The sequence below is a fragment of the Isoptericola luteus genome, from assembly GCF_020297055.1.
In the GTDB taxonomy this organism is placed as follows: Bacteria; Actinomycetota; Actinomycetes; order Actinomycetales; family Cellulomonadaceae; genus Isoptericola; species Isoptericola luteus.
On sequence record NZ_JAIXCQ010000003.1, the window covers coordinates 370,327 to 426,821 of the forward strand.

Consider the following 56,495-nt stretch of genomic DNA (forward strand, 5'->3'; position numbering starts at 1 on the left):
CCCCCTGGTCTTGAGCCCCCCCGGCCGCCCCGCCGGGGGGGGCGCCCCCCCTCTTCTCTATCTCAGCGAGGGGCCTCTATCTCGGCGAACCGATCAGAAGTCCATGCCGCCCATGCCGCCGTCGCCACCCGGGGCGGCCGAGGCCGGCTCCGGCTTGTCGGCCACGACGGCCTCGGTGGTGAGGAACAGCGCGGCGATCGACGCGGCGTTCTGCAGCGCGGAGCGCGTGACCTTGACCGGGTCGTTGACGCCCGCGGCCAGCAGGTCCTCGTACACGCCGGTCGCGGCGTTGAGGCCGTGACCCGGGGTGAGGTTGCGGACCTTCTCCGCCACGACGCCACCCTCGAGGCCGGCGTTGATGGCGATCTGCTTCAGCGGCGCGTCGATGGCGGCACGCACGATCTGCGCACCGATCGCCTCGTCGCCCTCGAGCTCCAGCTTCGGGAACGCAGCGGCGCCGGCCTGGATGAGGGCCACGCCACCACCGGCGACGATGCCCTCCTCGACGGCGGCCTTGGCGTTGCGCACCGCGTCCTCGATGCGGTGCTTGCGCTCCTTGAGCTCCACCTCGGTGGCCGCGCCGGCCTTGATGACGGCGACGCCACCGGCGAGCTTGGCGAGGCGCTCCTGCAGCTTCTCGCGGTCGTAGTCCGAGTCCGAGGCCTCGATCTCGCCGCGGATCTGCTTGACGCGACCCTCGATGAGGTCGGCCTCGCCGGAACCCTCGACGATCGTGGTCTCGTCCTTGGTGACGACGACCTTGCGCGCCTGGCCGAGCAGGTCGAGCGTGGCGTTCTCCAGCTTGAGGCCGACCGTCTCGGTGATGACCTGGCCACCGGTGAGGATCGCGATGTCCTGCAGCATGGCCTTGCGGCGGTCACCGAAGCCCGGGGCCTTGACGGCGACGGACTTGAAGGTGCCGCGGATCTTGTTCAGCACGAGGGTGGCCAGGGCCTCGCCCTCGACGTCCTCGGCGATGATGAGCAGCGGGCGACCGGCCTTCATGACCTGGTCGAGCAGCGGCAGCATGTCCTTGACGTTCGAGATCTTCGACTCGACGATCAGGACGTAGGCGTCCTCGAGCACGGCCTCCTGGCGCTCCTCGTCGGTGACGAAGTAGCGGGCGAGGAAGCCCTTGTCGAAGCGCATGCCCTCGGTGAGCTCGAGCTCCAGGCCGAAGGAGTTCGACTCCTCGACGGTGACGACGCCCTCCTTGCCGACCTTGTCGAGCGCCTCGGCGATGAGCTCGCCGATCGCGGGGTCGCCGGCGGAGATCCCGGCGGTCGCGGCGATCTCCTCCTTGGTCTCGATGTCCTTGGCAGCGATCAGCAGCTGCTCGGTGACGGACTCGACGGCCTTCTCGATGCCGCGCTTGACGGCGATCGGGTTGGCGCCGGCGGCGACGACGCGCAGGCCCTCGCGCACGAGCGCCTGGGCGAGCACGGTGGCGGTGGTGGTGCCGTCACCCGCGACGTCGTCGGTCTTCTTGGCGACCTCCTTGACGAGCTCCGCGCCGATCTTCTCGTACGGGTCGTCGAGCTCGATCTCCTTGGCGATGGACACACCGTCGTTGGTGATCGTGGGGGCGCCCCACTTCTTGTCCAGGACGACGTTGCGGCCCTTGGGGCCGAGCGTGACCTTGACGGTGTCGGCGAGCTGGTTGAGCCCGCGCTCCATGCTCCGACGAGCTTCCTCGTCGAAGGCGATGATCTTGGCCATGGGGACTGATCCTCCGCTGGTGGCTGAGAGTGGCCGGCCGGTGCCCGCGACGGACGACCCACCGCACGGCGTTCTTGTCACGCGCGTGCGGCGAGCCTCACCTGTCGGCCCGAGTGCTTCACCCTCGACGTCTCACGACCGCCGCACCGGGGCGCGGCTGTCACTCGACCATCGAGAGTGCTAAGCCATTATTGGCACTCTCGGCAGGAGAGTGCAAGACGTTCGCCCAGGGCGTGGAGGGCCTCCCCCACCGGGCACGTCGATCTCGCCACGGGTGCGGGCACGACGAAGGCCGGCACCCTCGTCGCGTCGACGCGACGCCGGGTGCCGGCCTGGGGTGCCGCCGCCTCAGGCGGGGCGCACCTGCTCGGCCTGCGGACCCTTCTGGCCCTGCCCGACCTCGAACTCCACCGGCTGCCCCTCCTCGAGGGTGCGGTAGCCGTCGGACTGGATGGCGCTGTAGTGGACGAACAGGTCCTGCCCGCCGGCGGCCGGGGTGATGAACCCGAACCCCTTCTCCGCGTTGAACCACTTGACGGTGCCCTGGGCCATGGACTTCTCCTTGTGCTTCGCTCAGGCCACGGGACCGGCGCCCCGTGGTGACGCGAGCCTAGTAGCGCACCTCACGACGAGGGAAGCGCCGATGTCCGGTATGTCGACATCCGAGACGAGCGCCCTGTGCCGTGCGGCGACGGCGTGACCAGGACGTCAGCCGACGGCTTCGGTCAGCACGACCCACACGGCGTTCGACGGGTGGTTCGTCACGTTGTCGGACTGGATGACGTTCTCCGGCGAGACGCCGAGCGCCTCGGCGACGGCCGTCGCCGTGTCGGCCCGGTCCGCTCCGTAGAGCACGGTGTTCGCGGAGTACGTGCCACCGAGGCCCTGCGGGGCCTCCGCGTCGGTCGTGTTGCCCGCGGCGACCTCGGAGAAGCCGGCCTCGTCCTGGAGCGTCGCCTGCGCGGTGCCCGCCGAGCCGCCGGGGGCGGAGTCGTTGAACACGGCCACGCTCGCGGCCAGGTTCGCCTTGGACGCGTCGCCCGGCATCTCGCCGGCCGGCTCCTCTTCTTCACCCTCGGACTCGCCGTCCGCCGGGTCCTCCTCGCCCTCGGTGGCCTCGGACTCGCCGTCCGTCGGCTCCTCTTCCGAGGCACCGTCACCGGACTCCCCCTCGGCACCCGCGTCCGCGGACTGCTCGGCGACCGGGGTCGACGGGGGGCCGTCGTCCTGGGAGAGGAAGGAGACCGCGCCGACGGCGATCCCGCCGCACACCACCGCGACCAGCAGGAACGGCCACACCGAGCTCCACCCGCTCCGCGGCTCCCGGTGGACGCCGACCGGCGCGTCCTCCGGGCCCCGGACGTCGAACTCGTCGGGCGGGTAGGAGTAATGGCTCTTGCTCACGCCGGACAGGGTAGCCGCTCAACATGGCACGGCGTCCAGCCGCTCGCCACCGGGGGCCCGGAATCGCCGTCGTGGCGCGGATTCGCCGGGACTCGCCGCGCGAGGACCGGCGTCCGCTGGCCGGTCCCGCGGCGGCCTCTCAGGACCGGTCGTCGGACAGCCGGCGGGCCGACCGGGCCCGCTGGCGGGTCGACCGCATCCGGCGCAGCCGCTTGACCAGCATGGGGTCGTGCTCGAGCGCCGCCGGGGAGTCGATGAGCGCGTTGAGCACCTGGTAGTACCGCGTCGCCGACATGTCGAAGAGCTCGCGCACCGCCTGCTCCTTGGCGCCCGCGTACTTCCACCACTGCCGCTCGAAGGCGAGGATCTCGCGCTCCCGGTCCGTGAGCGCGACCTCGGGCGCGTCCGCCCGCTCGCCTGCCGTCGTGCTCGACGACGTCGCCTCAGGGTCCGGTTGGACCTCCTGGACCAGCATCTCGCTCATGGGCACCCAGTATGGCCGCCCCGGGGCCGCTCCCCGCCCAGGAGCCCCCGCGCGTCGCACCCCCACGAGCTGTCAGGGCCACGTACACGTTCCCGTGCACGTGAGCCTGACACGTCGGACGTGCGTGGAGCTGTCAGGTTCACGTGCACGTTCCGGCGCACGTGGACCTGACAGGTCTCGGGTGCGCTAGCGTCGCGGCGTGGACACCCCGGCGACGACGAGCACCCGCCCGCCTCTCGAGGACGTCATGGCGCCCGACTGGGCCGCCGCGCTGGCCCACGTCGAGCCTCAGATCCACGCCATGGGCGACTTCCTGCGCGCGGAGGTCGCCGCCGGCCGCACCTACCTGCCCGACGGCGCCCACGTCTTCGCCGCGTTCCGCCGGCCCCTCGCCGAGGTCCGCGTCCTCGTCGTCGGGCAGGACCCGTACCCCACGCCCGGTCACCCGATGGGGCTGTCCTTCTCCGTGCAGCCCGACGTGCGGCCCGTCCCGAGGTCGCTGGTGAACATCTACACCGAGCTGTCGTCCGACGTCGGTGCCCCGCCGCCGCCGAACGGGGACCTGCGTCCCTGGGCCGACCAGGGCGTCATGCTGCTCAACCGGGTCCTCACGGTGCGGCCGGGCACCCCCGCGTCGCACCGCGGCAAGGGCTGGGAGCAGGTCACCGAGGCCGCCATCAAGGCGCTCGTGGCCCGCGGCGGCCCGCTCGTCGCCATCCTGTGGGGTCGTGACGCGGCGTCCCTCAGGCCGTGGCTCGGCGACGTGCCCGCCGTCGAGAGCGCGCACCCCAGCCCGCTGTCCGCGTACCGGGGGTTCTTCGGGTCCAGGCCGTTCTCGCGCGTCAACGCGCTCCTCGAGGCGCAGGGGGCGGCCCCGGTCGACTGGCGCCTCGTCTGAGGCCCGGCCCGGCAGGGCCGTCAGGCCGTGCTGGATCCGCAGGGCTCGCGGATTCCAGGAGACCGCGTGGGTGGCCGGAGGCAGAATGGCCCGGTGACGACGACCGAGACCTCCCCGACCCCGTCCGAGCCCACCACCCCCCGCTGGACCCGCTACGTCGCCGTCGGCGACTCGTTCACCGAGGGCCTGTGGGACCCGTACCCGTTCGACGACGGCACCCCCGCTCCCGCCGGCACCGAGTCGACGGCGAAGCAGCGCGGCTGGGCCGACCGGCTCGCCGACGAGCTCTCGGCCCGCCGCGCGGCGGGGGGTGAGCGGCAGCTCGAGTACGCGAACCTCGCCATCCGCGGCCGGCTGGTGCGCCACATCCTCGCCGAGCAGGTCGACGTCGCGCTCGAGGCCGAGCCCGACCTGGTCTCGCTCGTCGGCGGGGGCAACGACATCCTGCGCCCCCAGGCCGACATCGACATGATCTCCGCCCAGCTCGAGCAGGCGGTGGCGAAGATCCGGGCCACCGGCGCCGACGTGCTCCTGGGCACCGGGTTCCGCGCCGGCGGCGCGCTGAGCTTTACGCGCGGGCGCACGGGGCAGTACAACGCCAACATCTGGTCGATCGCGCGGCGCCACGGGGCGCACGTCCTGGACCTGTGGGGCATGGACTCGCTGTTCGACCTGCGCGTGTGGTCGGACGACCGCATCCACCTCACCCCGGAGGGCCACCGCCGCGTCGCGGACGCCGCGCTCGTCGGGCTGGGCCTGGAGCCGGTCGACCCCGACTTCGACGGGGTGCTGGACCCGCTGCCCCCGACGGACCTCGTCGCCCGCGCACGGGCCAACGCCCAGTGGGCACGGACGCACGTGGTGCCGTGGGTGCAGCGCCGGATCAAGCACACGTCCAGCGGCGACGGACGCCAGCCGAAGTGGCCCGCGCCGGGCACCTCCTGGCCGCCGACGGACTGAGCGGGTCCGGCCGAGGGCGGGTCGGGCGAACCGGTGGATGGAGCCGCCTGTCGGATTCGAACCGACGACCTTCCGTTTACAAGACGGGAGCTCTACCAGCTGAGCTAAGGCGGCGCAGGCGCGGCACAGCCTACCGGGCGTTCCCGGGGCCGTGCCGCGCCGCAGGGGTCGGGGCAGGTCAGCCCGCGGCGGCCTCGACGGCGGCCGTCAGCGCGGCCGGGTCGTTCCAGTTCGGCACGACCTCGCCGTCGACCAGCACGTACGGGGTGCCGGTGAAGTCCGGGTCCTCCCCGATGGCCTGGGTCGCGGAGAACACGTACTGCCCGAAGGTCTCGCGTGCCGTGCCGTCGGCGACGGCCGTGACGACGTCGGCGGGGGCGCCGGCCTGCTCCGCGAACACCGAGAGCTCCTCGTCGCTCAGGCCCTCGGTGCCCTCGGAGGGCTGGTTGGTGAACAGCGCCGCGTGGTACGCGGGGAACGCCTCGGGCGCCTTGTCGGCGACGTACGCCGCCGCGGACGCGGAGCGCGTCGAGTAGTCGGTGCCCTGCGACTGCGCGTCCAGGATGGAGATCGGGTGGTAGACCACCGTCGCGTCGCCGGCGGCAACCATCTCGTCGACGCTCGCGGCGTTGACCTGCTCGAACTGGCCGCAGACCGGGCACATGTAGTCGAGGTACACCTGGATCTCGGGGGCGCCCTCGTTAGCGGTCCCGGCGGCACCGTCGGCACCGACGGTGATGCCGCCGTCCGCCCGCGCCGTCGAGGGCATCGTCACCTCGGACAGCGGCACGTCGTCGACGGACTTCTTCTGGCCCTCGGCCAGGATCATCCACACCACGACGCCGAGCGCCACCAGGGCGACGGCCAGCACGCCCAGCGTGATCGCACGGTTGCGCTTGTCGCGCTGGAGCTCCTTCTCGCGCAGGGCGAGGGCCTCGGCACGCGCCGCGTCGCGACGCTCGGCCTTGGTCATGTTCGGGTTCTTGGTCGACATCGTGGTCTCGGGGATCCCTTCGGAGGGCACGACGTCGGCCGCCCGGCCGCGTCGATCGAGAAATGGGACGCGACCAAGCCTACCCGCGCGCTCAGGGCAGGGCCGGGGGCCCCGTCATCGGCCACCAGTCGATCACCGGCGAGTCGACGAACAGCGGCTGGGCCAGCAGCACGGCCGCCACGAGCGACAGGACGACGACCGCCGCCGCCCCCCACGGGCCCGGCGCGAGCCGGTTCAGGACGGCCCGCCCGCCCTCGCGCGCAGTCCGCCCTGCCGGCCCGAACCACGTGGCCACGAGCGCGATCACCATCGCCGCGGCGAGCACGAGGTTGAAGACGACGTCCTCGTTCATGCCGCCGACGGACCGGGCGGCGACGTCGACCCGCGGCATGACGATGAGGTGCCCGGCACCGAACAGCCACCAGCCGGCGACGACGGCGAGCACCCCGGCGCACGCCCCGACGAGCGCGGCGGGGATCGCCCCGAGCGCGCCGACGAGCGCGTGCCACGGGAAGGCCAGGGCCGCGACGACGCCGTCGGAGCCCCGCACTCCCCTGCGCTCGCGCCGGCGGTGCAGCGCGTCGGACGACGTCGCGACCATGCGGCAGAGCACGACGAGCACCAGCAGCGCCCCGAACCCGATCAGCGGGCGGGTCGCGGCCAGGACCACGAGGGGCACCGCGAGCGCCAGCGCGGAACCCGTCCGGCGGGGGTGCACCGGGCGCGCGTAGGGCTGCGGCGGCTCCGGCTCCGTGGGCAGGTCCTGGACGAGCTCGTCGTAGTCGCGGTAGCGCGCGTCACCGACGGGGATGGCCTGCGTGCCGCCGTCCTGCGCCCCCAGGCGGTCACGCTCGAGCGCCGTCATCGTCTGGGTGGGGTCGCCCGGGTCGGGCTCGACGGCGCTCGTCCGGGCGGGCGCCACGCTCGGCGGGGGCGGCGGAGGCGGCGTGGGCTCGATGCCGGGTGCGGTCACCGTGCCGACGGCCAGCGGGGCCACGACCTGGGTGGGCAGCGCGACATGCTCCGTCTCGAAGCCCTGCACGATGCGCTGCGTCGCGTCCGGGGCCAGCTGCTCCGCCGCGCCGGCCGCGGCGAGGGCGTCGTCCAGGTCGCGGCGCAGGGCGCGCGCCACCTCGGTGGGCCCCCAGCGCAGCGCCGGGTCGGCCTGGAGCGCGCCGCCGAGCGCTCGTGCGGTCCGCGGCGACAGTCCCACCAGGTCGGCGCGCCCCTCGCGGGAGCGGCGGAGCACCAGCTCGGTGGGCCGCACGCCGAACGGTGAGCGACCCGTGGCGGCGAAGGCCAGCAGCGCGGCCCAGCTCCACCAGTCGGTCTCGTTCCCGGGTGCGCCGCCGTCGAGCAGCTCGGGTGCGATGTACCCCGGCGTGCCCATGACGAACCCGGTGGACGTGGTGCGGGCGTCGCCGGGACCCTGCGCGATGCCGAAGTCGATGAGCACCGGGCCGTCGGCCGTGACCATGACGTTGGACGGCTTGAGGTCACGGTGCACGACGCCGGCGTCGTGCACGGCCTCGAGCGCGTCCGCGAGCTGGTCCGCCAGGGAGAACAGGTCGCCGGCGTCGAGCGGCCCGCGCGTGTCGACCTCGTCCTCGAGGGTGACGCCGTCGACGAGCTCCGTCACGACGAACGCGTACGGCCCCTCGAGCTCGGCGTCCTGCACCTGCGCGACCGCCGGGTGTCGCAGCCGCTGGAGCGCCGCGGCCTCGCGGCGCAGCCGCTCGCGGCCCGCGGGGTCGGCGTCGACGTGCGCGTGCAGCACCTTGAGCGCGACACGGTTGTCCCCGCCGTCGAGCGCCTCGTACACCGCGCCCATCGCGCCCCGCCCGAGCTGCCGGACGACGGTGTAGCCGCCGACCTCGGTGCCCGCGGGCAGCCCACGGTCCCGGCTCTCGCCGGACTTCTCCTGGCTCCCCGCCTCGCGCGTGGCGGCAGCGCCCGCCGGGCGACCCTGACCCGGGAGCTCCACCGCGTCGACCTCACCCATGCGCACACCGTAGCGGGAGGCAGGCGCCCAGGCCCGTCGTGCCCGCCCCCGCGTCGCGCAGGGTGACGGGCCCGCCGACAGGGTGCGTCGGCGAGGACGTCGATACCCTGTGCGAGCAGGGCGTCGTCCAACAGCGCTTGGGGAGATCTCCGTTGACAGGTCAAGGAACGGCAAACAGGTCCGGCAAGGGGTCGGAGGGTACGTCGGGCGAGGGTCGTTACGACCTCGTCGTGGTCGCCAACCGGCTCCCGGTCGACTTCACGGTCGACGAGAACGGTGACGTCGACTGGCAGCGCTCACCCGGCGGGCTGGTCACGGCTCTCGAGCCGGTGATGCGCGGGGCGGACGGCGCGTGGGTCGGCTGGTCCGGCGCGCCCGGCCTGGAGCACGAGCCGTTCACGGCCGACGAGATGCTTCTCGTGCCGGTCACGCTCAGCGCCGACGAGATCGAGCGCTACTACGAGGGCTTCTCGAACGACACCCTGTGGCCGCTGTACCACGACGTCATCTCCCCGCCCACGTACCACCGGCAGTGGTGGGACGCCTACCGGAAGGTGAACCTGCGGTTCGCCGAGGCGGCCGCGGCCCAGGCCGCGCCCGGCGCGGTCGTGTGGGTGCACGACTACCAGCTCCAGCTCGTCCCGAAGATGCTGCGCGACCTGCGCCCCGACCTGCGCATCGGGTTCTTCGACCACATCCCCTTCCCGCCCGTCGAGCTGTTCGGGCAGCTGCCGTGGCGGTCGCAGATCGTCGAGGGCCTGCTCGGGGCCGACCTCATCGGGTTCCAGCGGGGCGGGGACGCGTCGAACTTCGTGCGGGCCGTGCGCCGGCTCACCAAGCACACGACGCGCGGGCCGATCGTCACGGTCACGGACGACGACGGGCAGATCACCCGGCACGTCCGCGCGGCGGCGTTCCCGATCTCCATCGACTCGAAGCACTTCGACGAGCTCGCGCGCAAGCCCGAGGTGCAGGAGCGTGCCGCGGAGATCCGCGCCGACCTCGGCAACCCGCAGATCATGATGCTCGGCGTGGACCGGCTCGACTACACGAAGGGCATCCGGCACCGGATCAAGGCCTACGGCGAGCTCCTCCAGGACGGCCGCCTCGACGTCGAGCACGCGACCCTGGTGCAGGTGGCCAGCCCGAGCCGCGAGAACGTGGGGGCGTACCAGGAGCTGCGCGAGCACGTCGAGGGCCTGGTGGGCCGGATCAACGGCGAGTTCGGCGAGCTCGGCCACTCCGCCATCCACTACCTGCACCACTCCTACCCGCCCGAGGAGATGGCGGCGCTGTACCTCGCCGCGGACGTCATGCTCGTGACCTCGCTGCGCGACGGCATGAACCTGGTGGCCAAGGAGTACGTCGCGGCCCGCTCCGACGACCAGGGGGTGCTCGTGCTGAGCGAGTTCACCGGCGCGGCGGACGAGCTCGCCCCCGGGCCGCTGCTGGTCAACCCGCACGACATCGACGGGATGAAGGACATCATCGTCGCGGCCGCGCACATGGACCACCGCGAGCAGCGCCGCCGCATGCGCCGGCTGCGCCGCAAGGTGATGTCCGACGACGTCGCCAAGTGGTCGGAGACGTTCCTCGGCGTGCTCACGGCCATGCCGCCGCGGACGTCCCATGTCTGAGCCGCCCGCCCCCACCCCGTCGGTGCTCGCGGCCCTCACGGCGTTCGCCCGGCCGGCCGGCCCCGGCGAGGGCTCCGCGGAGGACCCCGCGCTGCTCGTGGCCCTCGACTTCGACGGCACGCTCGCCCCGCTCGTGGACGACCCGACGACGTCGCGTATGACGGACCCTGCCCGGGCCGCCGTCGAGCGCCTGGCGGAGCTCGCCGGGCGCACGCGAGTACGGCTCGCCCTCGTCTCGGGGCGCGACCTGGCCGACCTCGCCGACCTCGGCGGGCCGCCGGAGGGCACCTACCTCGTCGGCAGCCACGGCGCCGAGACGGGGCACGTCGTGGGCGGACGCCTGGAGTCGGTGGCCCTCGAGCTGGACGGCGGGCAGCGCGCCGCGCTGCGCGACGTGGCCGCCACGCTCGACGAGGCGGCCACCGGGCATCCGGGCATCTGGGTGCAGCACAAGCCGAGCGCCGCCGTCCTGCACACCCGGCTCGCCGACGACGCCGCCGCCGTGGACGCCGCCGTGCTGGCCGCGGACGGGGTCGCCGACCGGCTGGGCCTGCACGCGCTGCACGGCAAGGACGTGGTCGAGATCGCCGTCGTGACGACGTCCAAGGGCGAGGCCGTGGAGCGCCTGCGGGGCGTGGTGGCCGACGCCGTCGGCGCCCCCTCGGCCCGGGTGCTGTACGCGGGGGACGACACGACGGACGAGCGCGCCTTCGCCGTCCTGCACGACGAGGACCTGGCGCTCAAGGTCGGCCCGGGACCGACGGTGGCGCCGTACCGGGTGGCCGACGCCGACGCGCTGGCCGGGCTGCTCGAGCGGCTGGCGGACGCCCTCGAGCGCGGGTCGTCGCCGCCCGACGGGTCCTGACCAGCACCGATCGGCCCGTCACGGAAGGTGTGTCCAGACACACACCCGCGGCATGTACGATCGATCCGCACGACCGTCCCGGCACCGCTGATGGAGCCGGTCGGGCGCGCGACAACTACATCTGTGTCACCGCCGACACGCTCGACGTGGAAGCGCAGGCGACACCCACCCACAACGGATCGTCCGGCACGTACCTGCCGGTGGAGGGAAGCATCATGGCAACGGTCACCTTCGACCACGCGACGCGCATCTACCCGGGGACCGAGCGCCCGGCCGTCGACCAGCTCAACCTGCACATCGAGGACGGCGAGTTCCTCGTCCTCGTCGGCCCCTCGGGCTGTGGCAAGTCCACCTCGCTGCGCATGCTGGCGGGCCTCGAGGACGTCAACGGCGGCAGCATCTTCATCGGCGACCGCGACGTCACGGACGTCCAGCCGAAGGACCGCGACATCGCGATGGTGTTCCAGAACTACGCGCTGTACCCGCACATGTCGGTGGCCGACAACATGGGCTTCGCCCTGAAGATCGCGGGCAAGCCGAAGGCCGAGATCCGTGAGCGCGTCGAGGAGGCAGCCAAGATCCTCGACCTCACCGAGTACCTGGACCGCAAGCCGAAGGCGCTCTCCGGTGGTCAGCGTCAGCGTGTCGCCATGGGCCGCGCGATCGTGCGTCAGCCGCAGGTGTTCCTCATGGACGAGCCGCTGTCGAACCTCGACGCCAAGCTCCGTGTCCAGACGCGTACGCAGATCGCGTCGCTGCAGCGTCGTCTCGGCGTCACGACCGTCTACGTGACCCACGACCAGACCGAGGCCCTCACCATGGGCGACCGCATCGCGGTCCTCGAGGGCGGTCTGCTGCAGCAGGTCGGCACCCCGCGCGAGATGTACGACACCCCGCAGAACGTGTTCGTCGCGGGCTTCATCGGCTCCCCCGCCATGAACCTCGGCACCTTCGAGATCAAGGACGGCGCCGCGCAGCTCGGTGCCGCGAGCGTCCCGATCGAGCGCTCGGTCATCGACGGCCTCACCGAGGCCGACAACAACCGGATCACGGTCGGCTTCCGCCCCGAGGCGCTCGACGTCGTCGGCGCGGGCTCGCAGGGTGCCTTCGACGTGAAGGTCAACCTCGTCGAGGAGCTCGGCTCCGACGCGTTCGTCTACGGCGACCTGCAGAGCAGCACCGCCGACCTGCACTCCGGCTCCTCGGACCAGGTCATCGTGCGCATCGACCCGCGTGAGGTCCCCATGAAGGGCGACACCATCCACGTGGCGATCAAGCCGGGCAAGGCGCACCTGTTCTCGGCAGCCACGGGCAACCGCCTGAGCTGACGCTCGCACAGCGCTCCAGCGACGACGGGCGGGTCCGGCACACAGCCGGGCCCGCCCGTCGTCGCACATCTCGCGTACCCTGGCGACCGCGCCACGCCACCGCTGTGAGCGCGAGAACGGCCCACTCCAGGGGCCGGAAGTGGGCCATCTGCACGCTCACAACACTTCAGGAGGCGCCGTGGACCAGCTGCAGATCACGTCTGCCACCCCGAACTCCGCCTTGCTCGACCTGCCGTGGCGGCTGCCCCTGGCCGAGTGGCCGGACGAAGTGCTCGCCGCGCTCCCCCGAGGCATCTCGCGGCACGTGGTGCGGTTCGTGCGCCTCGACGGCCGGGTCCTCGCGATCAAGGAGATCAGCGAGCACGTCGCGTTCCGCGAGTTCGGGCTGCTGCGGCAGCTGAACAAGCTGGAGATCCCCGGCGTGGTGCCCGTCGGGGTCGTCACCGGACGGCGGGACGACGCCGGCGAGCCCCTCGAGGCGGCGCTCGTCACCGAGCACCTCGCGTTCTCCCTGCCGTACCGCGCCGTGTTCAGCCAGTCGCTGCGGCCGGACACGGCCACCCGCCTCATCGACGCCCTCGCCGTGCTGCTCGTGCGCCTCCACCTCGTGGGCTTCTACTGGGGCGACGTCTCGCTGTCGAACACGCTGTTCCGCCGCGACGCGCACCAGTTCGCGGCCTACCTGGTGGACGCCGAGACGGGCGCCCTGCACCGCGAGCTGTCGCCGAAGCAGCGCGAATACGACCTCGACCTGGCCCGCACCAACATCATCGGCGAGCTCATGGACCTCGCCGCGGGCGAGCTCCTCGACGACGAGGTCGACGAGATCGGCATCGGCGACGCCCTCGTCTCCCGGTACGCCGAGCTGTGGGAGGCCCTCACCGGCGTCGAGTCGTTCGACGTCGACGAGCGGTGGCGGGTGGAAGCACGCATCGCGCGGCTCAACCAGCTCGGCTTCGACGTCGGCGAGCTGTCCATCACCACGGACATCGACGGCACGACGGTGCGCATCCGGCCGCAGGTCGTGGACGCCGGGCACCACTCGCGCCGGCTGTTCCGGCTCACCGGCCTGGACGTCCAGGACAACCAGGCCCGGCGCCTGCTCAACGACCTCGACTCCTACCGGGCCGCCACCGACCGGCAGGACGAGGACGAGCCGCTCGTCGCGCACGACTGGCTGCAGAACGTCTTCCACCCCACGATCCGAGCCGTCCCGCGCGACCTGCGGCGCAAGCTCGAGCCCGCCCAGCTCTACCACGAGATCCTCGACCACCGGTGGTTCATCTCCGAGCAGGCCGGACGCGACGTGCCGATGCCGGAGACCGTGGCGTCGTACGTGGACAACGTGCTGCGGCACCGGCCGGACGAGAAGGCGATCCTGGGCCTCGCGCCCGGCGAGAAGGACCCCGAGCTGGACGACGATGACGTCGCCGACGAGGGCGCACCCGAGGACGACCACTTCCACCTGTCGACCTGAGCCCCGCGAGACAGAGAACCCCGGGCCGCCTCTCGCGGCCCGGGGTTCTCTGTCTCTGTCTCGGGATGCGGGGTGCCCTAGCTCGCGGACGCGCGGCGCGCCTCAGCGACCTCGTACAGGGTGATGCCCGCGGCGACGCCGGCGTTGAGGGACTCGACGGCGGAGGAGATCGGGATGGACGCGATGGCGTCGCACGTCTCGCGCACGAGCCGCGACAGCCCCTTGCCCTCGGACCCGATGACGAGCACCAGCGGGTCGTTCGAGAACGGCAGGCTGCGCACGTCGGTGTCACCGCCCGCGTCGAGACCGACGACGAACACCCCCGACTTCTTCAGGTCGGCCAGCGTGCGCGCCAAGTTCGTCACCTTGGCCACGGGGACGCGGGCGGCCGCGCCGGCGGACACCTTCCACGCCGACGCCGTCACCGTGGCGGACCGACGCTGCGGCACCAGCACGCCGTGCGCGCCGAACGCCCCGGCGGAACGCAGCACGGCCCCGAGGTTGCGCGGGTCGGTCACGCCGTCGAGCGCGACGATCAGGGGTGCCGTGTCCGCCTCCGCGGCGGCGTCCAGCAGGTCCTCGGCGTCCGCGTACTCGTACGGCGGCACCTGGGCGACGACGCCCTGGTGCACGGCGCCCTCGGTGAGGGTGTCCAGCTGGCTGCGGCTGCCCTCGAGCAGCGTGACGCCCTGGACGGACGCCAGCTCGAGGATCTCGCGCGTGCGGTCGTCGTGGTCGATGCGCGTCGCCACGTGGATCGCCGTCATCGGCAGCTCGGAACGCAGCGCCTCCAGCACGGCGTTGCGCCCCGCCACGACCTCGGCGCCACCGGTGGGGCGGCGCGTCCCGCGGGCCACGCCCTTCGCCGCGCCGCGCTGGCCGTCGACAGTCCGGCGCTTCTCGGCCTCGACCTTGCGCTGGTGGGCCGGGTGGTAGGTGCGGTCCTCCGCCTTCGGCGTGGGCCCCTTACCCTCCAGCGCCTTGCGGCTGTGGCCGCCGGTGCCGACGCGGGGCCCCTTCTTGCTGCCGGTGTTGCGGACGGCGCCGGGGCGCTTCGCCTTGCCTGCCATGGTGTCTCTTCTCTCGGCCGGGAGCCGTGGGTCAGTAGTTCGCGGCCGCAGCCTGCACGTCAGTCGGTGGTCGGGCCGGAGCCGGTGCCGGCGTCCTGTCCGTTCGCGAGCGTCCAGCGCACGCCGTCGGAGGAGTCCTGCACGACGACGCCCGCCCGGGCGAGGCGATCGCGGATCGCGTCGCTCGTGGCCCAGTCCTTCGCGGCCCGCGCCTCGGCGCGGGCCTCCAGCTCGCAGGCGACGAGGGCGTCGAGCGCGGCCCGGGTCCTCGAGCTCCCCTGGTCCGCTCCGCCGGCCCACGTCGCGTCGCCCGGGTCGAGCCCGAGCACCCCCAGCATCCCACGCAGCGAGACCAGCTCGGCGCGGGCGGCCTCGTCGTCCTTGGCCGCGAGCGCCGAGTTGCCGGCCCGCAGGTGCTCGTGCACGACGGCGAGCGCCGCCGGCACGTTGAGGTCGTCGTCCATCGCGGCCGCGAAGTCGGCGGGCAGCTCGGCCTTGGCGACCTCGTCGGCCGGGACCGCGCCGACACGCTCGGTGGCGCGGTCCACGAACCCGGAGAGCCGCTCCCACGTGGTGCGCGCCTCGTCGAGCGTGTCCGGCGACCACTCGAGCATCGAGCGGTACTGCACGGCCGCGAGCGCGTAGCGCACCACGGGCGCGGGCGCCTGCGACAACAGCTCGGAGACGAGCAGCCCGTTGCCCAGGGACTTGCTCATCTTCACGCCGGACTGGGTGACCCACGCGGAGTGCATCCAGCGCTGCGCGAACCCGTACCCGGCGGCGCGGGACTGCGCCTGCTCGTTCTCGTGGTGCGGGAAGCGCAGGTCCAGGCCGCCGCCATGGATGTCGAACTCGGCACCCAGGTAGCGCTGGGCCATCGCCGAGCACTCGAGGTGCCAGCCCGGGCGGCCCCGCCCGAAGGGCGTGTCCCAGGACGCCGTCACCGGCTCCGTGGGCTTCGCGGACTTCCACAGGGCGAAGTCGTGCGGGTCCCTCTTGGCCGACGCCGCGGCGTCGGGGGCGTCCGTCGGCTCCGGGTTGAGGTCCTCGAGCCGCTGACGCGTCAGCTCGCCGTACGACGACCACGAGCGCACGTCGAACCAGACGTCGCCCGGCGCCGTCGTGTACGCGTGCCCGCGCTCCACGAGCCGCTCCATGAGACCGATCATGTCGGTCACGTGGCCGGTGGCCCGGGGCTCATAGGTGGGCGGCAGCACGCCGAGGGCGTCGTACGCGCGGGTGAACTCGCGCTCGTAGCGTGCGGCGTGCGCCCACCACTCGACCCCGGCGGCCGCCGCCTTGGCCAGGATCTTGTCCTCGATGTCGGTGACGTTGCGCACCAGCGTCACGCGCAGGCCCGACCGCTCGAGCCAGCGGCGCAGCACGTCGAACGCGACCGCCGGCCGCAGGTGCCCCACGTGCGGTGCGGACTGGACGGTGGCCCCACACAGGTAGATCCCGACCTCGCCCGGGTTGATAGGGACGAAGTCGCGCACGTCGCGCGTCGCGGTGTCATACAGGCGCAGGGTCACGCCGCCAGCCTACCGGCCACCCCTGCGGCCGGCCGGTGGCCGGCCGACGGTCAGCCGAAGGTCTGCCCCTCGCCGCGGTAGGTGGGGACCACGTCGACGACCTCGTCCCCGCGCACCAGGTGCACGGCGTCGAAACGCTCCATGAGCTCGCCGGCCTTCGCGTGCCGCATCCAGACGCGGTCGCCGATGCGCAGCGGACGAGCCTTGGACGAGCGTCGCCGCAGCGGCGTCATCACCTCGCCCGCGCCCTCGGTGCCGGTCAGCGCCCAGCCGGACGTCGCGACGCGCGGCAGCCGGGACCGCCCGGCCGGCCCGGACGCGACGTAGCCGCCGCCGAACGCGGTAGCCCAGCCGGGGGCGGGCACGCGCACGACGTCGAGCCCGAAGAACGCCGACGGGCGCGGCCGGAACGACCGGTACCCGTCGAACAGCCCGGGCACGAACAGGCCGGAACCGGCCGTGACCTCCGTGACCGCCGGCGCGGCGGACGACGTCTCCAGCGAGCCCGTGCCGCCCGAGTTCACCAGCGCCAGCTCGCGCCCGACGGCGGCGGAGGCCGCGGCCAGCACGTCGCCGCGCCGGTCGTCGACGTCGGCCACGGACAGCCGCTTGGCGACCCGCACGGCGGGGCTCGCGTCAGGGAGCCCCGCGACCTGGGCCTCGTAGAACATCAGCCCGCGCACGCGGATCCCCGCGACCGCCTCGGCGCGGGCGGCCAGCGTCGCGACGTCGTGCGGGGTCCGCAGCGGCGAACGGCGCGTCCCGAGATGCACCTGCAACGGCCCCACGCCGAGCCGCAGGGAGGCGTCGACGTCGAGGCACACCTGTACCGGGGTGCCGCCCCCGCCAGACTCCTCCAGGGCGCGACGCAGCGGGACCGTCTGGGCGACGTCGTCGATCATCAGCGTGATCTCGCGACGTGCGGTCTCGTCGCGCACGAGCCGGGACAGCGCGTGGACGTCCATGCTCGGGTAGCCGACCAGCACGTCGCGCACCCCCGTGCCCACCAGCCACAGGGCCTCCGCGACGGAGAAGGCCATCACGCCCGAGAAGCCGGAGTCGAGCGCGCGGCCGACGAGGGAGCGCACCCGCACCGACTTGGTCGCCAGCCGCACCGGCATGCCGCCCGCGCGGCGACGCAGGTCGGCGGCGTTCGCGTCGAAGGCGTCGAGGTCGACGACCGCGACGGGGGCGCTGAGGTGCGCCGTCGCACGCCCCAACCGGTCGGTGAGACTCATGGCCGCACGCTACCCGACGGCGCTGCCTGCCGGGGAACGTCGCCGGCGGGGCTGGGACCCGCCCGGGCGTGGCAGAGTGTGCGCCGTGAGCCAGAGCATCGCTGCCAGCACACCGTCGTCGCCCGCCGCCCGCAGCAGGGAACCCCTGCGCACCTGGGGGCGCACCGTGACGTGGCAGCCGGACCGCCGCGCCACCCCGCGCGACGAGGCGGAGCTCGCCGCCCTGGTCGCCGACGCCGCGGCCGCGGGCCAGCACGTGCGCGCGATCGGCGCCGGTCACTCGTTCACACCCGCCGCCGTGACCGACGGGCTGCACCTCGGCCTCGACCACCTCTCCGGGATCGAGGCCGTGCTGCCGCAGGCGGACGGCACCGCGCTCGTCACCGTCCGCGCCGGCACGCGCCTGTACCAGCTCAACCGGCTGCTCGCCTCGCTCGGGCTCGCGATGCGCAACCTCGGCGACATCGACCGGCAGTCGATCGCGGGCGCGATCTCCACGGGCACGCACGGGACGGGGGCCACCCTGGGCGGGCTCGCCACCCAGGTGCGGGGCGTGCGGGTCGTCGACGCCGAGGGCACCGTGCGCACCGCGACCGCCGCCGCCGCACCGGGAAGCCCGGAGCGCGAGCTGTTCGAGGTGGCGCGCCTCGGCCTCGGCACCGTGGGCATCCTGTCCGCCGTGACCCTCGAGGTGGTGCCCGCGTTCTGGCTGCGCGCGCAGGAGGAGCCGTGGCCGCTGGACCGCGTGCTCGACGGGCTCGACGAGTACGTCGACGGCAACGACCACGCCGAGCTCTACTGGTTCCCCGGCACCCGCCGCGCGCTCACGTTGCGGAACAACCGCGCGACGCCGGACGAGGTCGCCTCGTGGACCGCCGCCCGTACCGGAGCCCTCGGGGCGCTGCGCGGGGCCGGGACCCGGGCACGCAGCCTGCTCGACGACGAGGTGCTGTCCAACGGCGCGTTCGAGGTGGTCAACCGGCTCGCGTTCGCCGCCCCGGGCCTGGTGCCGCGGCTCAACGCCGTGAGCGCCCGAGCGCTGGGCGCCCGGTCGTACGTGGCGCCCTCGCACGAGGTGTTCGTGCACCGGCGCCGGGTGCGGTTCGCAGAGATGGAGTACGCACTGCCACGCGCCGAGCTGCGGGATGTCCTCGCCGAGCTGGACGGCTGGCTGCGCCGGTCCTCCGAGCCGGTGCCGTTCCCGGTGGAGGTCCGCTTCGCCGCTGCGGACGACGTCTGGCTGTCCACCGCCCGGGGGCGCGAGACGGCCTACGTGGCGGTCCACCAGTACGCGCCCATGCCGCACCGCCGGTACTTCGACGCCGCGGAGCAGATCTTCACCGCCGTCGGCGGGCGCCCGCACTGGGGCAAGCTGCACCGTCGCACCGCCGCGGACCTGGCGCTCCACTACCCGCTGGACGACGTCGCCCGCGTGCGCGCCGCCGTCGACCCGCGCGGCACGTTCCGCAACGACTACACCGACACGGTGCTCGGCCCCACCGCGAGATAGAGACCCCCTCGCGCGAGATAGAGAGCTCGCCCCGCCGAGATAGAGAGGCCCCCCGCGGTCGGCGCCGATCCAGCCCCTCGCACGGACGGGGTCTCCATCTCGGCGGGGTGGGGTCTCCATCTCGGCGGGGCGAGCTCTCTATCTCGGCGGGGCGAGCTCTCTATCTCGGCGGGGTGGGGTCTCTATCTCGGCGGGGTGGGGACGACGAGGGCAGTGGCGATGGCGGCGACGCCCTCGCCGCGGCCGGTGAGCCCGAGCCCGTCCGTGGTGGTGGCACTGAGCGAGACGGGCGCGCCCGCGGCCTCGGAGAGCACGGCCTCCGCCTCGGCGCGGCGCGTGCCGACCCTGGGGCGGTTGCCGATCACCTGGACGGCGACGTTGCCCACCTCGAACCCGGCGGCCCGGACGCGCCGCGCGGCCTCCGCCAGCAGCGCCGCCCCTGCGGCACCGGCCCACTGCGGCTCGCTGGTGCCGAAGTTGCTCCCCAGGTCGCCGATGCCCGCGGCGGAGAACAACGCGTCGGCGGCGGCGTGCGCCGCGACGTCGGCGTCGGAGTGCCCGGCGAGGCCCCGCTCCCCCGGCCAGTGCAGCCCGCCGAGCCACATCTCACGGCCGGAGCCCTCGGGAGCGAAGGCGTGCACGTCGACACCGGTCCCGGTCCGTGGCAGCGGGTACGGGGTGGGTGCGCTCACGACGCCTCCTCGGCCAGGAGACCGGCGACGAGCAGGTCCCGCTCGGTGGTGATCTTCATGGCGGCGTCCGCGCCGGGGACGACGTGCACCGGCAGCCCGAGCGCCTCGACCAGGCCGGCGTCGTCGGTGGCGGCGAGGTGCTCCGCCGCCGCGCGGGCCCGCCCCTCGGCGTGCGCCCGGTCCAGGACGGCGCGCTCGAAGCCCTGGGGCGTCTGCACGACGCGCAGCAGCGACCGGTCCGGCGTCTCGACGACCTTCTCGGCGCCGCCCGCGTCGTCGGGAGCCCGTGGCGCGACGCGCTTGACGGTGTCCACGACGGGGAGGCCTGGCACCACGGCCGCGTGCCCCGCGCGCACCGCCGTGACGACGCGGCGCACGAGCTCGGGCGGCGCCAGCGGCCGGGCGGCGTCGTGCACGAGGACGACGTCATCGTCGGGCCCTGCGAGCCGCAGGCCGGCCGCCACGGACGCCTGGCGCGTCGCCCCGCCCTCGACCACGCGCGTCGGCAGACCGAGCTCCGGATCGCCTGCCAGGATCTCGCCCACGACGTCGGCCAGACCGGCCGGGCACGTCACGACGAGACGGTCGACCATCCCGGACGCCGCGAGGCGGCGCGCGGCATGCAGCACGAGCGGGAAGCCCCCGAGGTCGACGAGCGCCTTCGGCACGTCGCGGCCGAGCCGCGTGCCGGACCCGGCGGCGGTGAGGATCGCGAGCGTCGTCATCGGGCGGTGACCTTCATCGGCGGGGACCTCCGGGCGTCGTGAGGGGCTCGGGGTGTCGTGGGGATCCCCGGTGCACACGAGTGTCGCCGCGCACCAGGCTCGGTGCGCGGCGACAGTCGTTCGTTCGGTGTGACGGGCGCGTCAGGAGGCGAGGACCTCGTCGATGATCGCGCCGGCCTTCTCCTCGTCGACGCCCTCGGCGAGCGCGACCTCGGACTCGAGGATCTGGCGCGCCTTGGCCAGCATGCGCTTCTCGCCGGCGGACAGACCACGGTCCGCGTCCCGCCGCGAGAGGTCGCGCACGACCTCGCCGACCTTGATCACGTCGCCCGATGCGAGCTTCTCGAGGTTCGCCTTGTAGCGGCGCGACCAGTTGGTGGGCTCCTCGGTGTACGGTGCGCGCAGCACCTCGAAGACCCGGTCGAGTCCCTGCTGGTCGACCACGTCGCGCACGCCGACGAGGTCGACGTTCTCTGCCGGGACCTCGATGGTCAGGTCACCCTGGGCGACCTTGAGCTTGAGGTACATCTTCTCTTCGCCACGGATCTTGCGCGTCTTGATCTCCTCGATCAGCGCGGCCCCGTGATGCGGGTAGACAACCGTCTCGCCTACTGTGAACGTCATCTGCAGATGTCCCCTTTCCCAGTCGCCAATCTTAGCACGTGGGACTGTCAACCCCCTGTGCCCGGACTCGCTCCGACCACCCGTGTCGACCATGTTTTCGCAGGTCACAGGCCTATGGTCTCGTCCTGGTCGGGTCGCACGCGGAGCATCGGTAGGATGTGCCGGGGCCCTCTGCGGCTCCGACCTCGACTGTCCCGTGTGCGCGCTGTGAAGCCCCCGCGCCCGGTCACGCCTCGCGAAGGAGAGCACGTGTCCCGCTCCACCCGTCCCGCACGTACCGCCGTCGCCGCCGCGAGCCTCGCGGCGGGCGCCCTGCTGCTGGCCGCCTGCGCTCCCGTGACGACGACCCTGCCGTACTCCCCCTCCGACGGCGCGCGGGTGAACCTGAACGACGCCGTCCGGGGCCTCAACCTCATGGTCGTGTCCGAGGGCGACGGCGCCCCGGGCACCGTCTACGGTGCGCTCTCCAACGGCTCTGCCGAGGTCGTCGACTTCGTCCTGACGGCGGAGGGCGCCGCGCCGCTGTCCGTGTCCGTCCCCGCCGGCGGGACCGTCTACCTGGGCGAGGACGAGGCCGTCGACTCCACGATCGACGCCGTCGACGCCATGGCGGGCGAGAGCGTGGAGTCGACGCTGTCCGGCGCGGGCATCGTGGAGTCGTTCTCCATGCAGGTCTTCGACGGGACGCTGCCCGAGTACGCCACGGCTGGTCCCACCGGGTCCTGACGCCGGCGGGCCGGGTCCCGAATCCCCGACGCCCGCGCGCACCACGACCGCGCCGAGCGCGTACCACGAGAGGACGGACCGCCCTCGGCGGTCCGTCCTCTCGCACTCCCGCTGGGCTCCCCAGCCCGACGTCACCCGAAGCGGCCGGAGACGTAGTCCTCCGTCGACTTCTGGGCGGGCGAGGAGAAGATCGTCGAGGTCTCGTCCATCTCGATGAGGCGCCCGGGCTTGCCCGTGCCTGCGATGTTGAAGAACGCCGTCCGGTCGCTCACCCGCGCCGCCTGCTGCATGTTGTGCGTGACGATGACGATCGTGTAGTCCTGCTTGAGCTCCCCGATGAGGTCCTCGATGGCGAGGGTGGAAATCGGGTCGAGCGCCGAGCAGGGCTCGTCCATGAGCAGGACCTGCGGCTTGACCGCGATCGCGCGGGCGATGCAGAGCCGCTGCTGCTGGCCGCCCGAGAGCCCGGAGCCCGGCTTGTCGAGCCGGTCCTTGACCTCGTTCCACAGGTTCGCCCCGCGCAGCGAGCCCTCCACCAGCTCCTCGGCGTCCGACCGGCTGATCCGCCGGTTGTTGAGCTTGACCCCGGCGAGCACGTTGTCGCGGATCGACATCGTGGGGAACGGGTTCGGCCGCTGGAACACCATGCCGACGTTCCGGCGCACCGCGACCGGGTCGACGTCGGGGCCGTACAGGTCGACGCCCTCCATCTCGACCGTGCCCTCGACGGCCGCGCCGGGGATCACCTCGTGCATCCGGTTGAGGGTGCGCAGGAACGTCGACTTGCCGCAGCCGGACGGGCCGATGAACGCCGTCACCGACTGCGGGTCGATCGTCATCGTCACGTCCTGCACGGCGAGGAAGTCGCCGTAGTAGATGTTGAGGTCCTTCACGTCGATGCGCTGAGCCATCTTTGTTCCTTCGTTCGAGCTGCGGGTGGCGAGGCGGGTCTGCGCGTCAGCGCAGCTTCGGGGAGAACCAGCGGTTCACGAGCCGGCCGGCCAGGTTCAGGACGAGCACGATCACGATGAGCACGAGCGCCGCGCCCCACCCGTTCTGGATCGCGATGTCAGGGACGCAGGTGGCTGACTCGCCGCCGGGGCAGGTCGCCAGGCCCTGGCTGTACTGCCGGTAGGCGAAGACCGGCAGCGTCATCATCCGGCCCTCGAACGGGTCGAAGTTGATCGAGTCGGTGACGCCCACGGTGACGAGCAGCGGCGCCGTCTCGCCGATCACGCGGGCGACGGCGAGCAGGATGCCCGTCGTCAGGCCCGCCACCGACGTGCGCAGCACGACCTTGACGATCGTCAGCCACTTGGGCACGCCCAGGGCGTACGACGCCTCGCGCAGCTCGTTGGGCACGAGCTTGAGCATCTCCTCGCAGGAGCGCACCACGACCGGGATCATGAGCACCGAGAGCGCCACCGCGCCGATGAGCCCGATGCGCACCCCCGGCCCGAGGATCAGCGTGAACAGCGCGACGGCGAACAGGCCGGCGACGATCGACGGGATGCCCGTCATGACGTCGACGAAGAACGTCACCGCCCGCGCCAGCGCGCCCCTGCCGTACTCCACGAGGTAGATGGCGGTCAGCAGGCCGATCGGCACGGAGATCACGGTGGCGAGCGCCGTGATGACCAGCGTGCCGGCGATGGCGTGGTAGATGCCGCCGCTCGGGTCGCCGCCGAAGATGTTGCGCATGGACAACGTGAGGAAGTCCAGGCTGATGCGCCCGAAGCCGCTGCTCAGCACCGTCCACACCAGCGAGACCAGGGGCACCATGGCGACGGCGAAGGCACCCCAGATCAGGATCCGCATCGTGCGGTCGACCCGCCGGCGCCTCGGGTCCGCGGCGGTCAGCAGGGCCCGGGTCAGCTCGGTGGCGTCGGCCGAGGCGGCTGCGGTGGTCGTGGTCATCAGTTGGCCCCCGAGAATTCCTTGCGCCGCGCCACGATCGCGCGCGCGCCCATGTTGACGGCCAGCGTGATGACGAACAGCACGAGGCCGGTGGCCACCAGCGTGTTCACCGCGAGTCCGCTGGCCTCCGGGAAGTCGGCGGCGATGTACGCGGCGATCGTCTGGTGCTGGGCGCTGGTCAGGATCTTGAACGAGTAGAGGAACCCGGGCGAGAGGATCATCAGCACGGCCATCGTCTCGCCGAGCGCGCGGCCCAGGCCGAGCATCGCCGCCGAGATGACGCCCGAGCGCCCGAACGGCAGCACCGCGGTCCGCACGACCTCCCAGCGGGTCGCCCCGAGGGCGAGCGCCGCCTCCTCGTGGAGCTTCGGCGTCTGGAGGAACACCTCGCGGGACACCGCGGTGATGATCGGCAGGATCATCACCGCGAGCACCACCGAGACCGTGGCGAGCACGCGCGACGTCGGCGAGACGGTCCCTGCGAACAGCGGGAACCAGCCGAGCACCTGGCCCAGCCACTCCCACACCGGCAGGACCGCCGGGCCTAGCACGAAGATGCCCCACAGGCCGTAGATGACCGAGGGGACCGCGGCCAGCAGGTCCACCAGGTAGCCGAGCACCTGGGCCAGCTTCGGGGGCGCGTAGTGCGAGATGAACAGCGCGATCCCCATCGCGACCGGCGTGGCCAGGGCGAGGGCGAGCGCCGCGGCGAGCAGCGTGCCGAACACCAGCGGGCCGACGTAGGCCAGCAGCGACGTGTCGGCCGGGTAGCGCGGCACGGAGGCGGCGAGGTCGTCCTCGCTCGCCGTCAGCGCCGGCCACGCCTGCACCAGCAAGAACAGCGCGACGGCCGCGAGCACCGCCAGCATCAGTACGCCGGACCCGACGGCGATCCATCGGAACGCACGGTTGAAGCCCCGGTCGGTCGTCCGACGACGGGTGCGTCGTCGCGCCGGAGCCTGGACAGGCGGCCCGCTGGCGGTGGTGGTCACTCGTGCTCCTCGTTGCTCGTCACGTAGGTGGTGCCGGGCCGGGCCCGACGGCGGCGCCGGTGACCGGCCGCTGCCCGTGGGCAGCGCGTCGGCCACCGGCGCCATGCCCGGTACTGTCCGGTGCTCCGGTCAGCCGGCGGCGATCGCCTCGATGGAGGGCATCACCGCGTCGCGGATGTCCGCGGACAGCGGGGCCGAGCCCGCGGCGTCGGCGGCGGCCTGCTGGCCCTCCTCGCTGGCGAGGTAGGTCATGAAGCCCTTGACCAGCTCGGCCGTGGCCTCGTCGGCGTAGGTACCGCAGGCGAGGGAGTAGGAGACCAGCACGATCGGGTACGTGCCGGCGATGTCGCGCTGCAGGTCGATCGCGTAGACGCCCTCGGAGGTGCCCTCGACGCGCGGCGACTGGGCCACGACCTCGGCAGCGGCCTCGGCGCTGTACGGCACGAAGTCGTCACCCACACCCACGGCGACCGTGCCCAGGCCGCTGACCTGGGAGGCGTCGGCGTAGGTGATGGCGCCCTCGCCGGACTGCGCGGCGCCGATGACGCCGGACGTACCCTGCGCGGACTCCTGGCCCTTGATCGGCCACACGCCCTCGGGCTCGTGCGGCCACTCGTCGGGAGCCACCGCGGACAGGTACTCCTGGAAGTTCTCGGTGGTGCCCGAGTCGTCCGAGCGGTGCACCACGGTGATGGCCGTCTGGGGCAGGTCGACGTCCGGGTTGTCGGCCGCGATCGCCTTGTCGTCCCAGGAGGTGATCGTGCCGTTGAAGATGTCGGCGATCACCTGGGGCTTGAGGTTGAGGGAGTCGACGCCCGGCAGGTTGAAGGCCACGGCGATCGGGCTCACGTAGCCGGGGAACTCGATGATGCCGCCCGGGCCGCACTGGGCCTCGGCCGCGGCCAGGTCCTCCTCCTCGAGCGCGGCGTCGGAACCGGCGAAGGCGTAGGTGCCGTCACCGAAGCCGGTGCGACCGCCGCCCGAACCGACCGGGTCGTAGTTGACGGTGACGTCGGGGTTCGCGCTCTGGAAGCCGGCACGCCAGGCCTCCATGGCGGACTCCTGCGACGAGGCTCCGCCACCGTTGAGCTCGCCGGACAGGGTCGACCCGTCGGCCGCGTCCGTCGAGCCGGTGCCCTCGGCGCCGGCGGGCTCCGGGTCGGAACCGCACGCGGCGAGCGAGAGAGCGAGAGCGCCGACCGCGACGGCAGATCCAGCACGGGTGAATCGGCTGAGCTTCACGTGTCGTTCCATCCTGTTCACACGTTGGGTAACCCGGCGGCTGCCGGCTTCGTCTCGCACGCTAGGAGCCGAAGGTGGCCCGGCACCCAGGAGCAGGTGAACGACGAGTGAACAGTGGTCGGCGGCTGGTCACCTGGTGTCACGGTCAGATCACGAGAGCGTCCCTCGACCGGCCCGTCGGGCCGGTCGAGGGACGCTCCCGTGCGAGTGCCGCCGTGAGACGGGGCGGGTCAGGCCTCGTCGTCCGCCAGCTTGTAGCCGAGGCCACGCACCGTCAGGAGCAGCTGCGGCGCCCCCGGGTCGGCCTCGATCTTCGACCGGATCCGCTTCACGTGAACGTCGAGCGTCTTGGTGTCGCCCACGTAGTCGGCACCCCAGACGCGGTCGATGAGCTGCCCCCGCGTGAGCACCCGGCCGGCGTTGCGCAGCAGCAGCTCGAGCAGGTCGAACTCCTTCAGCGGCAGGGACACCGGCTCCCCGCCGACGGCGACCGTGTGCCGCTCCACGTCCATCCGGACCGGGCCCACCTCCAGGACGGGCTCGCCGTCGTCGTCGTGCCGGGTCGCGGCACCGTCCCCGCCGGCCGACGGCCCGCGGCGCCGCATGACCGCCCGCATCCGCGCCAGCAGCTCACGGAACGAGTAGGGCTTGGTCACGTAGTCGTCGGCACCGAGCTCGAGGCCCACGACCTTGTCGATCTCCGAGTCCTTGGCGGTGAGCATGATGACGGGCACGTCGCCGCGCTGCCGCAGCTCGCGGCAGACCTCCGTGCCGCTGAGGCCCGGGAGCATCAGGTCGAGGAGCACGAGGTCTGCCCCGCCGTCGTCGTACGCCGCCAGCGCGTCCACCCCGTTCGAGGCCTCCACGACCTCGAAGCCCTCCCGGGTGAGCTGGTACGTCAGCGGGTCTCGGTACGACTCCTCGTCCTCGACCACCAGGATGCGCGTCACGCGCCTACCTCCTCGTCGCTCGTGCTGCTGTGGTTCGTGCTGTGGGTGGTGCCGTCCTGGGCCGAGCCGTGCTGGGCCGAGCCGTCCTCGCGGGTGCCGGGCGCCGGTGCTGCCGGCGCCGCCGCGTCCGGCTCGGCCGGCAGGTCGTCCTCGTGCGACAGGTCCGCCGCCGGCAGGCGCAGGGTGAAGGTCGAGCCCTTGCCGGGCTCCGACCACATCTGCACGTCCCCGCCGTGGTCCGCGGCGACGTGCTTCACGATGCTCAGCCCCAGCCCCGTGCCGCCGGTGTCGCGCGAGCGCGCCGGGTCGACGCGGTAGAAGCGCTCGAAGACACGGTCCTGCTCGTCCTCGGCGATCCCGATCCCCTGGTCCACGACGTCGATCTCGACGAGGCCGTCGCGCTCGCGCACCCCGACGCCCACGCCCGTGTTCTCCGGCGAGTAGCTCACCGCGTTGTCGAGCAGGTTGCGGACGGCGGTGACGAGCAGGTTGTGGTCGCCGTACACGACGCAGTCCGCCCCGCCCCCGACGGCGATCGTGATGTTCTTCGCCTGCGCCGTCGTGCGCGCACGGTCGACCGCCTCGTCGACGACGGTCCGCACGTCGACCGCCGTCACCTGCTGCAGCGCCCCGGCGACCTGGAGCCGCGAGAGCTCGATGATCTCCTGGACGAGGGCCGAGAGGCGGGTCGCCTCGGCCTGCATCCGCTGCGTGAACCGGCGGACCGCGACGGGGTCGTCCGCGGCGTCCTGCACCGTCTCCGCGAGCAGCGCCAGCGCTCCGACGGGCGTCTTGAGCTCGTGCGACACGTTCACCACGAAGTCACGCCGGATCGCCTCGACCCGGCGGGCCTCGGTGCGGTCCTCCGCGAGGACCAGCAGCATGTCCGGCCCCACCGTCGCGACCCGGACCTGCAGCAGGACCGTCCCGGACCCGATGGGGCCACGGGGCAGCTCCAGCTCCTCCTCGCGGATCACGCCGTCGCGGCGCACCAGACGCACCATGTCGATGATCGCGGGATGGACCAGGGCGTCGTTGCGCACCACGCCCAGCGCGTACGCCGGCGGCGACGCCCGCACCACCTCGTCGTCGGCGGCGAGCACGACCGCGGCCGAGCGCAGCACCGCGAGCACGCGCACCAGCCCCTCGTCCAGCTCGGGGGCCGGCGTCTCGGGTCTGCTGCGCAGCGCATGCTCGGAATAGCGGAAGGCCAGTGTCGCCACCACGCCCACCACGATGCCGAGGATGCCCGCGACGACCGCGGTGACGCCCGGGATGATTCCTTCCACACCTCAGGGTAGGCGGACGCCGGCGCCCGAACCGACGGGAACCCGAACTGCTCAGCGACCCGTCGCCGACTGTTCATCTGCGGGGTCCACGGAGTTCACCTGGGCGTCCATCCGCCGTCCACGGCACGTGGGAGCGTGCGAAGGACCCACTTCCCCGAGAGGAACATCCATGCGAGAGATCTTCGAGGCCGAGCTGCAGCAGGTCGGTGACGACCTCATCGAGATGAGCCGGCTCGTCGAGGCCGCGATCACCAAGGCCGGCACCGCCCTGCTCGAGTCCGACCACCAGCTCGCGCAGACGGTGATCGAGGCCGACCACGCCATCGACCGGCTGGAGAGCGAGCTCGACGAGCGGTGCGTGCACCTGCTGGCCCAGCAGGCCCCGGTCGCGACCGACCTGCGCGTCGTCATCAGCGCGCTGCGCATCTCCGCGACGCTGGAGCGGATGGGCGACCTCGCCCGGCACGTCGCCCAGGTCGCGCGCGGCCGCTACCCGAACCAGGCCGTGCCCGGCCCTGCGCGGGAGACGTTCGTGAAGATGAACGACGCCGCCGTGCACGTGGCCCAGCAGGTGACCGCGCTGCTCGCGACACGTGACGTCGCGCTGGCCGCCGAGGTCGAGCAGGACGACGACCTGCTCGACGCCCTGCACCAGGACACGTTCGCCGCGATGCTGACGCCGGGCTGGCCCGGCACGCCGCAGCAGACCATCGACGTCACCCTGCTCGGTCGGTACTACGAGCGCTTCGGCGACCACGGCGTCTCCGTCGCCCGCCGCATCACGTTCCTGGTCACGGGCGACTTCGAGCCGGAGCACGTCCGCTCCGGCGCCTGAGCTCCAGAGCCGCTCTCGCCGACGCGCGGGCAGCCCGACGGCGCGCTGCCGCTCGTGCAGCGCGTCGCAGGCGTCGCCGAGGGCGGCGTCCCGCTCCTGCCACGTGGCGGCCGCGAGCGCCCGCTCGAGGTGCGGGCCCGCGGTCGCCGCGGCGAGGGTGCGGTCGAACGTCGTCCCGAGCCACTTCGGGTAGGGCGGCCACCGGCGCTCAAGCAGCAGCCCCAGCCGCATCAGCGCGCCGGTCATCCGGGCGGCGAGGACGCGGGAGCCGAGGTCGTCGCCCCGTGAGCCGGTGCGGCCGACGAACGGCAGCTCCTGCCCGACGCGCTCCCACTCGGCGGCGAGCACGTGGAGCCACAGGTGGTCGGGGTACCAGCGGAGGCCGTCCCGGATCGCGGTGAGCTCGCCGACGCCGTCGTGGAAGACAGGCCCGGCGGTCACCTCCAGCACGGACTGCCCGGTCAGCGCGAGCCAGCCGGCGTCGTCGAGCGCGGTCGGGTCCGGCCCGAGCCGCGAGCGGGCGAAGCCTCGCGGGGTCGCCACCTCGACCCGCTGGCGCACCACAGGGTTCCAGGTGGTCGCGAACCGGGTGGGCAGCGCGGCGTACGTCTCCGGGAGCGCCCGCTCGAGGTACGCGTCGACGGGCTCCACGTCGTCGGCGGCGACGAGCAGCGTGAGCCGCAGCCCCAGTCGTGGTCCCGCGACGTCGCGTCGTCGAGCCCGAGCACGTCCGAGCCGCTGCCGAGGCGTGCCGCCGCGTGCGGCAGCCCGGGCCGCCACGCCTCGAGCAGGGGGCGGACGACGTCGTCGTAGTAGGCCCGCGCCAGTCCGTTGCCGGAGTGCACGCCGCCATGCTGCCATCCGCCGAGATAGAGACGCCCCCGCGCCGAGATAGAGAGGCTTCCCCAGCGAGATAGAGAGGCGCCCGCGCCGAGAGAGACGGAGGGCACGGTCCGCAGCAGCCGCGGACCGTGCCCTTCTGGCCGTGGTGCCTTCTCGGCGGTCTACTTGCCCTGGTTGGCGACAGCGGCGATGGCGTCCTTCGCGGCCTCCGGGTCGAGGTACGTGCCGCCCGGGTTCGTGGGCTCCAGCGTCTCCTCGTCCAGCTCGTACACCAGCGGGATGCCGGTGGGGATGTTGAGGCCCGCGATGGTCTGGTCGTCGACGCCGTCGAGATGCTTGACGATGGCGCGCAGCGAGTTGCCGTGCGCCGCCACCAGGACGGTCTTGCCGGCCTTCAGGTCGGGGACGATCTCGCCGTCCCAGTACGGCAGCGCCCGCTCGAGCACCTGCTTGAGGGCCTCCGCGCGGGGGATCGGCTCACCGGCGTAGCGCACGTCGGCGTCCTGGGAGAACTCGGAGCCCAGCTCGATCTCCGGCGGCGGCACGTCGTAGGAGCGGCGCCAGAGCATGAACTGCTCCTCGCCGTACTGGTCACGCACCTGCTTCTTGTCCTTGCCCTGCAGGTCGCCGTAGTGGCGCTCGTTGAGGCGCCAGCTCCGCTTGACCGGGATCCAGTGCAGGTCAGCGGAGTCGAGCGCCAGGTTCGCCGTGTTGATGGCGCGGCGCAGCAGCGACGTGTGCACGACGTCGGGGGCGACGCCGGCTTCCTTCAGCAGGACGCCACCGCGCGAGGCCTCCGCGGTGCCCTTCTCGGACAGCGGCACGTCCACCCAGCCGGTGAAGAGGTTCTTCGCGTTCCACTCGCTCTCGCCGTGGCGGAGCAGCACGAGGGTGTAGGTCATGGGTCCATCCTGCCTTCTGCACCGAGCCTGTCGCACCGTGGGCCGGATCACGGACGCGGCCGCCCCCTGCCGGCCCCATTCCCTGCCCGAGCGACCGCGGGGTCAGGAGGCGACGCGCTCCAGGACGAACACGGGAATCTGCCGCTCCGTCCTGGCCTGGTAGTCCGCGTAGGGCGGGTACGCCGCCACGCACCGCTCCCACCAGATCGCCTTCTCGTCCCCGGTCACCTCGCGTGCCACGTACTCGTGCTTCTCCGGGCCGTCCTGCAGCTCGACGTCCGAGTCGGCGCGCACGTTGTAGTACCAGACCGGGTGCTTCGGGGCGCCTCCCAAGGAGGCCACGGCGGCGTACGCGCCGTCGTGCTCGACCCGCATCAGCGGCGTCTTGCGGACCTTGCCCGTCTTCGCCCCCACGGTGGTGAGGATGACGACGGGCCTGCCACCCAACGTCGTGCCCTTCGTCCCCCCGGACGACTCGTAGAGCTCCACCTGCTTGGCGGCACGGGCGGACGGGCTCGGGGCATAGGTTCCGGAGATCGGCATGCTGGGTGCAATCACCCGGCCCGGTCGCGCATTCCCGTCCGCGCAGGTCGCCGACCAGGTGATTGCTCCGCGTCGGACATGCGGACGGGCGGGATCGGTCCCTCGAATCCGGGGTCAACCCCCTGTCTCGGCAGGCGGGCCGAGCGCGGAGGGCGGGGCGGTCAGCGGCGGCGGGCGGCGTGGGCCTTCGCCGCCTGGGCGTAGACGTCGAGCATGCCGGCAGCGGCCGAGTCCCACGAGAACCGCTCGCTCGCGCGGCGGGCACCGGCCGCGAGGTGCCGCAGCCGCGCGTCGTCGGCGAGCAGGTCGCCCAGAACCCGCGCCCACGTCCACGGGCTGTGGTCGGGCACCAGGATCCCGGAGACGCCGTCGAGCACCACCGTCTGGAGCCCGCCGACGGCGGCCGCGACGACGGGGGTCCCCGACGCCTGCGCCTCCGCGGCGACGAGGCCGAACGACTCGCTGTGCGACGGCACGGCGACGACGTCGGCGGCGCGGAAGTACTCGACGAGAGTCTCGCGCGGGGCCGCAGGGCGGACGATCAGGTGGTCGGTCACACCCATCTGGTGCGCGAGGGCCTCCAGCTCGCGCACGGCGGTCGGCCGGCCGCTGGCTCCCCCGAGCACGACGAGCGTCGGGACCCGCGAGCCACCGCCGTCCCGCCAGCAGTCCACCGGAGCGGCGGGCAGCGGGCCCTGGCTGGCGTGGTCGGCGAGAACGCCGAGCGCCCGCACCAGCACGTCCGGCCCCTTGAGGAGCTGCACGCGGCCGGCGAACAGCACCACCGGGCGGTCCACGGGCAGCCCGAGACGCTCGCGCAGCGCACGCTTCGCGGCGTCGTGCGTCGCGGGGTCGTGCGTCGCGGGGTCGTGCGCGCCCTCGCGGACGGTGACGAGCGGGGTGAACGTGTCCAGGTCGACGCCCGGCGCGACGACGTGCACGCGGTCCGGGTCGGCGTGGTACTCGCGCACCAGCTCGGCGGCCTCCTCGCGCGTCGAGGCGACCAGCGCGTCCGACTCGGCGACGACCTGCTCCTCCCCCACGACCCGCCCGACCGGCTCCGGGGTGTCGCCGGGCGCGAGCGCCGCGTTCTTGACCCGCGCCATCGTGTGCATCGTGTGCACCAGCGGCACGTCGAACCGCTCGCCCGCTAGCCAGCCCACCTGGCCCGACAGCCAGTAGTGGCTGTGCACCACGTCGTACCAGTGGGCCGGGCGGTGCGCCTCGGCCCGCAGCACCCCGGCGGCGAAGGCGCAGAGCTGGCCCGGCAGGTCGTTCTTGTCCAGCCCCTCGAAGGGTCCCGCGGGGACGTGGACCACCCGGATGCCGGGCTCGACGTCGACCCACCGCGGCTGCGTGGACGACGTCGCCCGCGTGAAGATCTCGACCTCCGCCCCGCGCCGCGCCAGCGCGCGGGACAGCTCCAGGACGTAGACGTTCATCCCGCCCGCGTCACCGGTGCCCGGCTGGTCGAGCGGCGACGTGTGCACCGAGAGCATCGCGACGCGCGGCCCGGGACGGCCACGACCCGTGGCGTGCGCGTCGGACATCACGACTCCAGCACGCAGGCGGGTGGGGTCGGCATCGGGGACCGCGCGACGACCTCGCCCGTGCCGGCCGGCACGTCGAGGCGGACGCTCACCAGCTCCGACGTGCCCTGCAGCGCGACGACGACGAGTTCCACCGCGGGGGACCAGCCGCCGGCGCCCACGGCGTGATCCACCGCCGGGTCCGCCGCGGGGTCCGCCGCGGGGTCCGCCGCGGGGTCCGCCGCGGGGTGGACGACGGCGTGGTGGCGCGGCCAGGCGCCGTCGCCCAGGGGGACGTCGGCGACGTGCTCGAGCGTCGGCGGGCCGCCGTCGCCCGCGTGCACCCGGTGCACGGCGAGCACGTCCGACCCGCGCACGCCGACGTGCAGGCGCGTGCCGTCGTCGCTCAGGGTCACGTGGGCGGGGAAGTCCGTCCCTGCCTGCGCTCCCGCGCAGACCGGGGTCGACGACGACGGCACCCACCCGGCGCCGTCCCGCGTCAGGACGTGGATCCTGGCGTCCAGCTCCCCCACCACGGCCAGCGAGCCGTCGGGCAGCGCCACCAGGTGCCGCGGCCCGGTGCCGGGCGGGAGGTGGGCCGCGACGCCGTCGCCGGGTGCCTCGGGCTCGGTCACCTCGGGCTCAGAGCCGGCGGGGTAGCGACGCAGCAGGTCGGCACCGAGGTCGCTGACCAGCACCGTGTCCGCGACGACGGCGACGAAGTGCGCGTGCGGACCGGCCTGCCGGTCGGCGACGGGCCCGTCGCCCGCACCGGGACGGGTGGTGACGCCGTCGGCAGCCAGGTCGCCGGTGGTCGGGTCGACGGCGACGGAGGCGGCGACGCCGTCGCCGTAGTTCGCCACCCACACCGCGGTCTTTCCCGCCAGCACGTGGCACGGGTCGTCGCCCCCGGACGCCAGGGAACCGGAGACGGTCAGGGAGGCGCCGTCGTCGTGCCCGGCCTGGAACGCCGTGAGGGAGCCCGCGGCGGTCTCCGAGACGGCGTAGAGGGTGCGGCCCGAGGGGTGCAGCGCGAGGAACGACGGCGCCGCCGCGGTGACGACGAGCCGGGCGGGGCCGAGGCGTCCGTCGGCGTCGATCGGCACGTCCCAGATGCCCTCGCCGCTACCGGGAGCCGTGCCGGCCGCGGGATACGTGCCGACCCACAGGGACGAAGAGGTGGATGCCGTCATGCCCTCAGCCTAGGACGACGCCCCGGCCGGGAGGACCCGGCCGGGGCGTCGTCGGTGGCGCAGGGCGACCTGCGCTCGTCAGAATGCGTCAGCGGCTCAGTGCGCGGCCTCGAACGCGGCGAGGACCGAGCTCGGGATGCGGCCGCGGTCGCTGACCTTGTGACCGTTCTCGCGGGCCCACTCGCGGATCTTCGCGAGCTGGGCGCGGTCGGCGGTCGTGCGGCGACCCGTGGACCGGCTGGGGCCCGTCGAACGGGAGGTCTTGCGGCCGTGCCCGATCCACGTGGCGAAGGCGTCGCGCAGCTCAGCAGCGTGGGCGGAGGTGACGTCGATCTCGTACGTGACGCCATCGAGCGCGAAAGTCACGGTCTCGTCGGCATCGCTACCGTCGATGTCGTCGATCAGGACGATCTGCTGCTTCTGGACCACTCTGGTCTCCCTGTGGTTGTGGAATACATCCGGTCGTGGGGAAACAGTGCCCTTCATTGCATGAACTTGTCAACACAACCACGCCGTACCGACAAAGCAAACGCAGTTTCAGGCGTGCCGGTCCTCGGACTTTTCACGCGCCTGTGCCTCGTGCTGCTCGAGCGCGAGCCGCTCGTTCCGGTCGGCATGCATGATCTTGCGCATGGCGAGCCAGAAGAGAAGCCCGACCCCGATGGACGGGATCAGCGCGGCGAGTGCGGCAAGAAGTGTATCCATGATTTCCCGTGATCCCGTTCAGAGGGCCGGCTTGACGAGCGGAAAGAGAATGGTCTCACGAACGCCGTAACCGGTGAGCGCCATGAGGAGGCGGTCGACGCCCATTCCCATTCCACCCGTGGGGGGCATGGCGTACTCCATCGCGACGAGGAAGTCCTCGTCGAGGGCCATCGCCTCGTCGTCGCCGGCGGCGGCCAGGAGCGCCTGGGCCTCGAACCGCTGCCGCTGGACCACCGGGTCCACCAGCTCGGAGTACCCCGTGCCCAGCTCGAAGCCGCGGACGTAGAGGTCCCACTTCTCGACCTGCCCCGGCACGGTGCGGTGGGAACGCACCAGCGGCGACGTCTCGACGGGGAAGTCGCGCACGAACGTCGGCGCGTACAGGTCGTTCCCGACGTGGTGCTCCCACAGCTCCTCGACGAGCTTGCCGTGGTTGGACTTCTTCGGGTCGATCTCGATCTCCGCCTTGGCCGCGAGCGCGTCCAGCTGCTCCATGGACGTCTCGGGCGTGATCTCCTCGCCGAGCGCCTCGGACAACGACCCGTACATCGTGATCTGCGCCCATTCCCCGCCCAGGTCGTACTCCTCCCCGCTCGGAAGGGTCACGACAGTGGTGCCGAGAGCGTCCGTCGCGGCGGTCTGCACGAGACTCTGCGTGAGGTCGCCGATCGTGTTGTAGTCGCCGTACGCCTCGTAGGCCTCGACCATCGCGAACTCCGGGGAATGCGTGGAGTCCGCACCCTCGTTGCGGAAGTTCCGATTGATCTCGAAGACCTTCTCGACTCCGCCGACGACGGCACGCTTGAGGAACAGCTCGGGAGCGATGCGCAGGAAGAGCTCGATGTCATAGGCGTTCATGTGGGTCGAGAACGGACGCGCAGAGGCGCCGGACGCCACGGTCTGGAGCATCGGCGTCTCGACCTCGAGAAAGCCGCGGCCGTGAAAGTTCTCTCGCAGGGACCGCGTCACGGCCGAGCGCAGGCGGACCATGTCCCGCGCCGCCGGGCGCGCGATGAGGTCCACGTACCGCTGGCGGACGCGGGCCTCCTCGGAAAGCTCCTTGTGCAGCACCGGCAGCGGGCGCAGCGCCTTGGCCGCCAGCTGCCACGAGTCGGCGAAGACGCTCAGCTCTCCGCGACGGGAGGCGCCCACGCGCCCGTGCACGAACAGGTGGTCGCCCAGGTCGACGTCGGACTTGAAGTCGGCGAGCGACTCCTCGCCCACCTCCTTGAGGCTGAGCATGGCCTGCAGCCGGTTCCCCTCGCCGTCCTGCAGCGTGACGAAGCACAGCTTGCCCGTGTTGCGCAGGAAGACGACGCGGCCGGCGACGCCGGCGAGGTCGTCGGTCTCCTCACCCGCCTCCAGGTGCCCGTACGCGTCACGCACCGCGACGATGCTGTGCGTGACCGGCAGGTTCACCGGGTACGGCTCGACGCCCCGCTCGAGCAGGCGGTCGCGCTTCTCGCGCCGGACGCGAAGCTGCTCGGGAAGGTCGTCGACGACGAGCTCCTGCTCGGCCGGTTCTGCGGGCACGGCGGACGCGGGATTCTGCGGGGAGGTCACCCGTCGATTCTACGGGCGGCGTGTACCACACCCGCTCACGGCCTCCCGACGGCGACCCGCCGGCACCCCCGGGGCCGGACACGGGTAACGTGGCTCGCCGTGAGCGTGACTCCTGACCGGCCCGGCCGACCCGTCCTCGCCCAGCCGTCCGCCGTCGAGCCCGGGCTCGACGCGGGCTGGATCGCCCGCACCGTCGCCGCGGCGCTCGACGAGGACCTCGGTGCCGCCCCCGGCCGCGACGTCACGACGCAGGCGACGATCCCGGCGTCGAGCACGGGGACCGCGGCCCTGGTCGCCCGTGCGCCGGGCACGCTCGCTGGGCTCGTCGTGGTGGCGGAGACCCTGCACCAGGTGGCGGCGCGGCTCGGCCTGCCCGATCCCGAGGCGACCTTCCACGCCCAGGACGGCGACGCCGTCGAGCGGGGGCAGGTGCTGGCGTCGCTGACAGGGCCGGTCCAGGTGCTGCTCGTCGCGGAGCGGACGCTGCTCAACCTCGCATCGCGCGCGTCGGGCGTCGCGACGGCGACGGCGGCGTGGGCGCGCGAGCTGGCCGGGACCGGGGCTCAGGTGCTCGACACCCGCAAGACCACTCCCGGCCTGCGGGCCCTGGAGAAGTACGCCGTGCGCGCCGGCGGGGGCACGAACAAGCGCATGGGCCTGCACGACGTCGCCATGATCAAGGACAACCACGTGGTGGCCGCGGGCTCCGTGGGCGCGGCGGTCCGGGCCGTGCGCGCCACGTTCCCCGACGTCGCGATCCAGGTGGAGGCCGACACCACCGCCCAGGCGCTGGAGGCCCTCGACGCGGGTGCCGACTTCCTGCTGCTCGACAACATGCCGACGCCGGTGCTGGCCGAGACCGTGGCGGCGGTGCGTGCACGGCAGGGACGGGACGGCATCCCGGCGCACGTCGAGCTCGAGGCCACCGGGAACCTCACGCTCGACCGCGCCCGAGAGGTCGCCGCGGCGGGCGTCGACTACCTGTCCGTCGGCGCGCTGACGCACTCCGCGCCCATCCTCGACCTGGCGCTCGACCTGGTGCCGTAGGGCACCCCGCGAGACGGGAGCCTCTCTATCTCGGCGGGAGGGCTCTCTATCTCGCGACGAGGGTGCCGTCGTCGGAGAGGGAGACGGTGACCCGGCGCTGCCAGGTCGCGTCGAGCCCGGGGAAGTCGGTACGGAAGTGCCCGCCCCGGGACTCGGTGCGCAGGCCCGCGGCGTGCACCAGCGCGGACGCCACCTGGTGCACGTTGGTGGTCTCCCACTCGGCGGTCTGCGGGATCGCGACGACGTCGGCCGCCAGGTGCGCGTCCGTCCGGACGCGGGCCAGGGCGGCAGCGGCACGTGCGAGCGACGCCGCCGAGCGCACGGGGCCCGCGCCGTCGGACGTCGCCTGCTGCACCCGTGACCGGGCGGCCGCGGCGACCAGCGCGGGAGCGCCGGGACGCGCCGCGGGCTCCGGGGCGCGGGACAGCTCGCCCGCGTCCCAGCGCCGCGCGACGTCCTGGGCCGCACGGTGCGCGAACACGAGCCCCTCGAGCAGCGAGTTCGACGCCAGCCGGTTCGCACCGTGCACGCCGGTGCACGCGACCTCGCCCACGGCGTACAGCCCGGGCACCGAGGTACGCCCGCGGACGTCGGTCACGACGCCGCCGGAGTGGTAGTGCTGCGCCGGCGCCACGGGCACGGGCTCCTCGGTCCAGTCGATGCCGTGGGCGGTCAGCCGGGCGGTGATGCTCGGGAAACGCTCGCGCAGGAACGCCGCCCCGAGGTGCCGGGCGTCGAGCAGCACGTGGTCGGCGGAGGTCGCCGCCATCTGCCGCACGATGGCGTGCGCGACGACGTCCCGCGGTGCCAGCTCCGCCAGCTCGTGCTCGCCGGGCATGAACCGGTGGCCGTCGACGTCGAGCAGCAGCGCGCCCTCGCCGCGCACGGCCTCGCTGATGAGCGGCTGCTGGCCCTTGGCCCCCAGGCCGAGCCACAGCACGGTGGGGTGGAACTGCACGAACTCGAGGTCCGCGACGTCCGCGCCGGCGCGCAGGGCGGCGGCGATGCCGTCCCCGGTCGCGCCGGGCGGGTTGGTCGACGAGCGGAACACCTGCCCGATGCCGCCCGTCGCCAGGACGACGACCGGCGCCAGGGCGGCCCCCACACCGTCCCGGCTGCCCGCGCCCCGCACGTGCAGGGTGACGCCCGCGACCGGGCGCCGGCCGCCGGCGTCGGGCGCACCGGTGAGCACGTCCAGCACCAGGGCGTTCTCCACCACCTCGATGCCCGGGTCGTCCCGCACGGCCTCGATCTGCGCCACCAGGGCCCGGGAGATCTCCGCGCCCGTGGCGTCTCCGCCGGCGTGCGCGATCCGGTCCGCGCGGTGCCCGCCCTCGCGCGTGAGGGCGATGCCGCCGTCCGGCCCGACGTCGAAGGTGGTGCCCCGCGCGACCAGCTCACGGACCCGGTCCGGGCCCTCGGTCACGAGGACGCGCACGGCGTCCACCTCGCTCAGGCCGCCGCCGGCGGCGAGCGTGTCGGTCAGGTGCGCCTCCGGGGTGTCGTCCGGGTGCAGCGCGGCGGCAATGCCGCCCTGCGCCCACACCGTCGAGCCGGAGGACAGCGAACCCTTGGTCACCAGCAGGACCCGGGGCACCCGCGTGCGCAGCTCCAGGGCCGCGGTGAGCCCGGCGACGCCCGAACCCACGACGACGGCATCGGCAGACGTCGTCCATCCCGGCGCCGGGGCAGCGAGCGCGCGCGCCAGGCGCGGCGGGGTCAACGGACGGCGGCGAACGGCAGGCCGCTGGCCTGCAGCCCGTACCCGTCGGGGACCTGGCCCGGGTCGCTGTCGAGCTCGACGATCCGGTTGTCGGAGTCCACGAAGACGACCGCCGGGTCGAAGGTGCGCGCGTCCGCGTCGGACATGGTCCCGTACGCGATGATGATGACGACGTCGCCCGGGTGCACCAGGTGCGCGGCGGCCCCGTTGATGCTGATCTGCCCGCTGCCCGGCTCGCCCGGGATGACGTACGTGGTCAGCCGGGCGCCGTTGGTGACGTCCACGATGTCGACCTGCTGGCCCGGGACGAGGTCGGCCGCGGTGAGCAGGTCGGCGTCGATCGTGACCGATCCCACATAGTGCAGGTCGGCCTGCGTGACGGTCGCCCGGTGGATCTTGCCGATCATCATCGGCCGCTGGAGCGACGCCGGACGACGGCGCGGGGCGTCGCCGGCGGGCCCGGGCACGCCGGGCGTCGAGGTCAGGTCAGTCACGGTTACGCCTCCTGGCCAGCGGTGTCGTCGTCGTGGCCCGCCCCTGCGGGGGCGGCGACGACGTCCACGGCCTGGTTGTCGATCAGTCGGGTGGTGCCCACGCGTGCCGCCACCAGGAGGAGGGCGGGACCGCGGTGGTCCGCGGGTACCGCGCCCACGGTAGCGGGGTCGACGAGCGCCAGATAATCCACCACAACGCCGGAGGCCTCGTTGAGGATTCCCGACGCCGCCTGCCGCACCGCCGCGGAGCCCCGCCCGGCGTCCGCCGCGGCCTTGCCCCCGGCCAGCGCCCGGGACAGGGCGAGGGCCAGCGTGCGCTCCTCGTCGGAGAGGTAGGCGTTGCGCGACGACATCGCCAGCCCGTCCGCCTCGCGCACGGTCGGGACGCCGACCACGGCGACCTCGAGATCCAGGTCCGCCACCATGCGTCGGACGGCGAGGAGCTGTTGCGCGTCCTTCTCGCCGAACAGCGCGACGTCGGGCCGCGTCAGGTGCATCAGCTTGAGCACCACGGTGAGCACGCCGTCCAGGTGCCCCGGACGGTGCTCGCCCTCCAGGACCTCGCCGATCCGGCCCGCGGACACGCGGACGACCGGGTCGCCGCCGGGGTACACGACGTCCGGGGTGGGGGCGAACACCACGTCGGCGCCCACGCTCGCGAGCTTCGCGACGTCGCCGTCCAGGTCGCGCGGGTACGCGTCGAGGTCCTCGCCGGCGCCGAACTGCAGCGGGTTGACGAAGATCGTCACCACGACCTGACCTGTGGCGCCGGCCTCCTCGCGCGCGCGGCGCACGAGCTGGAGATGCCCGTCGTGGAGCGCACCCATGGTCATGACGACCGCCCGGCGGTCGGTCGGCTCCGGGCCGGTGAGTGCCCAGGACGTGAGTGCTTCGCGCAGCTCCTCGCGCGTGCGCACGACGGCGGGGGCGGGGTGGTTCATGGTCGTTCCTCGGGGTCGTCGGTGCGGGCGGGCGCGTCGGGGGACGTGCCGTCCGGCGTCTCTGACGGGTCGGCGGGCGGGTCGGCGGGCGGGTCGGCGGGCGTGTCCGCCGACGCGGGGGTGGACAGGGCATCGAGCAGGTCCCGGGCCGACCGGTCGTCGATCCGGTGCGCGGCAAGGGCCCGGCGCGTCGCCGCCCGCGAGAGCTGAGCATACGAGTCGACGACGTCGGTGGCGCCCGTCCGGGTCGCCAGCGCACCCAGCACCTCCAGGTGGGTGCGTACCGTCCCGACGTCACCGCGCGCGACCGGCCCCGTGAGCGCCGCGACGGCCCCCGGCCCGACGCCGTCGCGCACGTCCGCGGCACGGACGGAGCCGTCGAGCGCCGCCGACAGCAGCGGCGCGAGCACCCGGCCGGGGTGCTCGACGCCGGCCGCCTCCAGCGCCTGCGCGGCCTGCGCGACGAGCACCACCAGGTGGTTCGCCCCGTGCGCGAGGGCCGCGTGGTACAGCCCGCGCGCCTCCTCCGCCACGACGACGGGCTCTCCCCCGACCTCGACGACGAGCGCTTGGCCGATGGGCTGCACCGTGGCGGGGGCCGTGACGGCGAACGTGCACCCGTTGAGCCTCTGGAGGTCGAGCGACGTGCCGGTGAACGTCATCGCCGGGTGGACGGCGAGCGGGATGGCCCCCGCCCCGCGGGCCGGGTCCAGCACCGCCGTGCCGTACCGCCCCGACGTGTGCACCACGAGCTGGCCCGGCTGCCAGGCGCCGAGCGCCGCAAGGCCCGCCACGACGTCCGCGAGTGCGTCGTCGGGCACCGCCAGCAGGACCAGCTCGGAGCGCTCCACGACCTCGGGGACGTCCAGGTGCGGGACGCCGGGCAGCAGCGTCGCGATCCGCTCCCGGGACTCCTCGCTCACCCCGCTGGCCCCGACGACCGCGTGCCCGGTGGCGCGCAGCGCGCTCCCCAGGACGGCACCGACGCGTCCCGCGCCGACGATCCCCACCCCGAGCCGACCCGGCTTCGTACCGCCGGGGCGCGCCGGGACGCTCACCGGGGCCCCTCCATCCAGCGCTCGGGCGTCGTGTGGGCCCGGGCCTCTCGCGCGCGCACCGACTGCTCGCCGAGCAGCCGGGCCGCCTCCGCGGCCTCGAGGTGGTGCACGGCCGGAGCCACCGGGCCGGGCGTCGTGTGCAGGACGACGGACGCCAGCCCGCGACGACGCTGCCACGGCCCCTGGGCGAGCCCGAGCGACTGCGTGCGCTCGTGCGGGACGACGTCGAGCCGGCGCACGAAGCGACCGGTGCGGGCGAACAGCGCGCGGCCGGTCAGCGCGTAGCCGTTGCGGCGCCAGCTCCACGGGTCGAGCAGGCGGGCACTGCGCGGGCTCGTCACGAACCAGCGGTCGCTGCGCCCGTCCCCGCTCAGGGCCTCGTCCAGCAGGGCGAGCGTCTCGTCCGGGTCGCCCGCCTCGAGGTCCGGCAGCACGAGCCACAGCGCCGTGAGCGCCTCCTCGCGGGGCCCGACGGGGAGCAGCACGCTCTGCCGCTCGGCGTCGGCCCCCTCGCCCCCTCCGTAGCCGGCCACGTTGACCCGCACGCGCCACCAGTCAGGGCCGCGCCACCACGGGCCCTGGGTGATCGAGACGGCCTGCACCCGGCCGGGCGGGATCGTCTGGGCGCGCGTCTCCAGCAGACCGTGCCGCAGGCGGATGCCGTCCGGGGACAGCGCGGCGCGGAAGCCGAACTCGCCCGCGAACCGGTTGAACAGGTAGCCGCCGATGCCGAGGATCGCCGGCAGCGCCGACACGAGGATGCTGGTCTGGCGTGTCATCAGCACCGCGACGCCCACGCCGGCCAGCACCAGGACCCCGAGCCACACCCCGGGCATCCGCAGCAGCGAGATCAGCAGCCGTGGTGCGGGGACCTCGTAGACGGGACGCTCCGGGGCCTCCGGGGCGACGTCGTCCGGTGCGTCCACCGCGCCGGCCTCCTCGACGGGGGCCCCGACGGGTGCCTCCGGTGCCGGGGTACCGGTGGCGGGGTCGCCGGGAGCCGACGGCGCCGGCGTCCCGGCGGGCTCGACCGGCGAGGTGTCCCGTCGCGCCGCCTTGACCCCCGCGGCGCGCGCGAGCAGGTCGGCACGCAACCGCTGGGCGTCGGACTCCTTGAGCATGCCGATCGCCACGGCGGAGTCCGCGCCGCCCGCGACCTCGAGGCGCAGCTCGGCGAGCCCGAACGGACGCGCGAGGAGCGGCTGGCGCACGTCGACGGCCTGCAGGCGGTCGAGCCGGGCGTGCCGCTGCTGGCGGAACAGGATGCCCTTGCGCAGGTGCGCGGCGTCGTCGTCGACCGCGTACGCCGTCATCTTCCACGCGAGCGCCGCGTACCCGAAGACGACCGCCAGCACGAGGACGACCCCGACGATCACCATCCACCACAGCCCGCCGATCTCGTCGGCGAGCCGCAGCGCGCCCGAGACGTTCTCGAGCACCTGCTGGCCGCCGATGACGGCGACGACGCCGATCGCCGCCCAGCCGCGCACGAACGGCGTCACCGGGTGGACCCGGTGCCAGCGCAGGTCCGTGCGCACGCCGGTGCCCTCCGGCGTCGACGGCGAGGGTGAGCCGTCCGACGGGACCGGCCCCGGGGAGGGCGGGAGCAACGGGTCCGACGACTCGCTCACAGGCCCGCCAGCCTCGCCTCGCCGCGCGCCGTCAGCCGGTCGCGCAGGCGCTCCGCCTCGTCGGGCACCAGGCCCGGGATGACGGCGTCCGTCCCGGCCGACGCCGTGTGCAGCTGCACCTTCGCGATGCCCAGCTTCCGGTCGAGCGGCCCGGCCTCGACGTCCACGTACTGCATCCGGCCGTAGGGCACGACGACGAGCGAGCGGAACAGGATCCCCTTGCGGATCAGCAGGTCGTCGTCGCGCTCCGCGTACCCGATCGCGCGCACCTGCCGGGGCACGAGGAGCGCCGTCCACACGAGCAGGACCGCCGGGACCCCCACGAGCAGCCAGAACCACGGCGAGACGAGCACCGCGAGCACGGCGCCCGCGACGACCGGCACGCCGAAGGTCAGCGCGCTCGGGATCAGCCTGGCCTGGACCAGGCGCGGCGACACGCCCTGCCAGGTGACTCCCGGCGGGTCGAAGGGTCCCGCCGGCGGCGCGACAGAGGGGTCGGAGCCCTCGGGGATGCTGGTCATGGGGCCATCCTTCCATCCGTGCCGGTCACGAGGGCAGCGGCTCGGCGTCCTTCTTGCCGTCGGTGTCGTCAGGGGGCGGCAGCTCGCAGAACCGCTCGACGACGAGCCCGACCACGGCCAGGACGACCGCGCACCCGGCGGCGATCCCGGCCGCGACCGCCTGGTCCCGTCGCGCCTCGATCTCGAGCTGCTCCAGCACCACGAGCACCGTCGCCAGGTACCGCCCCGCCAGGAGCGCGCCCGTGAAGGCCCCTGCCTTGGCCAGCACGAACGTGCGCGCGGCCCGCAGCGGGTCCAGCCCCGGCCGGTCACCCTTCTGGTAGGCGCGCACGGCCCAGCCCATCCAGAAGATGCCCGCCGCGATACCCAGCAGGGCGATGTCCTCGACCCACGCGACGATCGGCAGGTAGATGCCGCGCGACTCGAGCAGGCGCAGCACGACCGCCCCGACGACGGCCGTCACGGCCGTGATCAGGCCGAGCGTGGCCACGGAGGTGCGGCGCATGTCAGCGGTCGCGCTCGGTGGGGTCGTACCCCGCCTCCGGCACCTCCGGGTGAGCCGCGGTGGGGTGCTGGGCCGAGGTGCCGAAGGGGTCGGCCGGCGCGGGCGGGCCCCACACCGCGTACGCGTCGTCGCGGGCGGGCTCGCCGAAAGCCGGGTAGACCTGCTGCTCCGGCGGCGCCGGCATCGCGGGCGGCTGGTACGCCTGCGGCTGGTCCGGAACCTCGTACGACGGCTCCGCCGGCGGCTGGTACGCCTGCGGCGCCGGCTCGTAGGCGGGCTGCTGCGCGGGCGGGTCGTACGGCAGGGGCAGCTCGTACGACGACGCGGGCGGCTCCGCAGGTACCTGCGAGGTCGAGGGTGCCGGCGGCACGGGGGCGTGCGGCGTGGCGGTCACGGGCGGCGCGGGCGGCTGCGGGGCCGAGGGAACCTCGAAGATCGGGACGAGAGGTGCCTGCGGGGTGCTCGACGTCGACACCTCCGGCACGTAGGCCCGGGGCGTCTCGGGCGCGTACCCCTGCGGGGCCTCGGGCGCGTAGTCCCGAGGCCCTTCGGGCGCATACCCCTGCGGGGCCTCGGGGGCGTACCCCTGCGACGGCTGGGGCGAGTACGCCCGGGGCGCCTCGGGCGCGTAGTCCCGCGGGCCCTCGGGGGCATACCCCTGCGGCGCCTCGGACGCATACCCGTGGGGCGGGGTCGGCGGCGCCTGCGGCGTCTCCGGCTCGGACGACCGGGCATCCGGGGCAACGGCGGGCGCGCGCTCGACGGACACACTCTGCACGGGCGCCGACGGCGCGGGGCCGCCGTCCGTCGCCACCTGGCCGGTGGACTGCGTGGGACCGGTGAGCCAGTCCAGCGCGAGCCACCGGATCCCCGCACGGTCCGGTGCGGTCACCGCGAGCTGGGAGACGGGGCCGCCGCCGAGCCCGCCGAGCACGGCGTCGGGCGCTACCTCGGCCCAGGGCACCAGGACGAACGCGCGCTCGTGCGCGCGGGGGTGCGGCAGCTCGAGGTCGTCGGACGTCGTCGTCAGCGTGTCGTACTGCACGATGTCGACGTCGAGCGTCCGCGGGCCCCACCGCTCCTCGCGCACCCGGCCGTGCAGCTCCTCGACCTGCTGCACCGCACGCAGCAGGTCGCGCGGCGAGAGCGTGGTCTTGACGATGAGCACCGCGTTGAGGAAGTCCGGCTGGTCCGGCCCGCCGACGGCCGCCGTGCGGGCCAGCGGCGAGACGTCGGTGACCTGGATGCCCGGGACCCGGTCGATGTCGGTCACGGCGTCACGCAGCGTGACCTGGGCGTCCCCGAGGTTCGCCCCGAGGGCCAGCACCGCCCCGATGGGCCGGGCCGGCGCCGCGTCGAGCGGGTCGAGGTAGGGGGCGACGTCCGCCTCGGCGGGCTCCGCCGTCTCGGGCGCCTCGGCCGCCCCGGCCGGCTCCGTGCCGAAAGCCTCCGCGCCGAAAGCCTCCGCGCCGAAGGACTCAGCGCCGAAGGGCTCCGCGCCCACGGGCTCGTCAGCCAGGGCGTCGGCCATGGTGGGCGCGACGACCGCCGGACCGTACGACGGCTCGGCCGCGGCCGCGCCGGCGAGCCCCAGGCTCGGCGAGGCCTCGGCGCGCTGGTCACCAGCCACCTCGGACGCCGTCCGCGGCTCGGCGCCGGACACGGCGGGCGTGGCCACCACCGGCGCGTGCTCGCGGTCCCGGCGGATGACGATCGACACGTCGTCGAACGGCACCTCGATGGGCGCCTGCGGCTTGTGGACGCGGACGTCGACGGCGTGCACGGCGGGACGGTCCAGCACCACCGCCGCGATGCGCTCGGCCACCGTCTCCACGAGGTCCGCGGGCGAGCCCGCGAGCACGTCGTGGACGTCCTGGGCGACGTCGGCGTAGCTCACCGTCGCGGCCAGGTCGTCCGACGTGGCGGCGGCCCGGGTGTCCAGGTGCAGCACCACGTCGGCGCGGAACACCTGGCCCTCGACCCGCTCGTGCGGCAGCACCCCGTGGTGACCCGTCGCGGACACCCCTTCGAGGCAGATCCGGTCCAACGGTCGTCCGTGGGGGCCGGTCACGGCTTCGGCGAACGTCACGGGGTGCCCTCCCTGTCGACGGCGGTGGGTCCGCCGATCATCGTGCCGGCCTCGGGGCCGGCGGCCGCGGCGAGCACCACGGCATCATTCCTGTCGTCCCGGGCCGCCGTCCAGGCGGCCGCGACGTGCACGGCGTCGGCGCTGGCCCGGACCGCGTGCACGCGCACGGCCCACGCCCCGGCCGCCGCCGAGAGCGCGGACAGCGCGGCGGTCGCGTCGTCACGGGCGAGCGGCGGTGCCGGTTCGTCGTCCGCCAGAGAGTGCGCCCCCGTGAGCAGGTGCCCGAGGAAGCGCTTGCGCGACGCCCCGACGAGGACCGGGCGGCCCAGCGCGTGCAGCGCGTCGAGGTGCGCGAGCAGCGGCCAGTTGAGGGCGCCGGCCTTCGAGAAGCCGAGCCCGGGGTCGAGCACCACCTGTTCCGGGGCGACGCCCACCGCGACCAGGGCGTCCAGCCGCGCGGCCAGCTCGTCGCGCACCTCGGCCACGACGTCGTCGTACACCTCGAGGCTGTCCATGACGTCCGCGTGACCGCGCCAGTGCATCGCGACGTACGTGACGCCCGCGTCCGCCACGACGTGGCCCATGCGCGGGTCGGCGAGGCCGCCGGACACGTCGTTGACGATGCGGGCCCCCGCAGCGACCGCCCGTTCGGCGACGGTGGCGCGCGTGGTGTCGACCGAGACGACGGCTCCGGCGGCGGCGAGCCGCGAGATGACGGGCAGCACCCGGCGCAGCTCCTCCGCCTCGGTGACCCGCGCCGAGCCGGGACGGGTGGACTCGCCGCCGACGTCGAGGACGTCGGCACCCTCGGCGAGCAGGTCGAGACCGTGCTGGACGCCGTCCTCCGGCTCGAACCACTCCCCGCCGTCGGAGAAGGAGTCAGGCGTGATGTTCACGACGCCCATCACCAGGCAGCGTCCGGTGCCCGAGAGCTCCGGCAGCCCGGCGACGACGGAGTCCCGCGGGTGCACGCGCCTACTTCCCCAGGACGAGGCTCATCGCCTCGGCGCGGGTCGCCGCGTTCTGCATCACGCCGCGCACCGCCGACGTCACCGTGCGGGAGCCGGGCTTGCGCACGCCGCGCATCGACATGCACAGGTGCTCGCACTCGACCACGACGAGCACGCCGCGCGGCTCGAGGATCCTCACCAGGGCGTCCGCGACCTGCGTCGTCAGGCGCTCCTGCACCTGCGGCCGGCGTGCGTACACGTCCACGAGCCGCGCCAGCTTGGACAGCCCCGTGATGCGCCCGTCGACGCTGGGGATGTAGCCCACGTGCGCCACCCCGTGGAACGGCACCAGATGGTGCTCACAGGTGGAGTACACCTCGATGTCCTTGACCAGCACCATCTCTTCGTGGCCGATGTCGAACGTCGTGGTCAGCACGTCCTCCGGCTCCTGGCGCAGCCCCGCGAAGATCTCGCGGTAGGCACGCGCCACGCGGGCGGGCGTGTCCTTGAGGCCCTCGCGGTCCGGGTCCTCGCCGACGGCGAGCAGCAGCTCGCGCACGGCGGCCTGCGCCCGTTCCGCGTCGTACGGGGGCACGTCCGCGGCCCGGCGCACCCCGATCCGCGCCTCCGTCACTGCGCGCCCCCGGCGGGCGGCTCCACGTCCGGGCCGAGGCCTGGACCGTCGACGGTCACGTTGCCCTCGGGGCTGAGCGCGGCGGCCTCGTCCTGCGGGACGACGGACCGCCCGTTGCCGTTCAGCTCGGCGCGCTCCGCGTCGGTCATGACAGGCCCGCGGGTGTGCACGGTGCGCTGGTCGCTCGAGAGCCAGACGTCACGCGCCTCGCGCTTCGTCACGGGGGCGAACACCTCGGCCAGCTCGGCCTGGTTGAGCGTCTCCTTCTCGAGCAGGCGCAGCACGAGGTCGTCCAGCACGTCGCGGTACTGCGTGAGCACCTCCCACGCCTCGTCGTGCGCGGACTCGATGAGCTTGCGGACCTCGTGGTCCACGGTGCCCGCGACCGCCTCGGAGTAGTCGCGCGTGTGCCCCATGTCGCGGCCCATGAACGGCTCGCCCGAGCCGGTGCCGAGCTTGATGGCCCCGACCCGCTCGCTCATGCCGTACTCGGTGACCATCTTGCGCGCGATCGCGCTGGCCTTCTCGATGTCGTTGCTGGCGCCCGTGGTCGGGTCGTGGAAGACGATCTCCTCCGCCACGCGCCCGCCCATCGCGTAGGCGAGCTGGTCGAGCAGCTCGTTGCGCGTCGTGGAGTACTTGTCCTCCATCGGCATCACCATCGTGTAACCGAGGGCCCGCCCGCGCGGCAGGATCGTCACCTTCGTCACCGGGTCGGTGTACCGCATCGCGGCCGCCACGAGAGCGTGCCCGCCCTCGTGGTACGCGGTGATCTTCTGCTCCTTGACCTTCATCACGCGGGTGCGCTTCTGCGGGCCGGCGATGACACGGTCGATCGCCTCGTCGAGCGCACGGTCGTCGATGAGCTGGGCTCCGCTGCGGGCCGTGAGCAGCGCGGCCTCGTTCAGCACGTTCGCCAGGTCCGCGCCGGTGAAGCCCGGCGTGCGCCGGGCCACGGCCGCGAGGTCCACGGACTCGACCATCGGCTTGCCCTGGGCGTGCACGCGCAGGATGTGCTCGCGGCCGCGCAGGTCCGGCGCCTCGACGGCGACCTGCCGGTCGAACCGGCCGGGACGCAGCAGCGCGGGGTCGAGGATGTCGGGGCGGTTCGTCGCCGCGATGAGGATGACGTTCGACTTGACGTCGAAGCCGTCCATCTCGACGAGCATCTGGTTGAGCGTCTGCTCGCGCTCGTCGTGGCCGCCGCCCATGCCGGCGCCGCGGTGTCGCCCGACGGCGTCGATCTCGTCGATGAAGATGATGGCCGGGGCGTTGTTCTTCGCCTGCTCGAACAGGTCGCGCACGCGGGAGGCGCCGACGCCGACGAACATCTCGACGAAGTCCGAGCCGGAGATCGAGTAGAACGGCACACCCGCCTCGCCGGCGACGGCGCGCGCGAGCAGCGTCTTGCCGGTGCCGGGCGGCCCGTACAGCAGCACGCCCTTGGGGATCTTCGCGCCCACGGCCTGGAACTTGGCCGGCTCCGCGAGGAACTCCTTGATCTCGTGCAGCTCCTCGACGGCCTCGTCCACGCCCGCGACGTCGGCGAAGGTCACCTGGGGCATGTCCTTGCTGATGAGCTTGGCCTTCGACTTGCCGAAGCCCATCATGCGGTTCCCGCCGCCCTGCATGCGCGACAGGATGAACCAGAACACCACGCCGATGATCAGGAACGGGATGATGAACGAGAGCATCGAGCCCCAGAAGCTGGGCTGCGGCACCTCGGAGTCGAAGCCGTCCTTGAGGTCCGCGTCCGAGACGGCCTGCGTCACCGTCTCGCCCTGCGGGTCCACGTAGAAGAACTCGACCTTGGTGCCGTGGTCCTGTTCGTCCTCGGCGCCCTTGTCCGTGACGTACTTCTCGTTCAGCTCGAGCTGGACGCGCTGGTCGCCGTCGACCACGAGCGCGTGGTCGACCGTGTCGCCCGCCAACAGCTCCAGGCCCTGGGAGGTCTCGATCCGGGAGACGCGCTCGGTGTTGAAGGCGCTGAAGGCCAGCGAGACGAGCAGCAGACCGACCACGATCCAGATGATCGGGCCACTGAGGATCTTCTTGATGTTCATCGGCGACGGGGACGGCTCCCCGCTTCCCTTCCTTCGGGCAATGTGTGACGACGACGCTACACGTCCCCTGTGGACGAACGGTGAGTGTTCGCCCAGGGCGGGACGCCCCGCGTCAGCGGGCCGGCGCCGGGTACGTCAGCTGTAGACGTGCGGCGCGAGCGTCCCGACGAACGGCAGGTTGCGGTACTTCTCGGCGTAGTCCAGGCCGTACCCGACGACGAACTCGTTCGGGATGTCGAAGCCCACGTACCGCACGTCCACCTCGACCTTCGCGGCGTCCGGCTTGCGCAGCATGGTCGCGATCTCGACCGACGCCGGGCCCCGCGAGCGCAGGTTCGCCACGAGCCACGAGAGCGTGAGGCCGGAGTCGATGATGTCCTCGACGATGAGCACGTTGCGGCCCGTGAGGTCCGCGTCGAGGTCCTTGAGGATGCGCACGACGCCGGACGACTTGGTGCCCGACCCGTAGGACGAGACCGCCATCCAGTCCATCTGCACGGGGTGGTGCAGGCGGCGCGCCAGGTCGGCCATGGCCATGACGGCACCCTTGAGCACGCCGACGAGGAGCAGGTCCTGACCCGCGTAGTCCGCGTCGATCTTCGCGGCCAGCTCGTCGAGCTTGGCGCTGATCTCCTCCTCGGTGAGCAGGATGTTGGCGAGATCGCCTGCGACGTCCGACTGGTCCACGGGTCACTCCTCGGTGGGGCGGGTGGGGGGCTGGGGGGCTGCGTCCGGCGGGGGCGTGTGAGTGCGGTCTGGGGACGGACGCAGGAAAAGCCTGCCACACGCTCGCACCGCCCGGGCGCCGCCCGGCAGGTGGGCGGCCCCCTGCCCCCGCCAGGAGACCACGAGCGCGTCGAGCGCGTCGACGTGCCGGGCGCCCGTCGCCCCAGGTGCGCAGCCCACGGCGGCGGCCGCCGACCGCAGTGCACGACGGCGCAGCGCCGCCGGTGCCCCGGCCAGCACGACGGCGTCCAGCACCAGCCCGCCGGCGTCAGGCGCCCGCCCGCCGCTGCGGCCGGCCGGGCTGGCGGTCCCGCCCGGCCCGGTCGGCCCGGCCGGCACACAGGGCTCGGCCGGTTCGGCCGGCACCGTCGCCTGCGCCAGCAGGTCCGCCGCGAGCCTGTCCAGCAGGTCGGCGTCGTCGCGCAGCTGGTCCGCCGTCCGGCCGAGCGCCGCGACCACGCCCGGACCGAGGACGTCCTCGAGCACGGGCACGACGGCGTGACGCACCCGCGTACGTGCCGGGGCACCGTCGTCCCTGTCCGTCGCCTTCCCTGCCCCGGACGGCGACGGACAGGGACGGACGTCGGGCAGCAGGTTGGTGGGGTCGGTCCAGAAGTCGATGCCGAGCGCGGCGCACACCGCCTCGGTCTGCGTGCGGCGCAGGTCCAGGAACGGTCGGCGGTACCGCCCGCGGCGTCGCGGCATCCCGGCGAGCGAGCGCGCCCCGCTGCCGCGTGCCAGCCCGAGCAGCACGGACTCGGCCTGGTCGTCCAGGGTGTGGCCCAGCAGCACCGCGACGGCGTCGAGCTCGGCCGCCGTCTCCGCCAGCGCCCCGTACCGCGCGTCCCGGGCTGCCGCCTCGGTCCCGCCGGCACCCGGGCCGGCCGCCACGTGCACCCGCCGGACGACGACGGGGTCGAGGCCCAGCGCCCGGCACTGCTCGGCCGCCCGCACGGCGACGTCGTCCGACCCGGGCTGCAGGCCGTGGTCCACGACCACCGCGCCCACGCGGACGGCGTGGCCCCGCGAACGCACCGACCGCCCCACCCGTCGGCCCTCGACGGCGGTCACCGCCGCCAGCGCCAGGCTGTCCGCGCCGCCGGAGCACGCGACCAGCACGAGCCCGCCCGGCACCAGCCCGCCGTCGGCGGCCAGCCTCGCCAGCTCGGCGCGGACGGCGCCGCGCGCCGCCGCGAGCGCCGGGTCGACGCGTGCCATGTCGGTCGCGGACCGTCAGCCGTGGACCCGGCGCACCCACGCACGGGCGTCGGAGATCTCGCGGGCCGAGGGCAGGTGCTCGGGCGCGGCCCACACCGCGTTGAGCCCCTGGCGCCCCACGATCTCCTCGACCTCGCGCACGAACGCCGCCCCGTCGCGGTACTGGGCGAGCTTGGCGTCCAGGCCGAGGACGCGGCGCAGCAGCAGGTCGAGAGCGGGCGCCGCATCGCCGTCGCGCCGCTTCTCGAAGCGCGCCCGGATGGTCTTCACCGAGCGCACGGCGCGCGGCCCGACGGCGTCCATCATCACGTCCGCGTGCCCCTCCAGCAGGGCCATGACGGCGGTGATCTCCTCGAGCTCGCGCCGCTGCTCCGGGCCGAGGATGCCGTCCAGGGGCGTCACGAGCTCGCCGCGGACGGCCCGCAGCACGGTGTCCGCGACGACCGCCAGCTTGCGCCGCAGCGGCGCCTTCGCCAGCGCCGCCGACGAGCTGGTGACGTCGCCGAGCAGCCCTTCGACGCGCCCCCGCAGGTGGTCGGCGAGCCAGGGCGCGGTGGCGAACTGCAGCGCGTGCGTCTGCTCGTGCAGGCACACCCACAGCCGGAAGTCCTGGGGACGCAGGTTCAGCGCCCGCTCGACGGCGAGGACGTTCGGCGCGACCAGCAGCAGCCGGCCACGTTCCTGCCCGTACGGGTCGAACTGGCCGAGCACCCGGCCCGAGAGCAGCGCGAGCAGGCCACCCACCTCGGCGGCGCCCGCGAGCCGGGCGGCAGCCGACGTGGGCGACCCCTGGGCGCCGAGCTCCGCGGCCACCGGGTCCGTCATCGCGCGCATGGACTGCATGTTGGCCCGGGCCCAGGTGGCGCGGTCGACGACGTGCACGTCACCGAGGTCCACCTGGCCGCCCGCCAGGTCCGCCGTACCCGCCGGGACCATGCGCGTGACCGTGAGCACGTGGTCCACGGCCCGCCCCGCGGCGTCCCGCAGCCCGCCGACGAGGTTGTCCAGCTCCGCCCGGGGCGCCATCGGGCCCGGGCGGGCGAGGCGGCCCGCCACCTGGGCGGCGGCGGTCCAGTCCAGCAGGGGCTCCGGTGCCACGCGAGGCGACACGGCGGGGGAAGTCACGGGACCACCGTAACCGCGCGCCGGCTCCGACAGTCGAGCGGGTTCGGGCAGGCCCCGGCCTGCCATGCCTGCCGACGCCTGCCATGCCTGCCGAGGCCCGGCGTCGCCGCGGCACCCCGGCGGCTCAGCCGGTGGACGTGCAGCCGCAGGTGGCGAGGTCCCCGGCGAAGTCGTCGAAGACCTCGGTCGCCATCCACGTGTCCTTGATCTTGTCCGCGAGCGTGACGAAGACGAGCTGGCGGTCGTCGGCCGTGACGACGGTGCCCGCGAGCCCGCGCACGCCCGGCAGGCTGCCCGTCTTGCCGGTCACGTACCCGCGGCCCGGGTCCTCGTCGTCGAACCGCCCGGAGAGCGTGCCCGACAGGCCGCCGACGGGCAGCCCGCGGGCGACGTCGCGCAGCGTGGGGTGCTCGGGGTCGACCGTGAGCTCGAGGACGTGGGCGAGCTGACGCGGCGTGAGCAGCGAGCCCTTGCCCAGCCCGGACAGGTCGACGAGCCTCGCGCCCTCGAGGTCGACGCCGAGGGCCTCGACCTTGGCGGTCACCGCCTGCCGGGCGGCGTCCAGGGAACCCGGCAGCCCGGCGTCGATCGCGACGACCCGCCCGACCACCTCGGTGATCGTGTTGTCCGAGTACTGCAGCAGGTAGGTCACGACGTCGCGCAGCGGCGCCGACTCGACCCTGCCGAGCTCGCGGGCCGACGACGGCGCCTTCTCGCGGACGACCTTGCCGCGGACGGTGATCCCACGGTCCTCCAGCGCGGCAGCGAACGTGCGGGCGGCCGCCAGGGCGGGGTCCTTCTGGCGCTCGGCGTACTCGTCGTCGGTGAGGCGCCCGACGTCGACGGCGAGCGCCGAGACCGGGGCGATGTAGCCCTTGATCCAGCTCGACGGGATGGCCGGGGCGACGGTGGGGCCGGTGAAGATCGTGTCGTCCAGCCCGAGGGTCACGGTGTCGGCCCCGCTGAGCCCGACCTGACCGGCGACCTGGTCCGCGAGGTCGCCGAGGCCGGCGTGGCCGTTCGTCGCGTCGTCGTCGCCGGCACCCTCGGCAAGCATCATGTCGCCCCCGCCCACGAGGACGAGGTGGCCGTCGCCGTCGAGCACGACCGACGTCGGCAGCGTCGTGTCCCCGCCCGGTCCCGCCAGGGCCGCGACCGCCGTCAGCACCTTCTGGGTCGACGCCGGGACCATGGGCCGGTCCGGCCCGGCGGAGCCGAGCACGTCGCCCGTGAGCGGGTCCGTGACGATGACGCCGACCCGCTTGCCGAGCTGCTTGTCGCCCGTGACGTCGGAGACGAGGTCGGACACGTCCGACGTCGAGGGCACCGGTGCGTCGTCGGGCAGGACCGGCAGGACGGGCTCGAGCTCCGGACCGGTCGTGGCGCCGGGCGCCGAGGGGAACGGCGCCGGGGGCGCCGGGGCGGGGGACGTCGTGACCATGCCGGGCACGACGTCGTACGCGTCGGCCACGAGGTACCCGCCGAAGAGCACGACCACGACAGTGACGGTGGCACCGAAGCCGCCACGCCACCCCATGCGGCCCTCCTCGTGTCGGTGAGCATCGTCACAGACCGGGTCCCGTGCCGTGCTCAGTGCGTATCATCCCACGTCCGGGCGCGGCACGGAGCCAGGCCGCGACCCGTTTCGCGGGTCACCTCGTGGCACACTTTGACAGGGCGTCTGCACGGAGCATGCCCGCCACCGAGCATGGACGAGCATGGAGGAACAGTGGAGTTCGACGTCACGATCGAGATCCCGAAGGGCCAGCGGAACAAGTACGAGGTCGACCACGAGACCGGTCGCATCCGTCTTGACCGCATGCTCTTCACGTCGACCCGCTACCCGGACGACTACGGGTTCATCGAGGGCACCCTGGGCGAGGACGGCGACCCGCTGGACGCGCTGGTGCTGCTCGAGGAGCCGACGTTCCCCGGCTGCCTCATCAAGTGCCGCGCGCTCGGCATGTTCCGCATGCGTGACGAGGCCGGCGGCGACGACAAGGTGCTGTGCGTGCCGATGGGCGACCAGCGGGCCGCCTGGCGTCAGGACATCGACGACGTCTCCGACTTCCACCGCCTGGAGATCCAGCACTTCTTCGAGGTCTACAAGGACCTCGAGCCCGGCAAGTCCGTCGAGGGCGCGCACTGGGTGGGCCGGTCCGAGGCCGAGGCCGAGATCGAGCGCTCGTTCCAGCGCGCGAAGGACACCGGCTACTACGACGGGCACTGACGCCGGCGCGTCTGCGGTGTCTACTGTGGGCGCATGCTTGCTGCCGTCATCCACGACGCCCGTGACGTCCGCGCCGAAGAGCGCCCGCACCCGAAGATCCTCACCCCCGGCGACGCGGTCGTCCGCGTCGTCGCGGCGTGCGTGTGCGGGTCCGACCTGTGGCCCTACCGCGGTGTGACCCCGGTGAAGCGACCGCGGCCCATCGGCCACGAGCTCGTGGGCGTCGTCGAGGAGCTGGGCTCCGAGGTGACGTCCGCGCGGGTGGGCGACTTCGTCGTCCTCCCGTTCACCATGAGCTGCGGCGTCTGCCAGTCGTGCCGGGCCGGCTACCCGGCGGCGTGCGACCTGGTGACCGGCTTCGGCTCCACCGACCGTGGCGGCCACCCCGTCGACGGCGCCCAGGGCGAGCGTGTGCGCATCCCGCTCGCGCAGCACTCGCTGTTCCCCGTGGGACGCTCGGAGGCCGAGCTCGAGGCCGCCGGTCTCGTGCCGCACCTGCTCGCCCTCGCGGACGTCATGTCGACGGGCTACCACGCCGCGTCCTCCGCCCGGGTCTCGACGGGCGACACGGTCGTCGTGGTGGGCGACGGCGCGGTCGGCCTGTGCGGCGTGATCGCCGCGCGGCTGCTCGGCGCGGAGCGGGTGATCGCCATGAGCCGGCACGAGGACCGCGCAGCCCTCGCGCGCGAGCTCGGCGCGACCGACGTCGTGGCCGAGCGCGGCCAGGAGGGCGTGGCCGCCGTCCGCGACCTGCTGGGCGGCGACCTCGCCGACGCCGCCCTCGAGTGCGTCGGCACCAAGCAGTCGATGGACACCGCGCTCGACGTCGTCCGCGGCGGTGGGCGCGTCGGGTTCGTCGGCGTCCCCCACGGCGGGCCCGAGCTGAGCGTGCGCCGGCTCTTCGAGCGCAACATCACGATCGGCGGCGGGATGGCGTCCGCGCGCCGGTACATGGAGACCCTGCTGCCGTCGGTGCTGGCGGGCGAGATCCTGCCCGGCAAGGTCTTCGACCTCGAGCTGCCGCTGTCCGACGTCGCCCAGGCGTACGCCGCGATGGACGAGCGGCGCGCCACGAAGGTGCTGCTGCGCCCCTGACCGACCCGACCCCTGACCGACCCCTGACCGACCCAGCCCCTGAGTGTTGTGTGCGGG

At 73.7% G+C, this 56,495-nt stretch carries 52 protein-coding genes, 1 tRNA gene and 1 pseudogene; 12 read left to right on the top strand and 42 right to left on the bottom strand.

Going from position 1 to position 56,495, the window contains the following annotated elements:
• Window positions 1–93: 93 nt before the first annotated feature.
• The 4 genes from groL to LEP48_RS06655 form a co-directional block, all read right to left on the bottom strand.
• Complete coding sequence (gene groL, locus LEP48_RS06640) at window positions 94–1,719, bottom strand: chaperonin GroEL (protein WP_225564786.1); 1,626 nt, start codon at window positions 1,717–1,719, stop codon at window positions 94–96.
• 348 nt (window positions 1,720–2,067) lie between these two features.
• Window positions 2,068–2,271 (bottom strand): cold-shock protein, encoded by a 204-nt coding sequence (locus LEP48_RS06645; protein WP_225564787.1) that lies wholly within the window; start codon window positions 2,269–2,271, stop codon window positions 2,068–2,070.
• Window positions 2,272–2,427: 156 nt separating this feature from the next.
• Entirely contained in the window at window positions 2,428–3,123 is a 696-nt protein-coding gene (locus LEP48_RS18765) for a LytR C-terminal domain-containing protein (RefSeq protein ID WP_225564788.1), read from the bottom strand.
• 139 nt (window positions 3,124–3,262) lie between these two features.
• Window positions 3,263–3,607: a DUF3263 domain-containing protein gene (locus LEP48_RS06655; protein ID WP_225564789.1), complete on the bottom strand. Its 345-nt coding sequence runs from the start codon at window positions 3,605–3,607 to the stop codon at window positions 3,263–3,265.
• A gap of 247 nt (window positions 3,608–3,854) precedes the next feature.
• Here LEP48_RS06655 and LEP48_RS06660 point away from each other — a divergent pair, with 247 nt between their 5' ends.
• Together LEP48_RS06660 and LEP48_RS06665 are read left to right on the top strand one after the other, a co-directional pair.
• Complete coding sequence (locus tag LEP48_RS06660) at window positions 3,855–4,505, top strand: uracil-DNA glycosylase (RefSeq protein WP_255640874.1); 651 nt, start codon at window positions 3,855–3,857, stop codon at window positions 4,503–4,505.
• 93 nt (window positions 4,506–4,598) lie between these two features.
• Window positions 4,599–5,465 carry an SGNH/GDSL hydrolase family protein gene (locus LEP48_RS06665; protein WP_225564791.1) on the top strand — a complete coding sequence of 289 codons (867 nt, stop codon included), beginning with the start codon at window positions 4,599–4,601 and terminating at the stop codon, window positions 5,463–5,465.
• A 38-nt stretch (window positions 5,466–5,503) separates the two neighbouring features.
• On the opposite strand, the gene LEP48_RS06670 is transcribed toward LEP48_RS06665, so the two are convergent.
• The 3 genes from LEP48_RS06670 to LEP48_RS06680 form a co-directional block, all read right to left on the bottom strand.
• Window positions 5,504–5,579, bottom strand: a tRNA-Thr gene (locus LEP48_RS06670).
• A gap of 64 nt (window positions 5,580–5,643) precedes the next feature.
• Window positions 5,644–6,438, bottom strand: coding sequence for a DsbA family protein (locus LEP48_RS06675; protein ID WP_225564792.1), 795 nt, complete (start codon window positions 6,436–6,438; stop codon window positions 5,644–5,646).
• A 112-nt stretch (window positions 6,439–6,550) separates the two neighbouring features.
• Complete coding sequence (locus tag LEP48_RS06680; RefSeq protein WP_225564793.1) at window positions 6,551–8,461, bottom strand: serine/threonine-protein kinase; 1,911 nt, start codon at window positions 8,459–8,461, stop codon at window positions 6,551–6,553.
• Window positions 8,462–8,691: 230 nt separating this feature from the next.
• Here LEP48_RS06680 and LEP48_RS06685 point away from each other — a divergent pair, with 230 nt between their 5' ends.
• The 4 genes from LEP48_RS06685 (at window position 8,692) to LEP48_RS06700 (ending at window position 13,768) form a co-directional block, all read left to right on the top strand.
• Entirely contained in the window at window positions 8,692–10,098 is a 1,407-nt protein-coding gene (locus LEP48_RS06685) for an alpha,alpha-trehalose-phosphate synthase (UDP-forming) (protein WP_225564794.1), read from the top strand.
• Window positions 10,091–10,963, top strand: coding sequence for a trehalose-phosphatase (gene otsB / locus LEP48_RS06690; RefSeq protein WP_225564795.1), 873 nt, complete (start codon window positions 10,091–10,093; stop codon window positions 10,961–10,963). Before LEP48_RS06685 ends, otsB begins: the two co-directional genes overlap by 8 nt.
• Before the next feature lie 215 nt (window positions 10,964–11,178).
• On the top strand, window positions 11,179–12,291 hold the full coding sequence (locus LEP48_RS06695) for an ABC transporter ATP-binding protein (protein ID WP_225564796.1): 1,113 nt from the start codon (window positions 11,179–11,181) through the stop codon (window positions 12,289–12,291).
• A gap of 178 nt (window positions 12,292–12,469) precedes the next feature.
• On the top strand, window positions 12,470–13,768 hold the full coding sequence (locus tag LEP48_RS06700; protein WP_225564797.1) for a DUF4032 domain-containing protein: 1,299 nt from the start codon (window positions 12,470–12,472) through the stop codon (window positions 13,766–13,768).
• A gap of 77 nt (window positions 13,769–13,845) precedes the next feature.
• Here the strand turns inward: LEP48_RS06700 and rlmB are convergent, their stop codons facing one another.
• From rlmB to LEP48_RS06715, 3 genes are read right to left on the bottom strand one after another with little or no spacing between them, the layout of a single operon-like run.
• A complete protein-coding gene (gene rlmB, locus LEP48_RS06705; protein WP_225564798.1) occupies window positions 13,846–14,838 on the bottom strand; it encodes a 23S rRNA (guanosine(2251)-2'-O)-methyltransferase RlmB in 993 nt (330 codons plus the stop codon).
• A gap of 59 nt (window positions 14,839–14,897) precedes the next feature.
• Window positions 14,898–16,370: a cysteine--tRNA ligase gene (gene cysS / locus LEP48_RS06710; RefSeq protein ID WP_225564799.1), complete on the bottom strand. Its 1,473-nt coding sequence runs from the start codon at window positions 16,368–16,370 to the stop codon at window positions 14,898–14,900.
• A gap of 50 nt (window positions 16,371–16,420) precedes the next feature.
• A complete protein-coding gene (locus LEP48_RS06715) occupies window positions 16,421–17,608 on the bottom strand; it encodes an alanine racemase (RefSeq protein WP_225564800.1) in 1,188 nt (395 codons plus the stop codon).
• A 145-nt stretch (window positions 17,609–17,753) separates the two neighbouring features.
• Here LEP48_RS06715 and LEP48_RS06720 point away from each other — a divergent pair, with 145 nt between their 5' ends.
• A complete protein-coding gene (locus LEP48_RS06720; RefSeq protein WP_255640878.1) occupies window positions 17,754–19,118 on the top strand; it encodes a D-arabinono-1,4-lactone oxidase in 1,365 nt (454 codons plus the stop codon).
• A gap of 182 nt (window positions 19,119–19,300) precedes the next feature.
• Here the strand turns inward: LEP48_RS06720 and ispF are convergent, their stop codons facing one another.
• The 3 genes from ispF to LEP48_RS06735 form a co-directional block, all read right to left on the bottom strand.
• Window positions 19,301–19,810, bottom strand: a complete 510-nt coding sequence (ispF, locus tag LEP48_RS06725) for a 2-C-methyl-D-erythritol 2,4-cyclodiphosphate synthase (protein WP_225564802.1) — start codon at window positions 19,808–19,810, stop codon at window positions 19,301–19,303.
• A complete protein-coding gene (ispD, locus tag LEP48_RS06730; protein ID WP_225564803.1) occupies window positions 19,807–20,535 on the bottom strand; it encodes a 2-C-methyl-D-erythritol 4-phosphate cytidylyltransferase in 729 nt (242 codons plus the stop codon). The genes ispF and ispD overlap by 4 nt, the downstream gene beginning before the upstream one ends.
• A 141-nt stretch (window positions 20,536–20,676) precedes the next feature.
• Window positions 20,677–21,159, bottom strand: coding sequence for a CarD family transcriptional regulator (locus tag LEP48_RS06735; RefSeq protein WP_079570762.1), 483 nt, complete (start codon window positions 21,157–21,159; stop codon window positions 20,677–20,679).
• A gap of 249 nt (window positions 21,160–21,408) precedes the next feature.
• On the opposite strand from LEP48_RS06735, the gene LEP48_RS06740 reads away from it, so the two are divergent.
• Window positions 21,409–21,885, top strand: coding sequence for a hypothetical protein (locus tag LEP48_RS06740; protein WP_225564804.1), 477 nt, complete (start codon window positions 21,409–21,411; stop codon window positions 21,883–21,885).
• Window positions 21,886–22,016: 131 nt separating this feature from the next.
• On the opposite strand, the gene pstB is transcribed toward LEP48_RS06740, so the two are convergent.
• The 6 genes from pstB to LEP48_RS06770 form a co-directional block, all read right to left on the bottom strand.
• Complete coding sequence (gene pstB / locus LEP48_RS06745) at window positions 22,017–22,796, bottom strand: phosphate ABC transporter ATP-binding protein PstB (protein WP_225564805.1); 780 nt, start codon at window positions 22,794–22,796, stop codon at window positions 22,017–22,019.
• Window positions 22,797–22,842: 46 nt separating this feature from the next.
• The gene (pstA, locus tag LEP48_RS06750) at window positions 22,843–23,802 is read right to left on the bottom strand and encodes a phosphate ABC transporter permease PstA (RefSeq protein WP_225564806.1); all 960 of its coding nucleotides are present in this window, start codon (window positions 23,800–23,802) and stop codon (window positions 22,843–22,845) included.
• Window positions 23,802–24,794 (bottom strand): phosphate ABC transporter permease subunit PstC, encoded by a 993-nt coding sequence (pstC, locus tag LEP48_RS06755; RefSeq protein ID WP_225564807.1) that lies wholly within the window; start codon window positions 24,792–24,794, stop codon window positions 23,802–23,804. The genes pstA and pstC overlap by 1 nt, the downstream gene beginning before the upstream one ends.
• 129 nt (window positions 24,795–24,923) lie before the next feature.
• Window positions 24,924–26,036 carry a phosphate ABC transporter substrate-binding protein PstS gene (pstS, locus tag LEP48_RS06760; protein ID WP_225564808.1) on the bottom strand — a complete coding sequence of 371 codons (1,113 nt, stop codon included), beginning with the start codon at window positions 26,034–26,036 and terminating at the stop codon, window positions 24,924–24,926.
• A 230-nt stretch (window positions 26,037–26,266) separates the two neighbouring features.
• Complete coding sequence (locus tag LEP48_RS06765) at window positions 26,267–26,986, bottom strand: response regulator transcription factor (protein WP_225564809.1); 720 nt, start codon at window positions 26,984–26,986, stop codon at window positions 26,267–26,269.
• Entirely contained in the window at window positions 26,983–28,275 is a 1,293-nt protein-coding gene (locus LEP48_RS06770; protein ID WP_225564810.1) for a sensor histidine kinase, read from the bottom strand. Before LEP48_RS06770 ends, LEP48_RS06765 begins: the two co-directional genes overlap by 4 nt.
• Window positions 28,276–28,444: 169 nt before the next feature.
• On the opposite strand from LEP48_RS06770, the gene phoU reads away from it, so the two are divergent.
• Entirely contained in the window at window positions 28,445–29,110 is a 666-nt protein-coding gene (gene phoU / locus LEP48_RS06775) for a phosphate signaling complex protein PhoU (protein WP_225564811.1), read from the top strand.
• Between the two features lie 237 nt (window positions 29,111–29,347).
• On the opposite strand, the pseudogene LEP48_RS06780 reads toward phoU, so the two are convergent.
• From LEP48_RS06780 to lysS, 8 genes and pseudogenes are all read right to left on the bottom strand, one after another.
• Window positions 29,348–29,971 (bottom strand): annotated as a pseudogene (locus LEP48_RS06780) (DUF4037 domain-containing protein); the annotation flags it as partial.
• A gap of 143 nt (window positions 29,972–30,114) precedes the next feature.
• The gene (locus LEP48_RS06785) at window positions 30,115–30,855 is read right to left on the bottom strand and encodes a phosphoglyceromutase (protein WP_225564812.1); all 741 of its coding nucleotides are present in this window, start codon (window positions 30,853–30,855) and stop codon (window positions 30,115–30,117) included.
• A gap of 102 nt (window positions 30,856–30,957) precedes the next feature.
• Window positions 30,958–31,398: a nitroreductase family deazaflavin-dependent oxidoreductase gene (locus LEP48_RS06790; RefSeq protein WP_225564813.1), complete on the bottom strand. Its 441-nt coding sequence runs from the start codon at window positions 31,396–31,398 to the stop codon at window positions 30,958–30,960.
• Window positions 31,399–31,559: 161 nt separating this feature from the next.
• Window positions 31,560–32,948 carry a D-inositol-3-phosphate glycosyltransferase gene (mshA, locus tag LEP48_RS06795; protein WP_225564814.1) on the bottom strand — a complete coding sequence of 463 codons (1,389 nt, stop codon included), beginning with the start codon at window positions 32,946–32,948 and terminating at the stop codon, window positions 31,560–31,562.
• Window positions 32,948–34,120: a lactonase family protein gene (locus LEP48_RS06800; RefSeq protein ID WP_225564815.1), complete on the bottom strand. Its 1,173-nt coding sequence runs from the start codon at window positions 34,118–34,120 to the stop codon at window positions 32,948–32,950. Before LEP48_RS06800 ends, mshA begins: the two co-directional genes overlap by 1 nt.
• Before the next feature lie 96 nt (window positions 34,121–34,216).
• Complete coding sequence (locus tag LEP48_RS06805) at window positions 34,217–34,549, bottom strand: histone-like nucleoid-structuring protein Lsr2 (RefSeq protein ID WP_225564816.1); 333 nt, start codon at window positions 34,547–34,549, stop codon at window positions 34,217–34,219.
• Between the two features lie 108 nt (window positions 34,550–34,657).
• A complete protein-coding gene (locus tag LEP48_RS06810) occupies window positions 34,658–34,825 on the bottom strand; it encodes a hypothetical protein (RefSeq protein WP_225564817.1) in 168 nt (55 codons plus the stop codon).
• A gap of 18 nt (window positions 34,826–34,843) precedes the next feature.
• The gene (gene lysS, locus LEP48_RS06815) at window positions 34,844–36,388 is read right to left on the bottom strand and encodes a lysine--tRNA ligase (RefSeq protein WP_422723802.1); all 1,545 of its coding nucleotides are present in this window, start codon (window positions 36,386–36,388) and stop codon (window positions 34,844–34,846) included.
• A gap of 105 nt (window positions 36,389–36,493) precedes the next feature.
• Here lysS and nadC point away from each other — a divergent pair, with 105 nt between their 5' ends.
• Window positions 36,494–37,435 (top strand): carboxylating nicotinate-nucleotide diphosphorylase, encoded by a 942-nt coding sequence (gene nadC, locus LEP48_RS06820; protein ID WP_422723809.1) that lies wholly within the window; start codon window positions 36,494–36,496, stop codon window positions 37,433–37,435.
• 46 nt (window positions 37,436–37,481) lie between these two features.
• Here the strand turns inward: nadC and LEP48_RS06825 are convergent, their stop codons facing one another.
• The 15 genes from LEP48_RS06825 to dacB form a co-directional block, all read right to left on the bottom strand.
• A complete protein-coding gene (locus tag LEP48_RS06825) occupies window positions 37,482–39,158 on the bottom strand; it encodes an L-aspartate oxidase (RefSeq protein WP_225564819.1) in 1,677 nt (558 codons plus the stop codon).
• Window positions 39,155–39,568: an aspartate 1-decarboxylase gene (panD, locus tag LEP48_RS06830; protein WP_225564856.1), complete on the bottom strand. Its 414-nt coding sequence runs from the start codon at window positions 39,566–39,568 to the stop codon at window positions 39,155–39,157. The genes LEP48_RS06825 and panD overlap by 4 nt, the downstream gene beginning before the upstream one ends.
• Before the next feature lie 86 nt (window positions 39,569–39,654).
• A complete protein-coding gene (panC, locus tag LEP48_RS06835; RefSeq protein WP_225564820.1) occupies window positions 39,655–40,593 on the bottom strand; it encodes a pantoate--beta-alanine ligase in 939 nt (312 codons plus the stop codon).
• Window positions 40,590–41,651: a Rossmann-like and DUF2520 domain-containing protein gene (locus tag LEP48_RS06840; RefSeq protein WP_225564821.1), complete on the bottom strand. Its 1,062-nt coding sequence runs from the start codon at window positions 41,649–41,651 to the stop codon at window positions 40,590–40,592. Before LEP48_RS06840 ends, panC begins: the two co-directional genes overlap by 4 nt.
• Window positions 41,648–43,282: a PH domain-containing protein gene (locus LEP48_RS06845; protein WP_225564822.1), complete on the bottom strand. Its 1,635-nt coding sequence runs from the start codon at window positions 43,280–43,282 to the stop codon at window positions 41,648–41,650. Before LEP48_RS06845 ends, LEP48_RS06840 begins: the two co-directional genes overlap by 4 nt.
• Entirely contained in the window at window positions 43,279–43,803 is a 525-nt protein-coding gene (locus tag LEP48_RS06850; protein ID WP_225564823.1) for a PH domain-containing protein, read from the bottom strand. The genes LEP48_RS06845 and LEP48_RS06850 overlap by 4 nt, the downstream gene beginning before the upstream one ends.
• 25 nt (window positions 43,804–43,828) lie before the next feature.
• Window positions 43,829–44,308, bottom strand: coding sequence for a DUF3180 domain-containing protein (locus LEP48_RS06855; protein WP_225564824.1), 480 nt, complete (start codon window positions 44,306–44,308; stop codon window positions 43,829–43,831).
• A 1-nt stretch (window position 44,309) separates the two neighbouring features.
• Window positions 44,310–46,397 carry a 2-amino-4-hydroxy-6-hydroxymethyldihydropteridine diphosphokinase gene (folK, locus tag LEP48_RS06860; protein ID WP_225564825.1) on the bottom strand — a complete coding sequence of 696 codons (2,088 nt, stop codon included), beginning with the start codon at window positions 46,395–46,397 and terminating at the stop codon, window positions 44,310–44,312.
• Window positions 46,394–47,368: a dihydropteroate synthase gene (gene folP / locus LEP48_RS06865; RefSeq protein WP_422723803.1), complete on the bottom strand. Its 975-nt coding sequence runs from the start codon at window positions 47,366–47,368 to the stop codon at window positions 46,394–46,396. Before folP ends, folK begins: the two co-directional genes overlap by 4 nt.
• 4 nt (window positions 47,369–47,372) lie before the next feature.
• Window positions 47,373–47,981: a GTP cyclohydrolase I FolE gene (gene folE, locus LEP48_RS06870; protein ID WP_308009985.1), complete on the bottom strand. Its 609-nt coding sequence runs from the start codon at window positions 47,979–47,981 to the stop codon at window positions 47,373–47,375.
• Window positions 47,978–50,044 carry an ATP-dependent zinc metalloprotease FtsH gene (gene ftsH, locus LEP48_RS06875; RefSeq protein WP_225564826.1) on the bottom strand — a complete coding sequence of 689 codons (2,067 nt, stop codon included), beginning with the start codon at window positions 50,042–50,044 and terminating at the stop codon, window positions 47,978–47,980. Before ftsH ends, folE begins: the two co-directional genes overlap by 4 nt.
• A gap of 135 nt (window positions 50,045–50,179) precedes the next feature.
• Complete coding sequence (gene hpt, locus LEP48_RS06880; protein WP_225564827.1) at window positions 50,180–50,731, bottom strand: hypoxanthine phosphoribosyltransferase; 552 nt, start codon at window positions 50,729–50,731, stop codon at window positions 50,180–50,182.
• Window positions 50,732–50,734: 3 nt separating this feature from the next.
• A complete protein-coding gene (tilS, locus tag LEP48_RS06885) occupies window positions 50,735–51,988 on the bottom strand; it encodes a tRNA lysidine(34) synthetase TilS (RefSeq protein WP_225564828.1) in 1,254 nt (417 codons plus the stop codon).
• 15 nt (window positions 51,989–52,003) lie between these two features.
• Entirely contained in the window at window positions 52,004–53,113 is a 1,110-nt protein-coding gene (locus LEP48_RS06890; protein WP_225564829.1) for a zinc-dependent metalloprotease, read from the bottom strand.
• A 124-nt stretch (window positions 53,114–53,237) separates the two neighbouring features.
• Complete coding sequence (gene dacB / locus LEP48_RS06895; protein WP_225564830.1) at window positions 53,238–54,650, bottom strand: D-alanyl-D-alanine carboxypeptidase/D-alanyl-D-alanine endopeptidase; 1,413 nt, start codon at window positions 54,648–54,650, stop codon at window positions 53,238–53,240.
• A 192-nt stretch (window positions 54,651–54,842) separates the two neighbouring features.
• On the opposite strand from dacB, the gene LEP48_RS06900 reads away from it, so the two are divergent.
• Window positions 54,843–55,343: an inorganic diphosphatase gene (locus tag LEP48_RS06900; protein WP_225564859.1), complete on the top strand. Its 501-nt coding sequence runs from the start codon at window positions 54,843–54,845 to the stop codon at window positions 55,341–55,343.
• 33 nt (window positions 55,344–55,376) lie between these two features.
• Complete coding sequence (locus tag LEP48_RS06905; protein WP_225564831.1) at window positions 55,377–56,438, top strand: zinc-binding dehydrogenase; 1,062 nt, start codon at window positions 55,377–55,379, stop codon at window positions 56,436–56,438.
• Window positions 56,439–56,495 lie beyond the last annotated feature (57 nt).

What these genes read in the sequence shown, in the direction of transcription:
- dacB (WP_225564830.1), bottom strand. Translation starts at nt 54,650, where the DNA reads ATGGGGTGGCGTGGCGGCTTCGGTGCCACCGTCACTGTCGTGGTCGTG.
- pstB (WP_225564805.1), bottom strand. Translation starts at nt 22,796, where the DNA reads ATGGCTCAGCGCATCGACGTGAAGGACCTCAACATCTACTACGGCGAC.
- otsB (WP_225564795.1), top strand. Translation starts at nt 10,091, where the DNA reads ATGTCTGAGCCGCCCGCCCCCACCCCGTCGGTGCTCGCGGCCCTCACG.
- LEP48_RS06645 (WP_225564787.1), bottom strand. Translation starts at nt 2,271, where the DNA reads ATGGCCCAGGGCACCGTCAAGTGGTTCAACGCGGAGAAGGGGTTCGGG.
- LEP48_RS06655 (WP_225564789.1), bottom strand. Translation starts at nt 3,607, where the DNA reads ATGAGCGAGATGCTGGTCCAGGAGGTCCAACCGGACCCTGAGGCGACG.
- pstA (WP_225564806.1), bottom strand. Translation starts at nt 23,802, where the DNA reads ATGACCACGACCACCGCAGCCGCCTCGGCCGACGCCACCGAGCTGACC.
- LEP48_RS06675 (WP_225564792.1), bottom strand. Translation starts at nt 6,438, where the DNA reads ATGACCAAGGCCGAGCGTCGCGACGCGGCGCGTGCCGAGGCCCTCGCC.
- LEP48_RS06785 (WP_225564812.1), bottom strand. Translation starts at nt 30,855, where the DNA reads ATGACCTACACCCTCGTGCTGCTCCGCCACGGCGAGAGCGAGTGGAAC.
- LEP48_RS06695 (WP_225564796.1), top strand. Translation starts at nt 11,179, where the DNA reads ATGGCAACGGTCACCTTCGACCACGCGACGCGCATCTACCCGGGGACC.
- LEP48_RS06735 (WP_079570762.1), bottom strand. Translation starts at nt 21,159, where the DNA reads ATGACGTTCACAGTAGGCGAGACGGTTGTCTACCCGCATCACGGGGCC.
- ispD (WP_225564803.1), bottom strand. Translation starts at nt 20,535, where the DNA reads ATGACGACGCTCGCGATCCTCACCGCCGCCGGGTCCGGCACGCGGCTC.
- LEP48_RS06680 (WP_225564793.1), bottom strand. Translation starts at nt 8,461, where the DNA reads ATGGGTGAGGTCGACGCGGTGGAGCTCCCGGGTCAGGGTCGCCCGGCG.
- ftsH (WP_225564826.1), bottom strand. Translation starts at nt 50,044, where the DNA reads ATGAACATCAAGAAGATCCTCAGTGGCCCGATCATCTGGATCGTGGTC.
- LEP48_RS06790 (WP_225564813.1), bottom strand. Translation starts at nt 31,398, where the DNA reads ATGCCGATCTCCGGAACCTATGCCCCGAGCCCGTCCGCCCGTGCCGCC.
- phoU (WP_225564811.1), top strand. Translation starts at nt 28,445, where the DNA reads ATGCGAGAGATCTTCGAGGCCGAGCTGCAGCAGGTCGGTGACGACCTC.
- panD (WP_225564856.1), bottom strand. Translation starts at nt 39,568, where the DNA reads ATGATGATCGGCAAGATCCACCGGGCGACCGTCACGCAGGCCGACCTG.
- LEP48_RS06855 (WP_225564824.1), bottom strand. Translation starts at nt 44,308, where the DNA reads ATGCGCCGCACCTCCGTGGCCACGCTCGGCCTGATCACGGCCGTGACG.
- mshA (WP_225564814.1), bottom strand. Translation starts at nt 32,948, where the DNA reads ATGTCCGACGCGCACGCCACGGGTCGTGGCCGTCCCGGGCCGCGCGTC.
- LEP48_RS06800 (WP_225564815.1), bottom strand. Translation starts at nt 34,120, where the DNA reads ATGACGGCATCCACCTCTTCGTCCCTGTGGGTCGGCACGTATCCCGCG.
- LEP48_RS06715 (WP_225564800.1), bottom strand. Translation starts at nt 17,608, where the DNA reads ATGAGTCTCACCGACCGGTTGGGGCGTGCGACGGCGCACCTCAGCGCC.
- LEP48_RS06660 (WP_255640874.1), top strand. Translation starts at nt 3,855, where the DNA reads ATGGCGCCCGACTGGGCCGCCGCGCTGGCCCACGTCGAGCCTCAGATC.
- rlmB (WP_225564798.1), bottom strand. Translation starts at nt 14,838, where the DNA reads ATGGCAGGCAAGGCGAAGCGCCCCGGCGCCGTCCGCAACACCGGCAGC.
- groL (WP_225564786.1), bottom strand. Translation starts at nt 1,719, where the DNA reads ATGGCCAAGATCATCGCCTTCGACGAGGAAGCTCGTCGGAGCATGGAG.
- panC (WP_225564820.1), bottom strand. Translation starts at nt 40,593, where the DNA reads ATGAACCACCCCGCCCCCGCCGTCGTGCGCACGCGCGAGGAGCTGCGC.
- LEP48_RS06850 (WP_225564823.1), bottom strand. Translation starts at nt 43,803, where the DNA reads ATGACCAGCATCCCCGAGGGCTCCGACCCCTCTGTCGCGCCGCCGGCG.
- tilS (WP_225564828.1), bottom strand. Translation starts at nt 51,988, where the DNA reads ATGGCACGCGTCGACCCGGCGCTCGCGGCGGCGCGCGGCGCCGTCCGC.
- LEP48_RS06810 (WP_225564817.1), bottom strand. Translation starts at nt 34,825, where the DNA reads ATGGATACACTTCTTGCCGCACTCGCCGCGCTGATCCCGTCCATCGGG.
- LEP48_RS06905 (WP_225564831.1), top strand. Translation starts at nt 55,377, where the DNA reads ATGCTTGCTGCCGTCATCCACGACGCCCGTGACGTCCGCGCCGAAGAG.